The organism is Candidatus Pantoea edessiphila, from assembly GCF_002933315.1.
Taxonomy (GTDB): Bacteria; Pseudomonadota; Gammaproteobacteria; order Enterobacterales; family Enterobacteriaceae; genus Pantoea_C.
Genome location: NZ_PDKT01000006.1, coordinates 1 through 49,430, shown reverse-complemented (window position 1 = coordinate 49,430; position 49,430 = coordinate 1). Strand labels below are relative to the sequence as shown.

The following is a 49,430-nucleotide window of genomic DNA, read 5'->3' as shown; positions in this document are numbered from 1 at the left end:
GTGTTTTTGATTTTAAGCATTGAGATTAATAAATGTTAATTAGCATTATTGATGTCATTAATAACGTATTAATAATGAATTAAACACTTTTGTACTACTTTTAGCTTGTTCCAGATTGTTAAAGAACCAATTATAAATATACATAAAATTAATTGATTATACAAGATATATTATGGCGTCCCCTAGGGGATTCGAACCCCTGTTGCCGCCGTGAAAGGGCGATGTCCTAAGCCTCTAGACGAAGGGGACGATATAAAAATAATTAAATATGTGATTATTTATTAAAATATTTAATTTAAATATTAATTTAACTACCAATTATGATATGTTTATAATTTTTGCATATTCAATAAATCTTACTATCCTTTGTTTTTAAGAAATAGTCAAGTATTTATTTATTAATAATAATAATTATTTTAATTTTTTAAAATAATTAATGAAAATTCTTACTTCTTCCCAATCCGTATATTCAATATTACAATTAGAATTTGTTTCTCCACCTGTTAACAGCATAATAATTTGAATTACAATTTTATTAAACCAATTATAATTTGAGTATTGTAATGCCCCAGCAAATACGGCACAACAATTGGGCTTCCATGGGGAACCCTTTAAAAATTTATAAGTATAAATATTAGTACGTGGGGAATTTTTTTCAATTTTACGAGCTGTAAGATTAACAGAAAAAAAACCACTAATTAATTTTTTTATAGCAAATAAATTAAGTTGTATAAATTTATTAAGTATAGGGTTAAAATGACCGTAGTGAATAGAAGCGCCAATTAAAATACGATCATATTGTTTCCAATTAAAATTTATATTCATAGCATCTGTAATATTTATTACATCACATAACTGATAATAACTAATATTATCTGCTATGTAAGTAGCTATTTTTTTAGTTTGCCCATAACGACTACAAAAAATAATTAGTGCTTTCATGATTAGGATAATCCTTATTATAGGATCTTATATTGTTTAGATATTATATTTTAGTATATTAAAATGTATTAATTTAATAGAATTTCTTTAATTATAATATTGATATAATAAATATACTAAAATTCAATATATTTAATTTAATTATTTTTTTCTATGTAATGAGAATAAGAAAATAATTTATTTTTTAAAAATTTATTTGAGAAAAATAAACCAATTTGTAATAAAAAGTATAATGAAACAGCAAGAAAAATTTGAGAAATTACATCTGGTGTTAATAACATTCCAATAATAAAAGTACTAATAAAAATATATGAACGATTTTTTTTTAAATTTTCAGTATTAGTAATACCAGCCCAACATAATAATGTAATAACTATAGGTATTTCAAAAGAGAGACCGCAAACAATAAACAACCATATTACAAAATTGAAGTAGTTAGTAATATCTGTAGCAAAAGTAATCCCTTTTGGTAAGGTTTTAATAAAAAATTTAAATGTTGTTGGTAAAATAATAAAATATGCAAATATTATACCAATATAAAATAAGAAAGTTCCAAATATGATTATATATTTTAATAACGTACGTTCATGATTATACAATGCAGGAGCAACAAATACCCATATTTGATAAAAAACTATAGGAACTGAAATAAAAATTGATACAATAAATGTAATTTTTATTGGAGTAATAAATGAAGAAGTAATGTCAGTTGTGATCATTTTTGTGCCAATAGGCATTTGATGTATTAGTGGTAATGCCACTAAATTATAGATATCATTTGCAAAGTATATAAGTGCTAAAAAAATTATAACAATTGCAATAAGACAATTTAACAAACGTTTGCGAAGTTCAATTAAATGATCTACAAAAAGTTGATTATTTTCAATAATCATTATTATTTATCACTCATTATAAAATGTATACTATTGTTATATAAATTAAATTTTAATTTTTGTTTTATAATTTATCATTTTTAAAATTAAATAATGTGTTAACATTATTTATAATTTTTGAAAAATAATTAGATGCTTGGTTAATATTTTGATATAATAAGATAAAGTTATTTATATTATTAAATTTTGTACTTTTAATATCTATATTATTCTTATTTATATCTTTTTTATGATATTCTATCATTAAATATTTAAATTTTTTTGTAAAATGCTCTTGCAAATCAATAACATCTTTTATTTTTATTTTGTTTTGTAAATTTTCTAATTCAAACATAGAAACAATTCCATATTTTATACTCAATAATAATTTATTAAATATCTTAACTAAATTTATAGTATTTTTTATCGCAATAGGCGATCTTTGTGGTCCTAATATAATTAATCCTATAACAAATAATAATATGAACTCTCTAAAATTAAAATTTAACACAAACTATACCTTATCATTGTTTTTTTCATCATCTAACAAATTTTTTGGTTTATTTATAATTATATTGTCTCTTTTTTTTAATGTTTTATCTCCATCATCATCTTCATTCATTGCTTTTTTAAAACCACGAATAGAAGCACCTAAATCTTCACCGAGATTTCTTAACTTATCAGTACCAAATAATAGTACAACGATCATAGCAATAATTAATAATTGCCAAATACTAATGCCATCCATTCAATACCTTCCAAATAATAACAGGCTAATAAATGTATTTTAAATTTCATTTATTTTCATAAAAATTAATTTATTATTTTAATAAAAATATAACTATTTATTTTTTTATTATTACAAGATATGACTTATGCAGTAAATTATTTCTATAAGAATAAGTTAAACTATAAAATAACAATAATCAAAGATGTACTATATTTCAGTATAAAAAATATTGAATAATCATTAGTTTTTACGATATAAAAATATAATAAAAACATATGTTTATTGATTATAAATAATAAAAATTTATAATCATATATTAATTAATTTCAATAATTAATTAATATTTAAATTAACTTATATTACAATTTATATTTTTGTTTAAAATAATTATATAAAATAATACAGGATGATTAATCTATTAACTAAATCAAATAAAATTTATTTTTCTGATATTATAAGTTTAAAAAAATAATTAAATTTATTTATAATTTCTTCTTAAGAATAGTAATTTTTATTATTTCATAATATATGAATAATAGATAAAGAAAAGATATGCTATTTATTTTTTGACGTTTTCTGTTAAAGAAGATTTATTAACTAAATCTATATCAATAGCACACTTAATATCAACACCTAATTGACGAAATTTCTCAGTTTGTTTGATAATATTACCTCGACCTTCTGCAAGTTTTTTCATTGCTTCTTTGTAACTATTATATGTTTTATCGAGATTATATCCTATATTATTCATTTCATCGACAAATAATCTTATTTTATCATATAGTTTTGATGCACTATCTACGATATGATGGACATTTTGATTTTGATGTTCATTATTCCATAAATTATGGATAGTTCGCAAAACTACTAGTAAAGTAGTAGGACTAACCAACATAATATTTTGTTTTAGAGCTTCAAATAATAAACTAGGTTCTCGATCTATTGCCAGTAGAAATGCTTGTTCAATAGGAATAAACATTAATATATAGTCAAGTGAACGTAAATTAGGCAAATCTTGATAATTTTTTTTACTTAATAAACGTATATGAGTTTTTATTGCATTAATATGTTCTTTAATAGCTTTTTCACTTTCAATATCGTCTTTTGAATTAAAATACTTTTCGTATGCTAACAATATCATTTTAGAATCCACTATTATATCTTTACCTTTAGGTAGTCTAATTATTATATCTGGTCTAATTTTACTATTTTGATCAGATTTTATACTAATTTGTGTTTCATATTCATAACCTTCACGTAATCCAGCTGATTCTAAAATGCGACTTAAAATAATCTCTCCACAATTTCCTCTAAATTTACTATTTCCTTTTAAAGCATTTGCAAGGTTAATAGTTGATTGAGTAATATTTGAATTGAGTTTTTGCATCTCTTTTATTTCATTATTTAAAATATGTCTCTCGTTTACCTCCATTCTAATACTATCATGTAATTGATTAAGGCATTTATTTACTTGCTCTTGTAGTGGATTAATTATATTACTTACATATTTTATAATTTCTCTATTTTTTTCGATTTTATTTGTTAAAATAAGTTTATTATTTTTAGTTTGCCAGTATTGTAAATATTTATTTTTAATATTTATTGATTTATTTAATTGATAAATTTTATTTTTACTTATTACAAATAATTGCCTAAATTTTTTTATTTTTTTCTGTTGGTATTGAATGTCTTGCTCCAATATTTTAATTTTAGTTAAGAGCTTAGATAATTCACGATTATATCTCAGTTTTGAAATTATAAAACCGGTAATTAACGCAATTAATGATATTAATATAATCATAACATTTTAATTTACAATATTTCCTTATTAGTTTGAAGTGATAATATGTAATTTTTAATACGAAATAATTTGATATAAAATACAAATTTAATAAACATAATAAAAATTTTCATATTACAATTTTATAAAAAAGATAATAATACATTAATACATTTTATTTGTATAATGTTGATTAATACAATATTTGAATACTATATTATTATAATAAGAGGATATATTAATACGTAATATATACTAATTATTTAAATTAACAATATTTTTATTAAAATTAATATAGATTTAAAATAATTTTAAATGTTTCAAAAAATTTATATTCTAATTAATTTATAAAAAAAGGCGCCTAGCAGCGCCAAAATATTTCTTAACTGATAAAAACTAAAACTATAATGAATTTTCTTATTCATTACGTAAACTTATTGCTGCTTTTACCATATTTTCTAATGATTTTTTTACTTCAACCCAACTACGAGTTTTTAATCCACAATCTGGATTAACCCATAAACGTTCTTGTGGAATATATTGAGAAGCTTTTTCTAGTAACTTTTTTATAGATTCTACACTAGGTATATTTGGTGAATGAATATCATATACTCCAGGTCCAATTTCATTTGGATATTTAAAAAAGTCAAATGACTTTAATAAATCCATGTCTGAACGTGAAGTTTCAATAGTTATAACATCAGCATCCATTTCTGCTATAGCACTCATGATGTCATTAAATTCACAATAACACATATGTGTATGTATTTGGGTGCTATCATCTACACCTGATGAGGTAATACGAAAAGCATGAATTGCCCAATCTAAATAACTCTTCCAATTTGATTTATGAAGAGGTAATCCTTCACGTAATGCAGGTTCATCAATTTGAATAATTCCAATACCAACTTTTTCTAAAGATTCTACTTCATCTCTTAACGCTAAAGCTATCTGTTTAACTATTATATCTTTTGGTATATCTTCACGTATAAAAGACCAATGTAAAATAGTTACTGGACCAGTTAACATTCCTTTTACTGGTTTTTTAGTCAGAGATTGTGCATACTTAGCATATTTAGTAGTAATATTTTTTGGACGAGAAATATCTCCTATAATTATTGGTGGTTTTACACAACGAGAACCATAACTTTGTATCCAACCATTTTTTGTAAAAACAAATCCATCTAGATGTTTGCTAAAATACTCAACCATATCACTTCTTTCTGATTCACCATGCACTAATACATCTATTCCTAGATGTTCTTGTTCTATTATAGTTTGTTTTATGTTTTTAAAAATACTTTCTTGATAATTTTGTTGATCTAATTTTCCTTGCTTAAATTGTAAACGTAATTTACGAATTTCAGAAGTTTGTGGAAAAGAGCCAATTGTAGTTGTTGGCCATATTGGCAAATTAAATCTTTTACGTTGTATTTTGACACGATCTTTATATGAACTATTACGTTTTATGTTATATATAGAAATATTTTCAATACGTTTTTTTACAATGGGATTACTAACCTTATTTGAAATAGAATGAGAATAAATTGGTTTACTCCAGTTTTCTATTAAAGATCTATCATTATTATTAAGGGCATCTCTTAGTAAAGAAAGTTCTGTACATTTTTGTATTGCAAATGAAAACCAACTTTTTATTTCTATATCTAGATCTTTTTCATACCTTAAATCCATTGGAGAATGTAATAAAGAACATGATGTTCCAATCCATAAATGTTGACGTTGATTTATTAGAGGCTGTATGTAATTAAAGCAAGTAATTAAATTGGTGCGCCAAATATTACGTCCATTAATCACACCTAATGATAATACCCATGATTTAGGAATTTTTTTATTTAATATTTTAATATCATCGCTTCCATGAACTAAATCAACATGTAAACCTTGCACGGGAAGTTCACGAATTAAATCTATATTTTGATTAATACTGTCAAAATAAGTTGTAAGTAATAAACCATTTTTTAATTGCAATATGTCATATGCTTTTCTAAAAGCATCACACCATTCTTTTGTAAGTTCTAATGATAATATAGGCTCTTCAATTTGAATCCATTTAATACCTCGTTTTGTTATTTCAGATAAAACATCTTGATAAACTGATATAATATTTCCCAACAAAGATAATCGATTAAAATAGTTACCTTTAGTTTTACCTAACCATAAATATGTTATAGGACCTAACAATACAGGTTTTATTTTGTAATTTAATAATAATGCTTCATCAATTTCATCTAATAACTGCATCCATGTGATTCTAAAAGTCTGATGTTTTTCTAATTCTGGCACTATATAATGATAATTGCTATTAAACCATTTTGTCATTTCAGATGCACTAGTAGATTTTCCATTACGGGAAATACCACGAGCTATCAAAAATAAAGTATCTATATCTACATTATTATCTTGATTTTGATGTCTTTTCGGTATATTACCTAACAATAAACTAGTAGTTAACACATGGTCATACCAAGCAAAATCTCCTACAGGTAATAAATCTATACCAGATACTTCTTGTTGTTTCCAATGTCTTTTACGTAGTTCATAACCTATTTTTAGTAACTCTTTTTGATCAATATTACCAGACCAATAATTTTCTTGAGCTTTTTTTAGTTCCCGGTGTATACCAATACGAGGAAAACCGAGAGTATGGTTGATGATAGTCATTTTATTATTTCCTTTAAAAAACATTTTTTATATTCAAATTTAATCAATTATTATTTCTATAAATAAAGATAATTTTAAACTTATTTATATCTAATTTTTATTAAATTAAATTTTATTAAATATAAAATATATTTATAAAGTTATTTATAAAAATTTAAATAACAAAACGTAATTTTGATGATATAACTGATATTACATTCTTAATTAATTAATAAAAATATCATATTTAATTCATAATATAATTTTTAATCAAGAATACAACGTTATAATAAAGATTAAATAATTACATTAATTTTAATAAAATTAATGTAATTATTTAGTTGATTAAGTAATATTATTTGCATAAGATATACATTTTATTAGAACAGATAGATTTTTTTCAAAAAAATTAAATACTATCTAATATTTTAATAGATATATACTAATTTTAAATTATTTAATATTAGTAAAAATAACAAATCAAAAATCTATAACCAATTTTTATGTTTAAAATAAAGATAAGGTGCTACTCCAACTATAATCATTAAGAAAATTACAGCTGGGTAACCAAAACTCCATTTTAATTCTGGCATAAATTCAAAATTCATACCATAACTTGATGCTAAAAGTGTAGGAGGTAAAAACATTACTGAAACGACTGAAAATATTTTAATAATACGGTTTTGTTCAATATTTATTAATCCCATTGCTGCTTGCATCAAAAAGTTAACTTTTTGAAATAAAGACTCATTATGAGGTAATAAAGATTCAATATCTCTAAGTATTTCACGTGCTTGCTCTAATTGATTAGTAGGCAAACGACCTTTTCTTAATAAGAAATTAAGTGCTCTTTGAGTATCCATTAGACATAATCTAACTTTCCAGCTTACATCTTCTAATTCAGCTAAACATGAAAGTGATGCATTATATTCTTCACCTTGTTGACCTTCCATTACTACACGACTAAGCTTTTCCAAAGCGCTATAAATACTTTCGATTTCATCTGCTAATTGTTCAATTTTGGTTTCAAATAAATCTAATAAGAGCTCAAAAGCGTTACCATCAATTAGTGTTTGATTACGTGCTCTCATACGATATAAACGAAAAGCTGGTAGCTCCCTTTCACGTAATGTATACAGTCTTCCTTCTCGAACTATAAAAGCTACAGTAGAATTACCAGCATGATCTTCAGCATCTTCATAAAAAAAGAATGAATGAATATGCAAACCATCCTCATCTTCAAAAAAACGAGCTGAAGCTTCAATATCTTCTAGTTCTGGACGTGTTGCTAAATTTTGTCCTAATTCATATTGTACTAATTTACGTTCATTTTCTTCTGGTTCAACTAGGTCTACCCAAATTGATGATATTAATTTATCTTCTGCTTCAATATCTAATCTTGTGAGACGACCGCTATTTAATTTAAATGCATTTAGCATATTAATTCCATCACAATTTTTATTAATTAAATTAAATATATTAAATATTTTAATAATTATTGATTAATAAAAAACAATATATAAATAACAAATAAAATAATATTATCAACAATTACATAACAATTAAAATATTTAACAACTATACGGATATATGTATTATTAAATAATATTTTGTTTTTTTTGATTATTGATTATAAGTATATATACTAGATAAATATTATAAAAATATTAAGATTAATTGCAAATATAAACAACAAATAAGCATAATATATCTCATTATAGTTAATAAAAAATAAGAAAATTTTTATTTCCTATATATTTTTTCTATACAATCTGGTGGTAGCTCTTTAATAAAACGTGAGGGACGACAATAAATTTCTTTACCATATAATCGGCGAGTTTTAGTATAAGTTAACGTAAGTTCAAGCATTGCCCTGGTTATTCCAACATAAGTTAAACGACGTTCTTCTTCCAGCATGATATTTTCATGCATAGACATTCTACTTGGTAACATTCCTTCCTCTACACCAACGATAAATACATGACTAAATTCTAATCCTTTAGCTGAATGTAATGTCATAAGTTGCACTACATTATTATTCCATTTATCTTCAGTGTGATTTTTATCGTTTTCTAATACAGAGTAAGATAGAAATGCTTGTAAAGGAGTTAAATCATCATCTTTATAATTAAATTGCTGAGTAGCATTGACTAGTTCTTGAAGATTTTCAATACGGTTATGAGATTTTCCTGTTTTTTGCTCATACATTGACCATAAACCAGAGTCTTTAATAACTTTATCTGTTTGCTTATGCAATGATAATCCGATAGTTTCATTTACTAAACTAGATATTAAATCAAAAAAAGATTTCAATGATACAATTGCACGTTTCGTTAATAAATCAGATGTTAATAAAATATTAGCAGATTCCCACAATGTTAATTTTTCTTGTCTAGCAAATTCACGTATTATATTAATTGTACGATCACCAATACCGCGTTGAGGAGTATTTATTATACGTTCAAAAGCAATGTCGTCATTTCTATTATTTATGATACGTAAATATGCAAGTACATCTTTAATTTCTTGACGTTCAAAAAACCTCATACCACCATAGATACGGTATGGAATTTTTTTGTATAAAAGCACTTCTTCTAATATACGTGATTGAGCATTGCTACGATAAAGAATTGCACAATCTAATAATTTATTATTTTTTTGATACAGTGATTGTATGCAATTTGTTACAAAATTAGCTTCATCTAGTTCATTAAAAGCACAGTAAATAGAAATAGGTACACCTTCTGTTCTTTTTGTCCATAATTTTTTACCTAGGCGTATATTATTATTAGAAATAAGCGCATTTGCTGTACGTAAGATTTTATTTGTAGATCGATAATTTTGTTCAAGTCTTATGATATCTGTATTAGGAAAGTCAATTAAAAAACGTTGTATATTTTTAATTTGTGCACCTCTCCAACCGTATATTGATTGATCATCATCGCCTACTATTATCACTCTACCATGTTTGCCTACTAATATACGAGTCCATTCATATTGAATACTATTAGTGTCTTGAAATTCATCAACCAAAATATTTGTAAATCTTTTCTGATAATATTCAAGAATGTTAGGCTTATTAAGCCAAAGCTCATAACTACGTAAAATTATTTCTGCAAAGTCAACTAAACCTGCACGATCACATGCTTTTTGATATTCTTGATAAATATATTTCCAAGTTTTATCTATAAAATTATTGTGTTCAATACTTTTTGGACGTAATCCTTTATCTTTTTTGTTATTTATATACCACATAGCTCTATTAACTGACCACTTTTTTTCATCAAAATTCATGTTTTTTATTAATGATTTGATAAAACGAAATTGATCATCATTATCTAAGATTTGAAAATTTTTAGGCAAATTCGCTTCAGCATAATGTATCCTAAGTACACGATGAGCTAAACTATGGAAAGTACCAATCCATAATTTATCTTTATTAAAATTAATTAATTTATTTATACGGTTATGTATTTCTAAAACAGCTTTATTCGTAAAAGTTACAGCTAAAATTGAATTTGGAGAACAATTTTCTATAGATAATAACCAAGCAATACGATGCACTATGATTCTTGTTTTTCCACTACCAGCACCTGCTAATACTAACAAATTACTTCTTGGTGCTGAAACAGCTTCCCGTTGTTTGTCATTTAAATTTTCTAGAATTTTTAAAATTTCCATGTTTTAATTACAAATTATTAAACAATATATAAAACAAATATAAATTTATTATAATAAATGAAAAAATAATTTTTTTGATTTTTTATTTAATTTTACAAAAAATATTCTTTATGAGAGAGAAATATAAGTCAATTTAAAATATGAATATATTTAATATCAAATTATTAACGTTTATAAAAATATTATATCATCTATTAATTTAACATATAACTGATACATCATTAGTTTTTATGCAATATTTATAAATATCTTTAAAGTTAAAATAGCTTATTATAAGTTTACATTATATATTACTTGTAATTATATGTATATATAACCATCATACACATGTGTTGCTGGACCAGTCATATAAATTGGTTTTCCAATACCATTCCATGATACAGATAATGTTCCTCCAATTAAATTTACACTTACCTTAGATGATAAAATACCTTGTATGATTCCACAAGCTACGGCAGCACAAGCACCACTACCACAAGCATATGTTTCTCCAACACCTCTCTCATATACACGAAGACGAATGTTTTCATTATTAACAACTTCCATAAAATTAACATTTGTAGATTCTGGAAAATAGCTATGCTTCTCTATTAATGGACCTAAAAAATTTACTTGAGCAGTTTTTATATCCTGTACTTGAATGACACAATGTGGATTACCAATTGATACCATACCAAATTTAAAACATCTATCATCAATTTCTATAGAATAAAGTTCTTGAGTTTGACACATTTTTAATGGTATCTTGCTTGGTTCAAATATTGGTTCATTCATATCTACACATACTAAATTATCATGAATAATTTCTAATATCATATTTGTAGTTTTTGTAGTTACCTTAATATTATTTTTATTTGTTAAACCTTTTAATTTGACAAAGATAGCAAAACAACGAGCTCCATTTCCACATTGAAATACTTCAGTTCCATTGGAATTAAATATTCTATAATGAAAATCAAAATCAGGATTATGAGATGATTCAACAATTAATAATTGATCAAATCCAACACCTATGTGACGATTAGATATTTTATTAATCATTTCCTTTGATAAATTAAATTTTTGCGTTATGGCATCTATTATCATAAAATCATTTCCTATGCCATGCATTTTAGAGAATTGAATTCTTTGTTCCATATAAATACCGTTATAAATTAATTAGCAATTTATTTTTTATTTATCAAATATTTAAAAGTAATTATTAAAGTATTACTTTTTAAATTTTAAATAAAAAATAAACTGATCATGAGACTTATATCATGTGCAATTTTATAAATAATTGTCAATATGAATAATAAGTTATTGTTTGTGAAGTTATAATAGATACACTGGATGTAAAGCATATTAAATTTACTTTAAATAATATATTGTTTAGTGTTATTTAGTTTAAAAAACCTATTAATTTATTAGAGTTTTTTATTTTTACTTTTAATAACTCATTATTTATTTCATTAATAATTTTTTTTTTGTAATCTATATTTTGATCAAGAATTTTTAATTTTTCTTCATCCCAACCCCAATGCCTTACTAAATTTAACAGAATTTTTCGTTTCCAGTTGATTTGTTGATTATTTATTTTAATACTTAATTTTTCTTTTACTTTAAAATAAAAACAACAACGGATCAGATTAAGACGTATATTATCTTTTATATCAGTTAAATAATTTGTTAAACGATTCAACATAATATAGTAGGGATCAAATCCATAAAAAATAATATTTCCTGAATGTAAATGTTTTTTAGTATACATAGATAATAATTCAGTATGTGGATATCGTAAAACATAAGATTCAATTAAAGATATTTTTAATAATGATTTATAAGGTGTATTAGCATTTTTATTTATTTGTAATAAGATTTCTTTAAAATATTCTTTAATTTGTATTAATTTAAGATTTCCTAAGTCTAACCATTCATTTTGTGTTAATATGCCATCACTATACAATGAATATACATATTCTTCATATCGATATTCTTCTCTATCTGGTATTACTGTCCACAAAATTCTTTTGCCTGCAATTCTCACTGAAGTACGATAAAATTCGTCTAAAAGAAATACATTGTAAATACTATTAATTTTTTGTTTGCTGAAACAATTTACTCTGCAATATTTAAAAATATTTTCATCAATTAAAAAAAAACTAATTTTTATACTCAATGAATTACACCATTTTTGTATTCTAGTACATTTGTAATTCAAATTTATAAGGTCATGCTTATCCAAGTGAGATTTATGGAATACCCAAATATCTAAATCTGATTTATCGTTTTGACCAATTGAAAATGTACTTCCCATAGAATAAATACCTGTAATTGGCATTTCATGTTTTGGTGATTTTAATTTACTATTACCTATTAATTGCAACAATAATTGATACTGATTTTTATCTGGTGTAAATAGATTGATCCCATAAGGTACTTTATTTTCTACATAACCAGGAATTAGTGGATGATGATAATGAAAAAAAATTGGTACTAAATTATAAATTTTTTGAAATATAGGACCTATAGTAGATAATGTGCGATTAACGCGAAATGTATGAGCAGCATCTAATCGTTGATTTATAATGTGTATATTATGGATACAAAATTCTTTTATCACTTGATAATTACTGTATTAATTTATTTATTATATAATTAGTTAATTATATAATGGTAATATTTTTATTGCAAACAATAACAAAAACATATAACTAAAGATATAAATTTATATTTTTGTTCTAATTTGTTTATAATTAGTATACTAAGATGTATATATTATTAAGATATTTTAAAATATGAAGATTAACCATAATTAAAGATAATTGATTATATGTTAAAAAAGATTTTAAAAGTTGCAACAAGGAAAAGTCCTCTTGCTATATGGCAAGCAACATATATAAAAAAACGTCTTAATAAAATATATCCTGGCTTAAAGGTAAAATTAGTTCCGATAGTTACTAAAGGGGATATTATACTTGATAGGCTTATATTGAAAGTAGGTGGTAAAAGTGTTTTTGTTAAAGAACTTGAACAATTAATAATAGAACATCGAGTTGATTTAGCAGTACACTCAATAAAAGATTTACCTGCAATTTTTCCCGATGGTTTAGGTTTGGTAACTATATGTGAAAGGGACAGCCCTCATGATGTCATAGTGTCTCAGAATTACCAATCTATAGAAGATTTACCAAAAGGTGCAATCATAGGTACATCAAGTCTTCGTAGAGGATGTCAGATTATTTCTTATCGTCCAGATCTATTAATACGTTCAATAAGAGGTAATATAGGTACTAGACTAAGTAAATTGGATATAGGTCAATATGATGCAATAATTATAGCTGCTGCTGGATTAAATAGATTAGGTTTAACAAATAGAATTAATCAAATATTACCTACTAGTGTTTTATTACCAGCAGTTGGTCAAGGTGCAATAGGTATTGAATGTCGTCTAGATGATAATAATTTAATTGATTTATTAAAAGTATTAAATCATGATGACACTGAAGTATGTATAAAAGCAGAACGTGCAATGAATAAGCATTTACAGGGTGGATGTGAATTGCCTATTGCAAGCTTAGCAATTCTTGAAGGTGATACTATATGGATACGTGGTTTAATTGGAACACCTGATGGCAGTATCCTGATTAAGAAAGAAATTCGAGGTTCTCGTTTTCAATCAGAACAAGTAGGAATATTACTTGCAGAAAAATTACTTACCAGTGGAGGAAGTAAAATTTTGAATAAATTATATAAAAATAAAATATTTAAATGACTATTTTAATCACTCGTCCTGAACCCGCTAATAAAGATCTTATTTTACGTCTAGAAACATCAGGAAAAAAAGCGTATAGTTTACCATTAATTGAATTTATACCAGGTAAAGATCTAGCTATTTTACCTTATTTTCTAACTAATATGTTATACTCTAGGGATTTAGTATTTATTCTATCACAGCAAGCTGTATATTTTGCTCAATCAGCATTACAAAGAATTGATATGTTATGGCCAATTAATTTAAACTATTACGCAATTGGTTACAAAACAGCTTTGTCTTTTAAAAAAGTTAGCAAATTAAATATCAATTATCCTATAGTTCAAGAAACAAGTGAAGAACTTATTAAATTGCTTATATTACAAAATGTACATAATAATAAAAGAGCTGTAATTTGTAGCGGATATCCCAGTAGAGGCTTTTTAAAGCAAGAACTTTCAAATCTTGATATAAAAGTATTTTTTATTGAATGTTATAAATCTATAAAAAAAAAATATGATGGATTTGCTGAAGGAAAACGTTTACGAAAATTAGGTATTAATACTTTAGTCGTTACTAGTAGTAATATGTTAAAACAGTTATTCTATTTATTTCCAGAAATTGATCGTGAAGAATGGTTACTTAAATGCAAACTGTTAGTTTTTAGCGAACGTATCTTGAATATGGCTAAGACACTAGGTTGGAAGGAGATTTATGTAACTGAAAAATGTAATAACGAACATATATTAAAAATACTATCTTAATTTGATTAATAACTCTTGAAACGTTTTATCGGCGAGAGAGGATTTGAACCTCCGACCCACTGGTCCCAAACCAGTTGCGCTACCAAACTGCGCCACCCGCCGTATTTTTATAAATATATTGATCATTTTGATGAAAACAATTCTGGGTGACTAGTGGGGCTCGAACCCACGACATCTGGAATCACAATCCAGGACTCTACCAGCTGAGCTATAGCCACCACTCAAACAGATTCTATCATATTTTTATATAATTGTTTACTATTTTTTATTTAAATCAACTAATGCGCCCGACAGGATTTGAACCCGAGACCTCTGCCTTCGGAGGGCAGCGCTCTATCCAACTGAGCTACGGGCGCAACAAATATCTATTTTATATGCAATATATTTTATTAAATTTAACAAAATAAATTAAATTTTAATTTAATTTATTTTGTATATTCATATTTTATATACAAATATAGCATACCATTATTAATTATTTCATTTTTTAAATACAGAGTATATTCTTATGAAGAGATTTATTAGCATTATAAAAATAAATAGGATATATTAAGAACGTTTCATCATATCGAAAAAGTCATCATTAGTTTTAGTCATAGCTAATTTATTAATCAAAAACTCCATCGCATCTATTTCTCCCATAGGATGAATAATTTTACGTAAGATCCACATTTTTTGTAGTTCTTCTTGCAAGGTTAAAAGTTCTTCTTTGCGAGTACCAGAACGGTTGTAATCAATAGCAGGAAAAACCCTTTTTTCAGCAATTTTTCTTGATAAATGTAATTCCATATTGCCAGTACCTTTAAATTCTTCGTAAATAACTTCGTCCATTTTAGAACCAGTATCTACTAATGCAGTAGCAATTATAGTTAGACTACCTCCTTCTTCTACATTTCTCGCTGCTCCAAAAAATCGCTTTGGACGATGTAAAGCATTTGCATCTACCCCACCAGTTAATACTTTACCTGAAGATGGAACAACAGTGTTGTAAGCGCGTGCAAGACGTGTAATAGAATCTAATAAAACAACTACATCTTTTTTATGTTCTACTAAACGTTTAGCTTTTTCAATAACCATTTCAGCAACCTGAACGTGTCTAGCAGCTGGCTCATCAAAAGTTGAAGCTATAACTTCACCTTTAACTAAGCGTTGCATTTCTGTGACTTCTTCCGGTCTTTCATCTATAAGAAGAACCATTAATACACAACTTGGATAGTTGTATGCCAAGCTTTGTGCAATATTTTGTAATAATATAGTTTTACCAGCTTTTGGAGGAGCTACTATTAAACCACGTTGTCCAAGCCCAATTGGTGATGCTAAATCTAATACGCGAGTAGTTAAATCTTCAGTAGAACCATTACCACGTTCCATTCTTAAACGATGATTTGCATGTAAAGGTGTAAGATTTTCAAATAAAATCTTATTACGTGAATTTTCAGGCTTATCATAATTAACTTCATTAACTTTTAATAAAGCAAAATAACGTTCTCCTTCTTTTGGAGGACGAATTTTACCAGATATAGTATCTCCTGTACGCAAATTGAACCGACGAATTTGGCTGGGTGATACATAAATATCATCTGGTCCAGCTAGGTAAGAACTATCCCCTGAACGAAGAAATCCAAATCCATCCTGTAATATTTCAAGTACTCCATTACCAAAAATATCCTCGCCACTTTTTGAATGTTGTTTTAAGATCGAAAAAATGATGTCTTGCTTACGCATACGAGCTTGGTTTTCTAAACCCATTTTTTCGCCTAATTTAATCAACTCAGAAACAGGTGTATTTTTTAATTTGGTAAGATTCATATTGATGAGTTCTTAAAATCAGAGGAAGGCGTCAAAATTACTCGAAATATCGTTCGCTAATAACATAACAAATAACCTACGATCAATTATAGTTATTATTTATATAATGAATATTAATAATCTAACTGGTAATATTGGTACTTTAAATAGCGATACTAAAATAGAATATAGATATCAATTTAAAAAATCCTAAAAAGTTGTGCTTATTTTGATAAATCAATTAACCTTATTACTATATTTTAATATACCAAATATCTATCAATTATAGATGATTTTTATCTTTAACTAAAGATTCTATTTCGATTATTTTATCAAATGATCATCTAAAAATTCTTTTAATTGAGCTTTAGATAAAGAACCTACTTTTGTTGCTAAATTTTTGCCGTTTTTAAATAATAATAACGTCGGAATACCACGAATACTATATTCTTGAGCTTTGTTAGGATTTTCATCTACGTTTAATTTAGCTACAATCAATTTACTTGCATATTCTTCAGCAATTTCATCAAGAATTGGTGACATATTTTTACATGGACCACACCATTCAGCCCAAAAGTCAACTAACATAGTACAATTAGCTTTTAAAACGTTTTCATCGAAATTACTATCTTTCAAATAAATAATTTTACTTTTATTCATTTGCTGATCCATATTGTTATCCTTATCTGTTAAAAAACTTTTGGTTTAAAGATGCATGTTTATTCTTTTAAAGAACTTAAATTAATATTATTAAACAATAATAAATTTAAAATATCTTATATAAATAAATATAAAAATCAAGAAGAAAATTCTTAATTAAATCATACTCTTTAAGTAGAGAATGCCAAACGCAATCTGTACTAATATATTAAGAATTACATTAAATAAAATTAATAGTACTTATATTACACAGATTATAATCAATCAATTAAAAAAATCAACATATATAAAATATTATTTATTCTTTGATTTAAAAAACAGATAAATTTATCATGCTTCAATATATTAATTGCATAACTAATTATTATAACACAAATTCATTCAACGAAATACCACATATTATTGCAACACGAAGATAAAAAATTACATATTGCTTTAAAATGTGGTACAGAATAATAAACAAAAATATTATGTTCTATACAAATACAAACACTTGATATAAATGTTTTATCAAAATAAAAATATATCTCTTAATGTTATCATATGTGTATGACTGTAATATTACTCTAAAATATCAACATCTTCAAAATGATGTTTACCTAAAGGGTCAACGATATAGCCAACTACTTTGTCACTTATTGGCTCAAATATCTTAGAATGCGCTATCACTAAAACTGGAATTTTATTATGCATGATCATTTGTGCATGTCTATAAAAATCAAGACGTTTTCTGTGAAAAGTTGAAGAACGCGCTAAATCTATTTTTTCACAGAAAGGTTTATAACACCAATGGGAATAATTATAACCATATTTCGATGAATTGCATTTAAATAACATAGAAAAGAAGTTATCTGGATCAGCATTGTAATTATTCCAACCTGTTATTATAGCTTGATGCTCACCAGCCTCTGCACGTTTTAAATATTCATTCCATTCATAAGTAATGATTTTAGTTTTTATACCAATTTTTGCCCAATCAGCTTTGATCATTTCAACTATACGGTGGGCATCTGGATTATAATTATTTTCTATAGGCATTGTCCATAAATCAATTGAAAAACCATTTTTAAAACCATATTTTTTTAATATATCTCTAGCTTTTGTAGGATCATATTTATAACTTTTTATTGGTTTGTTATAGCTCCACATTATTGATGGAACGAGATTATCTGAAACTTCAGCATTATTTTTATAAACAGAACGTACAATTGCCTCCCTATCTATAGCCATAGATAATGCTCTACGTACTTCTAAGTTATCAAGTGGTTTTTTTTCTGTGTTAAAAGCAAGAAGACTGACATTTAAACCAATTTGTTTTATTATTTTGATATTTTTATCTTTCTCCATAATTTTTAAATCAGCTAAATTAGGATAAGACATTATATGACATTCACCACTTTTTATTTTAGCATAACGAACAGAAGGATCTGGTACTATAGAAAATATTAAATTATCGATTTTTGGTTTAACTCCCCAATAGTTAGGGTTTGCTTGATAAGTAATACGCAAATCTTTTTGATAATTTATTAATTGAAATGGACCAGTACCTATTGGATTAACATCAATTTTTTCAGGAGTACCTTTTTTTAACAAATTTTCTGCATATTCCTTAGAAAGGATAGATGAGAAATCCATAGCTAAATTAGATATAAATGGTGCATATGAATGAGAAAGAGTAAATTTAACTGTATTATTATCAATCTTTTCAATTTTTTTGATTAATTCAGGCATACCTAAATTTTCAAAATACTTATAGTGGCCACCAGAAACTTTGTGATATTGATTGTTTTTATCAAGTTGACGTTCAAATGTAAATATTACATCATCAGCATTAAATTCTCTAGTTGGTTCAAAATATTTAGTAGATTGCCATTTTACACCTTTACGTAAATTAAAAGTATAAACTTTACCATCCGAACTAATTTTCCATGATTCGGCGAGTCCAGATTCAATTTCGTTAGTTCCTTTTTTAAATTCAACTAAACGATTATAAATTGGCACAGAACTAGCATCATAAGTAGTATTAGAAGTAAATAATTGTGGATTAAACCCTTCTGGTGAACCTTCAGAACAATATATTAGAGTTTTAGCGTGAGTATTAGCAGACATTAATATAAAAATTACGCTAATAAACTTTATAATAATTTTGTTATTGATTAAATGTAAGAAATCACTAGAATATTTTCTTAAATTCATATTTTTCTTGCAATACAAATCAATGCACATTGAATGATCTCCATCATAGAGAGACATGTTCATAGAGAGACATGTGATTACAATATGAGAATACAACATCATAAGAGCATGAATAGTTGCTTCTCCTTAAATTTAATATTTTATATAAACAATTAGATTTATAGTTTATTATGGTTAGCACTATGAATTAGCGCAAAACATTTAAATGAAAAACCAACTATTTAATTTAAATTATAATGAAAGTAAAGATAATGAACTGATTTTTGTCAAAGGAAATATATATGAAATTTACTTTTAGTTAAGAATTTTATATGTTTTTTTGTTTATACTCACATTTAAAAACATTTTCTTATAAAAAAATACTTAAAATATTTAATAAATTCTTTTATATAAAAAAACCGATGAAATTTCTTTCAACTTTTTATTTTTTCATTATTTAAAGCAGTAATCTATTAAAGATCTGATTCATATCTTTCTGTTGCTTTACTCCAATTTATAACATTCCAGAATGCTTTTATGTAGTCAACACGCCTATTTTGATATTTAAGATAATAAGCATGTTCCCATAAATCAAGACCGATAATTGGTGAACCAGAAACGCCAGCAATTGATTCACCCATAATTGGATTATCTTGATTTGCAGTAGAAACAATTGATAACTGATTATCTTTTTTTATTAACCATACCCAACCAGATCCAAAACGTGATAAAGCAATTTTTTCGAATTCTTCTTTAAATTTTAAAAAATTATTAAATTTATTTTCAATAGCATTTTTTAGACTTCCTTTTAAAATGCTATTCATTTTTAAACCTTCCCAAAAAAAACAGTGATTAGCATGACCACCAGCATTATTACGTAATGTTTCTTTCATTGTCACAGGTAATTCATTCAATCTAGTAAGTAAATCATCAACTGACAGAGAATCAAATGTAGTACCTTTTAGTATATTATTAGCATTATTGATATAGGTTTGATGATGTTTAATATGATGTATTTCCATTGTTTGTTTATCAAAATAAGGTTCTAATGCGTCATATGAGTAAGGTAATCTTGGAAGTGAATAGCTCATATTTTTAATCTCCATTTAATAATTAAAATAAATACTATTATTTATATAGATCAATTTAATTAGAGTTTTTTCAAAAAATATTTTTAATTGATTAAATGCAATAATAAAATTTTTTATTTAATATCAATTTCAATAATGTTTTGTCTTTTGTCATATCATGAAATATTGTTTTTTAGGAGAAAATTTATATCTCATATCAAAATAAAATAATATTTTATTTTGATATGAGATAATTTAAAAAATAAATATTCCTTTTTAAATTAATCGTTGAGGATGAGTATAAATAGTATAGCAACCTGGTTTAGCAAAACCTACTAAAGTTACATTATATTTTTCTGCTATTTTAACTGCTAATGTCGTGGCTGCAGAAATGGCAAATATGACTTCAATAAAGCACATTGCTGATTTTTGTACTATTTCATAACTAGCACGACTAGATATCAAAATTGCACCATTCCTGTTTGTTTGACTGATATGACCTAATAGTTTATCTAAGGCTACATGACGACCTATATCTTCATATCCATATAGTAATTCACCGTGAATATTGATAAATGCTGCAACGTGAGTGCAATGAGTTGTTTTTCCAATAGGTTGATACATGTTTAATTGCTTAATTGCATAATCAATCTTTTTAAGATCAATTTTTTGAGTGAAAGGTACAGGTTTGATATTTGATTGACTAATTTGATTTAATTGTTCAATTCCACATATACCACATCCAGTTCTACCTGTTATTCCTCTTTTCTTAATTTTTAATTTTTCAAAACATCGTGAAGAAATATCAACTTGAATTTCAATTCCATGTTCATTATGCTTTATATCTATTCCTAAAATATCATTGTAATTATTAACAATTCCTTCCGAAAGAGAAAAGCCAATTGCAAATAAATCTAAATTGTATGGTGTAACCATCATAACAACATGAGATATACCATTGTAAACTAATACCGCTGGTATTTCTTCAGCTAAATGATCAATTTTAAAATTAAAAAGACCAGATTTATACTTATAAATTTTTTTTTTACTATTGTTTTAATTTGTATTGCATTCAAACTTAATTGTCTTTTGTTTATTTTCATTTTAATATTTATAATAATTTTATGTTTTATGAATGACTTTATTAAAAAAATGACAATGTCAAATAAGTAGAAATAATTTCTATGCAAATTCTTAAATTATATGCAATAAAATCACTTTAAATAATTTATTAATAATTTTTACTTTAATAACGATATATCCGCAACCTGAATAAATAAAAATCGTAATTTTGATAATAATGTCAATCTATTAATATGTACAGAAGTATCATTGATATTGATTTTTACTTTATTAAAAAAATTATCTATAGCTTCTTTTAACTTAGCTAATTCAATTAAAGCTTCTTTATAAAGACCTTGAGCAATATATGGTTTTAATTCAGTTGTCAATTTTGATATGTGATTAGCTAATTCAATTTCTTCTTTATGTTTTAATAAAGATAAATTTATATCACCATAAACTGATATTTTATTAGATTTTGTTAAAAAATGTACTACACGTTTGTTTGACATTATTAGCTCATTTGATTCTTGAAGAGTAAGAAAATAAGACAATGCTTTTATACGCAAATCAAAATCTATTGGACATAATGGACGTATAGATAAAACTGATTTAAAAACACACAAACTATAACCATTTTTAAGATAAAGTTGCTGAAGTCGATCAAACATAAAATCCAAAATATCATTAACAGTATTTTTATTAGTTAAAACATTTTTGTAAATATGTACTGATTTTTCAGCAAGCAACTTTAAATTTAAAGGTAACTTTCTTTCAAGAATTATGCGTAATATTCCAAATGCAGCACGACGAAGTGCTAATGGATCTTTGCTACCTTTTGGAAACTGTTTGATACCAAATATTCCTACTAATGTATCCATCTTATCTGAAATTGATAATACACATCCCACTAAACTAGATGGTATTTTATCTCCAGAAAAACAAGGTTTATATTGTTGACTTAAAGCAAATGCAATCTCTTCATTTTCACCATTATAACGAGCATAATACATTCCCATTATGCCTTGCATTTCAGTAAATTCAAATACTGTACTAGTTATTAAATCACATTTTGATAACAAACTAGCTCGTATGGAATATTTTATATTTGCACCTATCTGGATGGCAATCCATTTAGATAAATATGTTATTCTTTTTGTTTTATCTCTTAAAGAACCTAATTTTTTATGAAAAATAACTTTATTTAGATATTTTAAATTATTTGATAAACGTTTTTTTCTATCATAATCAAAGAAAAACTTTGCATCTACCAAACGTGAGTTTAATACTTTTTCGTTACCAATAATTATTTGATTAGAATCACTTGACTCAATATTACTAACAAAGATAAATTTAGATAACAACATACCTTGATCATCGTAAATTGGAAAATATCTTTGTGTTTTCTTCATTATGTGAATTAGTAATTTATGAGGAATATTAAGAAATTCTTTCTTAAAAGTTGCATGAAGTATAACTGGCCATTCAACTAGTGATGTAACTTCATCTAATAATTCATCAGTTATATCTGCTTTACCGCCTATTTTATGTGCAAGTGATTCAATTCCAGTTTTTATTATTTCTTTACGTTTATTATAGTCTGCAATTACTTTACCACGTGTTAAAATAACTTGAAGATATTCATCTGCATCAATTAAAGTAATTTTACTTTCTCCCATAAAACGGTGACCGTAAATAATTCTTTTAGATTTAATTCCTAATATAATACATGAAATCAATTCCTTACCAAATAAAACAGTAACTGTATGTATTGGACGAATAAACCTTATAATACCATTTCCCCATCTCATTGATTTTGATAATGATATTTGTTTTATTGCTTGTTCAATCATTAATGGTAACAACAATTGTATTTTTTTACTCTTAATTTTTTTATTGAAAATCAACCATTTACCTTTAGTAGTGTATAGTGTTTCAACTTGAGAAAGAATTAATTTGTTTTTATTTATCCATTTTTGAGTTTGTTCAGTTATTTGTCCTTTATTATCAAAAGCATTTTTTAATGCAGGTCCACGTTTTTGGATGGTTCTGTCAATTTGATGTGTTTGTAAATCTATAACTTGTACTGCTAAACGTCTAGGAGAGGCAAACCAAACTACTTTTTTATACATTAAGTAAAATTTATTTAATTCAGTAGTTATATTATCACAAAACAATTGTGCTGAACTACAAAGCAGTTTTGGTGGTAATTCTTCAGTACCAATTTCCACCAATAAAGTTTTTCCATTCATCATCACCTCTTAATTATTTTTAAATTACACATTGGAAAACCTAATGCTTCTCTAGAACTATAATAAATTTTAGCTAAAGATTTAGTTAAATTACGAATACGCAAAATATAACACTGTCGTTCAGTTACTGAAATAGCTTTACGAGCGTCTAATAAATTAAAGGTATGAATTGCTTTTAAAATACATTCATAAGCTGGTATTGTTAAAGGATTTTCTAATTTTAATAGAGATATAATTTCTTTTTCATATTGTTCAAAACGAATCAATAAAAAATCAATATCAGCATGTTCAAAATTATATATTGATTGTTCTAATTCATTTTTATAAAAAATATCTTTATAAGTATTTATACCATATATACCATTATTCCATACTAGATCATATACATGATCAATATTTTGTATAAACATTGCAATTCTTTCTAAACCATAAGTAATCTCACCAGTAATAGGTTTACAATCAATACAACCAATCTGTTGGAAGTAAGTAAATTGAGTAATCTCCATACCGTTTAGCAAAACTTCCCAACCTATTCCCCACGCTCCCAAAGTTGGATTTTCCCAATTATCTTCTACAAAGCGAATATCTTGTATGGTAGGATCAATACCTATTTTTTTAAGGGAATTTAAATAAAGTTCTTGAATATTTTTTGGAGAAGGTTTTATAATAACTTGAAATTGAAAATAATATTGTAAACGATTTGGGTTATTACCGTAACGACCATCATTAGGTCTACGTGATGGTTGTACATATGCAGCTGCAATCGGTTCAGGACCAAGAGCATGTAAAAAAGTGATTGGATGTGAAGTACCAGCGCCTACTTCTATATCTATAGGCTGTATAATCATAAATCCATGATGCATCCAATATTCTTGTAAAGTTAAAATCAAACCCTGAAATGTTTTTATATCAAATTTTTTCATTATTAATTTGAGATTAAATTAATTTTTCTAATATTAGTTAATAAATAACATATATTTTACCACAAAACTTTACCTAATTTTAATAAAATTTAATCTTCATTAAGATGTATTTTGATATAAATATTGCAATTATATTTTTTAAATATATTACCTTGCATATTTTTAATAAGATTTTAAAAAAAATTCTATAATTTTATTTATCTTATATACATTATATCTACTGTTATACAATGATTAATAAAAAATAGATATTGTAAGTTAGATTATTTTCCTATACAAAAACTAGAAAAAATTTCATTTAATATATTATTTGAAGTAAAATTGCCAGTAATTTTATTTAATTCCATTTGAGAAAAACGTAAATCTTCGGCTATCAATTCATCGGTACAATTTTTTGACAATTTTTTATTGCTTTTTATTAAATGATCATGTGCTATCTGTAAAGCTTGAAGATGACGACGCCGAGCAATAAAATTTCCTTCTGTATTGTATTTAAATCCTACTGTTGTTTTAAGGTGTTCAAATAAAGTATTCATTCCAATATTATTTAATACTGATAAATGAATTATTGAAAAACCATTTATTTTAATAAGACCCAATGGTTCACCAGTAACATCTGCTTTATTTCTAATTATAGTAACTGATATTTTTTTTGTTAAAGTAGATAAACAATCTGATAATATTTTTACAGATTGTTTAGAATCTGTATTTGATCCATCTACCATAAATAAAACATGATCAGCCTGTTCAATTTCATATAAAGCTTTTTTAATACCGATATATTCAATTTCATCATTAGAATTACGCAAACCTGCTGTATCTAATATATGTAAAGGCATACCATCAATATTAACATTTTCATGTAAGACATCACGAGTAGTACCAGCAATACTAGTAACTATTGCATTTTCTTTTTTAGATAAGTAATTAAATAAACTAGATTTTCCAGCATTAGGATATCCAGCAATTACAATTTTTATTCCTTCTCTTAATAAACATCCTTGATGTGCTTCAGAGATCAGTTGATCTAGATCTGTAATAATACTATTGAGTTGATTTAAAATATTATTATTGGAAATATATTCGATTTCTTCATCAGGAAAATCAATTTTTGCTTCTATATAAACTCTTAAATTAATAATATCCTTTATGATTTTATTGATATGCTTTGAAAACGTACCTTGTAAAGAATTGACAGCAGAACGCACTGATTGCTCTGAACTAGCATTAATTAAGTCTACAATTGCTTCTGCTTGTGTTAAATCAATTTTTTCATTTAAAAAAGCACGTTCAGAGAATTCACCTGGCTTTGCAATACGTACTTGTGAAAAAGTTATAATATACTTTAGTAATAGGTCTAATATTATCGGTCCGCCATGACAATGCAATTCTAATACATCTTCTCCAGTAAAGGAATGAGGTTTAGGAAACCATAAAGCAATACCTTTGTCTAGGGTTTTACCTTCATAATCTTTAAATGATAAATATTCAGCATAACGCGGTTTAGGAAGCTTACCTAATATTTTTTTTGCAATTTTTACAGTTTTAACTCCAGATATGCGTAAAATACCTATGCTACCTGTCCCAATAGGTGTTGCTTGTGCAACGATAGTATCGTACTGATTCATATTAACCTATAAATTCATTTATCATACTGTTATTGATTTTATTTTTTTATGATATGCCATATTTCTTCAAACTACGATATATTATTTGCTGTTGCATAATAGTTACGAAATTACTAATTATATAATATATGACTAATCCTGATGGAAACCATAAAAAAAACATCGTAAATATTATCGGCATATAAACCATAACTTTCTGTTGTATTGGATCAGTCACATTCACTGGAGACATTTTTTGAATAAAAAACATAGTACCACCCATTATTATTGGCAATATATAATAAGGATCTTGTGATGACAAATCATGAATCCAAAAAACAAATGGAGCTTGTCTTAATTCTACTGAACTTGATAGCATATAATACAGAGCAAGAAAAATAGGCATTTGAATTAATAATGGTAAGCAACCACCTAAAGGATTGACTTTTTCTTCTTTGTATAATGTCATTATTTCTTGACCCATTTTTTGCTTGTCATCAGACAGACGTTCACGTATTTTTTGGATTTTTGGTTGCAACATGCGCATTTTTGCCATTGATATATATTGTGCTTTAGTAAGTGGATACATAATACCGCGTACAATAAAAGTAATAATAATTATAGAAAAACCCCAGTTATTAACAAAACTATGTATAAATTTTAATAATTTAAAAAGTGGTTTTGAAATAAACCACAACCAACCGTAATCAACAGTTAAATCTAGATTAGGAGCAATTAAAACCATTTTGTCTTGTAATTCTGGACCTAACCAAATAGTATTAGAAATATCTTTTTGAGCATGAGATCCAACAATTATAGGTGCAGATTGATAACCTATAGCTACTGTATCATTGTTTATATTTTTAGTATAAATAGTGTTTATATCTTTTTTAGAATTTAGAATTAAGGCAGTTGCAAAATATTGCTGTAACATTGCTACCCATCCATTTTTACTTTTTATGTTTAAATTTTCATTTTCCAATATATTATTAAATTTATATTTTTTATACTTGTTATTATCTGTGGAATAAGCAGCACCGCGAAATGAATGTAAAGTAAAATTATTTGTAACACGATATGCTGGTAATTCAATTGTTTGTCTTAATTGACCAATAAAAGATACTTTTATAGATTTTTTAGTAAGATTATTAATTTTATAAATTATATTTACAAAGTATTCTCCTCTTTTAAAGACAAAAGTTTTAGTGTATTTAACTCCGCTTTTACTTGTATAATTCATTGATACTTTTAATTCATTTTGTTCTTTTAACATTTCAAAATAACGTTTTTTTACAGTAAATATAGGTCTTATATTTTTATTTATATTATCTGGACCATCAATACCGTTTAAACCAGTTTGTATTTGATAAGCATATATAGGGTTAGTTTCTAATAATTTAAAAGGTCTATTAGAACCCAGTTTTTCTGGAAAATTTAATAATTCAGCTTGATAAATATCTCCGCCATTAGTATTAATTTTCAATAAAAATAAATCAGTTTTTATAGAAATATTTGAGCTTTTATTTTTAGTTAAAATATTTTTACTTATATTATTATTTGAATCTTGCTGATTATCATTATTATTTGTTATTGTTTGATTATGTAATGATTGTGCGTTATTATCTATTTGCCAAGTTTGCCAAAGAAGAATAAACAAGACCAAAAAAATAATTAAAAAAAGATTACGTTGTGAATCCATCTTAAATATACTCTAAATATAAAAATTTTTTTCTGGAATAGGATCATAGCCACCTGCTTTAAAGGGTTGACATTTTAGTATGCGTTTTGCAATTAGAAAAATTCCCATTATTATTCCAAACTTTTGTAACGATTCAATACCGTATTGAGAACAAGTGGGATAGAATCGACAATGTGGTGTTAAATATGAACTTATAAATACTTGGTATATACGTATCAATGTAATTAGTGTCTGTGAAATAATTGATAATGACGAAGCCATAGTTTCTCCAATTTTTTCAACAAAATGCCATTTTCTAAACTAGCAATCCCTTTTTTAGCTACCACTATAAAATCCATAGATGGCAATCTATACTTATTTAAGCGAAAATTTTCTCTAATTAATCTTTTAATTCTATTGCGTTCATGGGCTAGTTTAACATATTTTTTAGCAATAGTAAGCCCAATACGCGGGTATTTTAGTTTATTAATACGTCCAAATATAATTATTTGTGATGAATAAACACACTGAGGTTTTTTAAACACAAAAAAGAAATCATTACAAGTTAATAAGCGTAATTTTTTAGGGAAAGCTAAATTAGTCATGATGTAAGTTAAATTATAATTAAATATGGTGAGATATTGTTAAATAAATTCTTCCTTTAGAACGCCTGCGAGCTAAAGTTCTACGACCATTTTTAGTGGACATACGAATACGAAAACCATGTGAACGATTACGTTTTACTACAGAAGGTTGGTAAGTTCTTTTCATCTATTATTTTACCTCATAATGAATAAATTGGTATATTAATATCTTTTCGTATAATAAATAAATTATTATTTATTTAACTTCTAAAGTTATAACATATAATTTTTCTTTTATATAAGAATTTAAATTAAGTTCATTTGAATTATTGGTAATAAAACACACAATTACAATACATAATTACATATAAATTGTCTAATATAAAACTTGAAAGAAAGGAAGCAATTAACATTATAAATTTTAATACATAAATTATTATTCTAATATAAAACAAATAATTGATCCTATTGTAAATATTTTTCAAGCAACTAAATCATTAGTTAAATATCTTCAATAAAATTTAAATTAATTAAAATAAAAATTTAGCTAGATATTAATAATTTTAATAAAAAATCATTAATAATAAAAATTTTATTTATATCACAAACTAGTTTTCTAACATCAACTTGAATTGTGTTCCTTAGGATTTTATATAAATTATAATACGAATTGGAGTTTGAAGTGTCAATTACACTTTGGCAACAATGCCTTAACCGTTTACAGGATCAACTTCCTGCTACTGAATTTAGCATGTGGATTCGTCCATTACAAGCTAAGCTAAGCAAAAATACTCTCGCATTATATGCTCCAAATCGCTTTGTGCTTGACTGGGTTAAAGATAAATATTGTAAAAATATAAATGAATTAATTAAAGAATTTTGCGGTATTAATGCTCCTCTATTGAATTTTAAAGTTGGTATTTGCAATTTAGAGAAAAATAATAGAGTTAATATTGAAATACCTATTGCATCAATAAAAAATAACCTTATAGATAAAAATATCAAAGCCTCAATTTGGGATAATGTTTTAATACAATCAAATCTTATTTACAATTCAAATTTAAATAAAAAGTATAGTTTTGATAATTTCATTGAAGGCAAATCTAATAAATTGGCACATAAAGCTGCATGTCAAGTAGCTAATTGCATAGATATTAAGTATAATCCACTATTTATATATGGTGGAACTGGTCTTGGGAAAACACATTTACTTCATGCGATAGGAAATAAAATTATTAACAGAGTGTTAAACATAAAATTAGTTTATATACATTCAGAGCTTTTTGTTCAAAATATGGTAAAAGCAATAAAAAATAATTCCATAGAAAATTTTAAATATTATTATCGTTCAGCAGATACGTTACTTATTGATGATATACAATTTCTTGCTAATAAAGAAAGATCTCAGGAAGAATTTTTTCATACTTTTAATGTATTATTAGAAAGCAATCAACAAATAATTATTACATCAGATCGTTATCCCAAAGATCTTAATGGAGTTGAAGATCGTTTAAAATCACGTTTTAGTTGTGGTTTAACTATAAAAATTGATCCTCCTGAACTAGAAACTCGTATAGCAATATTAATGAAAAAAGCTAATGAAAACAATTTAATATTACCTAATGATGTAGCTTTATTTATTGCAAAACATTTAAATTCTAATGTACGTGAATTAGAAGGTGCTTTAAATCGTATAATAGCTAATGCTAACTTTATAGGGTGTGTGATTAATATTGACTTTGTACGTGAAATATTACAAGATTTACTGTATTTACAAGAAAAATTAATAACAATTAGTAGTATCCAAAAAAAAGTAGCTGAATATTATAAAATAAAACTTACAGATATTCTTTCTAAGAATAGATCTCGTCTGTTTACGCGTCCTCGTCAAGTAGCTATGGCTATAACAAAAGAACTTACTAATCATAGTTTACCTGAAATAGGTAATGCTTTTGGTGGACGAGATCATACTACAGTATTACATGCTTGTCGCAAAATTAGACAATTATGTAAAAATAACTACGATATAAAAAAAGATTTTTTTAATCTTATTAGAATTTTAGCCCCTTGAACATATTAAGAACTATGAAATTTATTATTGAAAGAGAAAAAATAATTAAACCATTACAACAAATTAGTAGTCCATTAAATAATCGTCCTATTCAACCAGTACTTAGAAACATATTAATAGAAATAAATGATCAATTTTTGGTATTAACAGGTACTGATTTAGAGATTGAAATAGTAACTAAAGTAGCATTAATAAAATCTAATTTATCTGGATCTGTTACTATACCGGCAAGAAAATTTTTAGAAATATGTAAAAATCTTCCACAAGGATCTATTATTAATGTTTCCTTTAAAAACGATCGTATGTTAATAAATTGCGGTAACAGTCGATTTTCACTATCGACATTACCTGCAAAACATTTTCCAAATTTAGATACTTGGAATATTAAAGTTGAATTTAATTTATTTCAGGATAAATTAAAACAATTAATTGAAACAACTGAGTTTTCTATGGCTAATCAAGATGTACGTTATTATTTAAATGGAATTATGTTTGAAATAGCAGATCAAGAAATTCGTGCAGTAGCTACAGATGGTCATCGTCTAGCAACTTCTTTTGTTAAACTTAATGAAGAATTACCACATTTGTCTATAATAATTCCACGTAAAGGTATAATTGAATTATTACGTTTATTAAATGGGGAAAATATAAGCTTAAAAATACAAATGGGTTTGAATAATATTAGAATATATACTAAAGAAATTATTTTTACATCCAGATTAATTGATGGCTGTTTTCCTGATTATCGTCAAATATTACATCAAGATGTAAAAAATACTTTGGAAATAGATTGTGTTTTGTTAAAACAAGCACTTTCTCGTGCAGCTATTCTTTCTAACGAAACATTTCGTGGTATTCGATTACAAATTAGTAAAAACCAACTTATAATTACGGCAAATAATCCTGATTATGAAGAATCAGAAGAAAAATTAGAAGTTATTTATAATGGTGATATATTAGAAATTTGTTTTAATGTTGTATATATTTTAGATATATTAAATGTAATAAAATATGGACAAATTAGTTTATCATTTATGAATTCTACATCTAGTGTATATATTAAGGATATTAAAAATCCATATGCTTGTTACATTGTAATGCCAATGCGTATATAATTTTATTATTTATTGTTTTTTATAAATAAAATTAATATGTTACATATATATTTACTTACCATAAAAATTTAAGTAAATATTTCAATTATTATTATGAAATCATAATCCATGAGAAATGATAGATGTTAAATTCCTATAATTCTTCTAACATTAAAGTCCTTCGAGGACTTGATGCTGTACGCAAACGTCCAGGAATGTATATTGGAAATACAGATGATGGCACTGGTTTACATCATTTAGTATTTGAAATTGTTGATAATGCAATTGATGAATCACTTGCTGGTTATTGTAATAAAATTGAAGTTACTATACATAATGATAATTCAATTTCTGTTAAGGATAATGGACGCGGTATTCCAACTGATATTCATAAAGAAGAAGGTGTTTCTGCTGCTGAAGTTATCATGACAGTACTACATGCTGGTGGTAAATTTGACAATAATTCTTATAAAGTATCAGGAGGTCTTCATGGTGTAGGAGTGTCTGTAGTTAACGCTCTTTCAAAAAAATTAGAATTAAATATATATAGAGCAAATAATATATATCAACAAATTTATCATTATGGCATACCTGAATCTCCTTTACAAATTATTGGCAAATCTACAGAAAATGGCACTAAAATACATTTTTGGCCAGATTACCAAATATTTACCAACACAACCAAATTTGATTATAATATTTTAGAAAAACGTTTACGTGAATTATCATTTTTGAATTCCAGTATTTCAATTTATCTATTAGATGAACGTGATAATAAAAATGATTATTTCCATTATGATGGGGGTATTAAAGCATTTATTGAATATTTGAATAAAGATAAAAATATAATACATTCCAATGTCTTCCATTTTTCTAATGAAAAAGATAACATCAATGTAGAAATATCTATGCAATGGAATGATAGTTTTCAAGAAAATATTTATTGTTTTACTAATAATATTCCACAAAAAGATGGAGGTACACATCTTGCAGGCTTTCGTACAGCAATGACACGTACATTAAATTCTTATATGGAAAAAGAAGGTTATATTAAAAAGTTCAAAATTAATATTACTGGAGATGATACACGTGAAGGTTTAGTAGCAGTAATTTCATTAAAAATTGTGGATCCAAGATTTTCTTCTCAAACTAAAGAAAAATTAGTTTCTTCAGAAGTAAAATCTGTAGTAGAGCAACAGATGAATGAACAACTTATAGAATATTTATTGGAACATCCCAATGATGCAAAAATAATAGTTAATAAAATTATTGATGCTGCACGTGCTAGAGAAGCTGCTCGTCGTGTACGTGAAATGACTCGCCGTAAGGGTATATTAGATTTATTGGGACTCCCAGGTAAATTAGCAGATTGTCAAGAGAACAATCCAGTATTGTCAGAAATTTATCTAGTAGAAGGTGATTCTGCAGGTGGTTCAGCAAAACAAGGTCGAAATCGTAAAAACCAGGCTATTTTACCTCTAAAAGGAAAAATTCTTAATATTGAAAAAGCAAAATTTGATAAAATGCTCTCTTCACAAGAGGTAATAACTCTGATTACTGCTTTAGGATGTGGTATTGGAAAAGATGAATATAATCCAGATAAACTTCGCTATCATCGAGTAATTATTATGACTGATGCTGATGTCGATGGTGCTCATATTCGTACTTTGCTTTTAACTTTTTTTTATCGCCAAATGCCTGAAATTATTGAACGTGGTCATATATATATAGCTCAACCTCCTCTCTATAAAATACAAAAAGGAAAAAAAGAATATTATATTAGGGATGAGATGGAAATGAATAAGTATAAAATTAATAATGCAATTGATGGTGCTATGTTGTATACAAGATCTGAATCCATTCCTTTAAAAGGTAAAGATTTAGAAAAATTAATTTATAAATTCAGTCAAATGCAACAAATTATAAAAAATATGAAACATTTCTTGCCCTACAGTTTATTAAATGCTTTTATTAATAATCAACATCCACTTGATATATATGATGAATATCAAGTATATCAATGGATAAATAATGTAATTTTATATTTAAATAAATATAAAAGTAAAACTAGCGATTATAAATTTAAAATCTATCGGAATAAAGAGACATCTTCTTTTGATTTTATTATAATTGTTTCTAAATATGGAACAACTAAAAAATATACAATAAACTCAAATATTTTTAATAATTACGAATACAAGAAAATTTATACATTGAATGATAACTTTCGTGAGCTTTTACAAAAAGGAGCATATGTACAAAGAGGTGAACGTAGTCAATCAATCAGTAATTTTTCACAGGTAATTAATTGGCTAATAAAAGAAGCTAATAATAATCTATCGATTCAACGCTACAAAGGTTTAGGAGAAATGAATCCTGATCAGTTATGGGAAACAACTATGAATCCAGATACTCGGCGTATGTTACGTGTAACAATTAAAGATGCTGTAATTGCTGATCAATTATTTAGCACGTTAATGGGTGATACAGTTGAACCTAGACGTATATTTATTGAAAATAATGCATTAAATGTAAATAATATTGATATTTGATACTAAATGAATCATTTGAATAAAGTAAAGATTATTTTTCATGATGAAAAAACATGAAATTGACAATATGTAATTATAATGAAAGATAATTTTAATATTCTTTTAATAAAGAAAATTTTGTATTTATAGTAATTACGATACAATCAATCAAATTGCATAATAATAAACAAAAAAGTACTAGATATTTATATTAACTTTTATATATTATGATTTATATTTTATTTATTATTTTACGAGCAAAAATAATAAAATAACTTTTGGTAGTGTATATCAGACATAACATAATTAAATATAACAATTATCAAATATTAGGTTACTTAATGCCAGAAAAAATTTTATCTTCAAGAATCATAAGCTTGGATGCATTTTGTCAAAATCCTGTTAGTTCTTTAAAAGAAAATGATAAAGGTATTTTAACAATATTAAAGAACTATACTCCAGTAATGTATGCTATTACACCTGAACGTTTAGCACAATTATTGACTATAGAAGCTATATCAAAACAAAATAATAATATATTAATAGATAATAATTTTATTAATGATACAACCAAAATAAATATGTATACACCTATCGGTAAATACGCTATGTATAATGGTTGGAAACCAGATTCTGATTTTATCCGTCAAGCAGCTATCTGGGGAGTGCATCTGAATAAACCAATAACAGATGCTGAATTATCAATATTTATATCATATTGGCATGCCGAAGGTAGTTTATTTCATCATGTTCAGTGGCAACAAAAATTTGCACGTAACTTAAAAATGAGTCGTGAAAGTAATTATGATAAATCAAAAAATCATATTACAACATTATCAAATTCCAGTCTTAATATTCCCGAAGGTTTTCGAGGATAATTAATGAAAACATTTAACGATCTTCTAAATCGATTAAAAACAATAGTACCAACTAATATTCAGCCAAAATTCACTACAGGTGAAGATCTTTTAGCATGGAATCAAGAACAAGGTCGCCTTAACTCTGCATCAATTGCACGAGAAAATAAAGCAATGAAAATGCAGCGTATTATGTGTAGTTCTGGTATTCGTGCATTACATATGAATTGCTCATTTGATAATTATCATATAGAAAATGAAGGGCAGCGCAAAGCCGTTAAACTAGCAAGACAATATTCAATTGAATTCGACGAAAGTATAGCTAGTTTTATTTTTTCTGGTCGTCCTGGAACAGGTAAAAATCATTTGGCAGCTGCTATAGGTAACGATTTAATCTTACGAGGCAAAAGTGTTCTGATTATAACAGTTGCTGACTTAATGTCTAATATAAAAGCTACTTTCAATGAAATTAGTAATATTACTGAAGAACAATTACTCAAAAATTTAAGTGGTATTGATTTATTAATAATTGATGAAATAGGCATACAAAGTGAATCTAAATATGAAAAAATGATTATTAATCAAATAGTTGATCGCAGATCTTCTTCCAAGCTTCCTACTGGTATGCTATCAAATTTAGATCATGTTGGTATGAATGCTCTTTTAGGAGAAAGGGTTATGGATAGAATGCGTATTGGTAATAGTATGTGGATATGTTTTGATTGGGAAAGTTATCGTAGTCGTATTAACGGAAATGAATATTAATTTATATATAACTTATTCAACAGTAACTGATTTAGCTAAATTACGAGGTTGATCTATATCTCTAGATTTAATGAGAGCAACATAATAAGAAAGTAATTGTAAAGGAATTGTATAGAAAATGGGTGCTATCACATCCTCTACATATGGTAATTGAATTATTTTCATATTATAATCATCGTTCTTTCTAAATTCTACATTTTGGTCTGTAAATATATACAATAGACCACCACGTGTTCTTACTTCTTCAATATTACATTTCAGTTTTTTGAGAAGTTGATTATTAGGTGCAATTACAATCACAGGCATATTATTATCAACAAGAGCTAATGGACCATGTTTTAATTCTCCAGCTGCATATGCTTCAGCATGAATATAGGATATTTCTTTTAACTTTAATGCTCCTTCCATTGCTATCGGATAATGATCACCTCTACCTAGAAATAACGCATGATTTTTATCAAAAAAATCACTAGCGATTTTTTCTATAATCTTATCTTTAGTAAGAACTTGCTCAATACGATATGGTAGCATTTGAATTGCTTTGATAATTTTCCTTTGAACTTCTATGTGCATACCGTTTAGACTACCCAATTTAATTACTAACATTAATAGCACTGTCAACTGAGTACTAAATGTTTTAGTAGAAGCAACACCAATTTCAATTCCAGATTTAGTTATTAGATATAAATCTGATTCTCGTACTATGGAAGAATATAATACATTGCATATTGCTAGTGAACCTATATAATTTAATTTTTTTGATAAACGCAGTGCTGCCAAAGTATCTGCAGTTTCCCCAGATTGTGATAAAGCAATTAATAAACTGTCTTTTCTTACTTGAAGTTTACGATAACGAAATTCAGATGCAATTTCAACATCGCAAGGAATATTTGCTAAAGATTCAAACCAATAGCGTGATACCATACCAGAATTATATGATGTACCGCAAGCAATAATTTGAATATGTTTAACTTTTTTTAAAAACATGCCAATATTTATTCCTAATTCACTTAAATCTATCTCTTTATTTGTACAACGACCTAATAACGTATTTTTAATAGCTATTGGTTGTTCGTATATTTCTTTTTGCATATAATGTTTGTATATACCTTTACTTATATGATCATGATGTATATTTAATTTAACTTTATTTCTATTAACAATATCTCCCATAACATTAAAAATAGCAATTTTATTGCAGCTAATCTCTGCAATATCACCTTCTTCTAAATGAATGAAACTATTAGCTATTGATAATAAAGCAAGTTGATCAGAAGCAACAAAATTTTCTCCCATACCACAACCAATAACTAAAGGATTACCTATTCTTACAGCTATAATAGTTGATGACTTGCGACTATCCATGACAACCATACCAAAAGATCCACTGATTTCAGGAATACTTTTTAAAACGGCTTGTAGCAAAGATCCACCGTATTGTTTTTGTTTCATATTTAATAAATGTGCTATTACTTCTGTATCTGTTTCAGAAGAAAAAGAATATCCGTAAGAAATAAGTTTTTTTCTTATCTGGTCATGATTTTCAATTACTCCATTATGTACAACAATTATGTATTCAGATATATGTGGATGTGCATTAATTTCAGAAGGAATACCATGTGTTGCCCAACGTGTATGAGCTAAGCCAACTACACCAATTAGATTTTCTCTGTTTGCAGCGTCTACTAGTTTTTGCACCTTACCTAAACAACGTATACGATTAATATGACTATGTTCATCAACTACAGCTAAACCAGCTGAGTCGTATCCACGATATTCTAAATGTAATAAACCATTGAGTAAAATTTTTGTTATATTACGTTGTGATACTGCACCAATAATTCCACACATAAAAATATTTTCTTTAATTATTATTAATTAATAACATCAAAAAAATAAAATTTATTTTTTTGATGGACGTTTCCAGTTTTCTTTATATATTTGTTTTTTTGGGTTTAATGTTAAATCTGAAGTATTAATATCTTTTAAAACAGTTGTTCCTGCAGCAATAGTAGCATTATCTATTATAGTTAATGGTGCGACTAATTGAGTATCAGAACCGATAAAAACATCATTTCCAATGATAGTTTTTAACTTATTTTTACCATCATAATTACAAGTTATACTACCTGCACCGATATTGACATTAGACCCAATTTCTGAATCTCCAAGATAAGAAAGATGTTTGGCTTTAGAATTATTACCTAAAGAAATATCTTTTATTTCAACAAAATTCCCTATGCATACATTATGATTTAATTTAGCATTATTACGTAAATGTGAAAATGGACCAATATTACATTTTACAGACAAATTTGAATTTCTAATTATAGAATATGGATGAATGTTACAATCATCATCAATAGAACTATTCTGTATAATACAACCAGCTCCAATTTTTACTCTATTACCTAAAACAACATGTCCTTCGATAATAACGTTTACATCAATTTCAACATCAATACCACATATTAAAGTACCTCTAAGATCAAAGCGGTCTGGATCCCTTAAAGTAACACCTGAAAGTATTAATGTTTTTATTTGATTAGATTGATAAATTCTTTCTAAATTTGCTAATTGTATACGATCATTTACACCTTTAATCTCATTAATATCAAATGGATGTATAGCTTTAATGAAATAATTGTCTTGATAAGCAATTTTAATTATATCTGTAAGATAATATTCTTTTTGAACATTATCATTATTAGTTCTTTTTAACCAATTTTTTACATCTTTCACATTAGCAAACATAATACCAGTATTTATTTCTTTTATATTCAATTGATGTGAATTTGCATCTTTATCTTCAATTATTTCAGCAATAACATTATTATTTCTAATAACTCTGCCATATCCACTTGGATTATCTAATATTGCTGTTAATAAGCTCATACCATGTTTTGGTTTTTTATCACATAATTGTTCTAATGTTGCTTTAGAAATAAATGGAATATCTCCATATAAAATTAATAAGTTTTCATTATTATTTAAATACGGTAAAAGCTGCTGAATTGCATGTCCTGTACCTAATTGTTCTTTTTGTAAAATCCAATGTATTGAATTATCATTCAATTTTTTTTTGATTAAATCACCTTTAAAACCATATATAATGTAAATTTTATGCTTATTAATATTTTTAGCTGTATCAACTATATATTTAATAATAGGTTTTCCCGCTATACTATGCAAAACTTTTGGGATATCAGAACACATGCGATTGCCTTTACCAGCAGCAAGAATCACTATATTTATTAGATCTTTGTGCATAATATTAAATTACTTTATTTTAAAATCAAATTAAGTTTTGATAATCTTAATCAATAACTATCAAACTTTATATTATTTTTTACTTTATTAATTTTCTTGTTAGTTCAATTACACGTAATTTCGCAAGAGCCTTTGCCAATTTCATTGAACATACTAAATAATTAAAATCTTTATGTCTATTTTTAATTTGTTTTTCTGCCTTATACATTGCTTGTAATGCACGTTTTTCATCTAAATCAACACCTCTAATTGCAACATCTGCTAAAACTATACTATGGTTAGGTTGTACTTCAAATATACCTCCAGAAAGATAAATAAATTCTTCATTTCCTTCTTGAGTTACTAAATGTATCATTCCTGGCTTAATGATAGTTAATAAAGGTGAATGTCCAGGAAAAACTCCCAATTCTCCTTCTATACCTGATACTTGAATTTTTTGTACCAACCCAGAAAACAATTGCTTTTCCGACGTAACTATATCTAATTTATAGGTATTAACCATATTTAATACTCTTAAGTTACTTTTTTAAATTCAAAGTTTTTTTGCTTTTTGTAAAGCTTCTTCAATAGTACCAACCATATAAAAAGCTTGTTCAGGTAAATAATCATATTCACCTTCTATTATACCTTTAAAACCGCGAATAGTATCTTTTAAAACAACGTATTTACCTTGAAAACCAGTAAATACTTCAGCAACAAAAAAAGGCTGTGATAAGAAACGCTCAATTTTGCGAGCACGCGCTACTAATAACTTATCTTCTTCCGATAATTCATCCATACCCAATATAACTATTATATCTTTAAGTTCTTGATATCTTTGTAAAATAGATTTAACTTTACTGGCTACAAAATAATGTTCCTGGCCAACAAATAACGGATCTAATTGACGACTAGTAGAATCAAGAGGATCAACCGCTGGATAAATGCCCAAAGAAGCAATCTGACGGCTAAGTGTTATAGTGGAATCTAAGTGGGCAAAAGTCGCTGCAGGAGCTGGATCTGTCAAATCATCTGCAGGAATATATATTGCTTGTACTGAAGTAATTGAACCAACTATTGTAGAATTAATACGTTCCTGAAATAATCCCATTTCCTCTGATAAAGTTGGTTGATACCCGACGGCAGAAGGCATACGACCTAGTAGTGCTGATACTTCTGTACCAGCTAAAATATAACGATATATATTATCAATAAATAATAATACATTACGTCCTTCATCACGAAATTTTTCAGCTACAGTAAGACCAGTTAAGGCGACTCTTAAACGATTACCAGGTGGTTCATTCATTTGACCATAAATTAATGACACTTTATCAATTACGTTAGAAGCAATCATTTCTTGATAAAAATCATTACCTTCACGTGTGCGCTCGCCTACACCAGTAAATACTGAATAACCAGAATGTTCAGCTGCAATATTACGAATTAACTCCATCATGTTGACTGTTTTACCTACTCCTGCACCTCCAAATAATCCAATTTTTCCACCTTTTATAAATGGACAGATAAGGTCTATTACTTTAATACCAGTTTCTAATAATTCTTGAGATTGTGATTGATTTGTATAGGAAGGTGCAGACTTATGGATAGAAATAAATTCTGGAATAGCTCCATCTTCTTGTTTAAATTCACCTTTCATATCTATCGGTTCACCTAAAACATTCATAATACGACCTAAAGTAGATTTACCTACTGGCACTTGTATTTGTTTTTTTAAATCTATTACTTCTAAACCTCTTTTTAAACCATCAGATGAACCCATAGCTATAGTTCTAACTATACCACCACCTAAATGTTGTTGTACTTCTAATATCAATCTATTTTTGCCATTTTGTACTTCAAGAGCATTATATATCAATGGAATTTTATCTTGAGCAAATTCTACATCAATAACAGCTCCAATAATCTGGATTATTTTTCCAGTTATCATTTTATATCCTCGATAAGTATTTTAAATATTAAACTGCAGAAGCTCCTGAAACAATTTCTATAATCTCTTGAGTAATATTGGCTTGACGAGCTTTATTATACAATAAGTTCAGTTCTTTTATTAAATTACTGCAATTATCATTGGCAGACTTCATAGCTAACATTCTAGCAGCTTGTTCACTTGCTAAATTTTCTAAAACTGATTGATAAAATTGTGATTCAATATATCTACATAATAAATTATTTAGTAATATTTTAGAATCAGGTTCATATAAATAATCCCAAGTTGATTTATTTCGTTTTTTATTTTTAATCGTTACTAATGGAATTAATTGAATAATTTTTGGAGTTTGATTAATCGTACTGTTAAATTTATTACTAACTATATATAATCTATCAATACGATGTGCATCATAAGCATTTACCATAACCTTAATTAATCCAATTAATTCAGATAAAACAAAATTTTCTCCTATTCCGCTAATCTGTGCAATAATATTGCTACCTATTGAAGTAAAAAATGAAATTCCTTTAGAACCTAAAATTGCTAGATCACTTTCTATTTTTTCTTTTCTGAAAGATTGTATGTCTAATATTAATTTTTTAAACAAATTAATATTCAAACCACTACATAATCCTCGATCACTTGAAATAAGTAAATAACCAACTTTTCTAATCTTACGTTCTATTAAGTAAGGGTGTCTATATTCTAAATTACTTGAAATAACGTTATTTATAACTTCAATTATCATATCATGATAAGGACGGCTAGATAATACACGTTCTTGGGTTTTACGCATCTTAGATGCAGCAACCATTTCCATTGCTTTTGTTATTTTTTGTGTATTTTTTATACTTTCTATTTTATTGTTTATTGTCTTTATACTAGCCATGTACTATTATAATATCCTGATTTTAGTTAAAATTTGATTTAATTAAAATGACAGTTACCATGAATGGGTTGATTTAAATGCATTGAAAAGATTTTTTAATCTTGTGTCAATATCTTCATTATAATTGCCATTTTTATTAATTTCCTGTAATAGATCAGCATAATTGCGTTCAGCGAAATCTATTAACAATTCTTCAAATTTTTGTATATCTATCACTTCAATATTATCTAAATAACTATTTACAGCTGCAAATAATAATATACCTTGGTGTGCAATTGACATTGGTTTATATTGTTTTTGTTTAAGAAGTTCTGTAATTTTTTGACCATATTTCAATTGCTTTTGAGTTATTTCATCTAAATCAGAACTAAATTGAGAAAAAGCTGCAAGTTCACGATATTGAGCTAATGCAGTTCTAATACCAGCAGATAATTTTTTTATGATTTCAGTTTGAGCAGCATTTCCAACTCTTGATACTGAAATACCAGGATTAACAGCAGGACGAATACCTGCATTAAATAAATTAGATTCTAAGAAAATCTGTCCGTCTGTAATTGAAATTACGTTAGTTGGCACAAACGCCGATACATCACCTGATTGAGTTTCAATTATAGGTAAAGCAGTCAAAGATCCAGTACGTCCTTTTATTTTTCCACCTGTAACACGTTCAACGTAATGAGATGTTACACGAGATGCTCTTTCTAATAATCTTGAATGTAAATAGAATATGTCTCCAGGGAATGCTTCTCTACCAGGTGGACGACGTAATAATAGAGAAATTTGTCTATAAGCAATAGCTTGTTTTGATAGATCATCATACACAATTAATGCATCTTCACCATGATCACGAAAATATTCCGCCATTGTACATCCAGCATAAGGCGCAAGATACTGAAGTGTAGCAGATTCAGCAGCAGAAGCTACCATAACTATTGTATTTTTTAAAGCTTGATATTCTTCTAATTTGCATACAACATTGCAAACTGTTGACATTTTTTGTCCTATTGCAACGTAAATACATTTAACACCTGATTTTCGCTGATTTATAATAGTATCAATAGCCATTGCGGTTTTACCAGTTTGACGATCGCCAATGATTAGTTCACGTTGACCACGTCCAATCGGAATCATTGAATCAACAGATTTATAACCAGTTTGAATAGGTTGATCAACTGATTTACGATCTATAACACCTGGTGCAATTACTTCAACAGATGAAAATACGTCACTAATGATAGAACCATTACCATCAATTGGCATGCCTAATGCGTTTACTACTCTGCCCAATAAATTATTACCAACTGGAACTTCAAAAACACGTCCAGTACATCTAACTTTCATACCTTCAACAAGATCAGTAGAAGGTCCCATTACTACAGCGCCGACTGAATCACGTTCTAAATTAAGAGCTATAGCATACAGATTACCAGGTAAAGCAATCATTTCTCCTTGCATTACGTTATTTAAGCCATATATTCTAATAATTCCGTCAATAACGGAAACAATCACACCTTCCTCATGATACTGAGTTTCAAGATTAAACTGAGAAATGCGTTTTTTTATTAATTCACTTATTTCTATAGAATTTAATTGCATATGTTTAGTCTTCCTAAAGTTGCAAAAAATTTGCTAAACGAGAGAGACGACCACTTATGCTATTATCAATAACCAAGTCACCTAAATGAATAACAATTCCAGATATTAGAGAATTATCAATTTTATGGTTTAATTTAACTTTACATGATAAACGTTTTTCTAAAACATTTTTAATATCTGTCAATTGCTTGTTATTTAAATTACTAGCGGAAATTAAATTTATTTCTGATGTCGATTCGTAATGATATCGTAATTTAATAAACTCACTCAATACAGTAGGTAATATATCTAATCTTTTATTTTCAGCCATTAATTTAATTAAATTTTTGGAGTATTTGTTTAGCTTATTACCGCATATTTTAATGAAAATTGTATACATATCTTTCGATGACAAATTTCTAGGAAAAATTTTTTTCATTTCCTTATCATTAACTATTGCAGAAAATAATGTTAGTGTTTGCTGCCAATATTCAATACTTTTACTTTCGACAGAAAAATTAAAAACAGCTTTAGCATAAGGTCGAGCTATCGTAATTAATTTAAACATTAATATTTCCTTTATTTCAGATCAGCTATTAATTTATCTATAATATCCTTATTAATATTTGCATCAATAGAACGCTCTACTATTTTTTCAACACCAGATATTACTAATGAAGCAAATTGCTTACGTAACTCTTCACAAACAATATCTCGCTTTAAATTAATTTCATTTTGTGCACTTGCTATAATACGAGTACGTTCGTTATTAGCTTCAATTTTAGCTTTTTCTAAGATTTGCATACGATGTTTATTAACTTGAGCAATAATCGATCGAGCTTCTTCTTTTGCTTGTTGTAAATGATCATTTGCACTAGTCAATGCTAAATCTGCATTTTTTTTTGCATTTTTAACAGATATTAGACTTTCATCAATTTCTTTTTGTCTTTTTTCAATAGCACCAATAATTGGTGGCCACACAAATTTCATGCAAAATATGACAAATAGAATAAATGATATAGTTTGACCAAGTATAGTTGCATTAATATTCACTTTATCAAACACCTCTAATTTAAATATTTAACCTAAATATAGCATAAGACATCAAATGTAAGTTTATTTAACTTAAAGCATGAACCTAACAATCAAGTAAGAGCAAACATTAAATAAAGAGCTAATCCAATAGTTATCATAGGCACAGCGTCTACCAAACCCATAACAATAAAAAACTGAGTGCGTAGTACAGGAATTAAATCAGGTTGACGTGCTGCTCCTTCTAGAAATTTACCTCCAAGAATACTTATACCAATTGCAGCTCCGACAGATGCTAGTCCCATCATTATCGCAGCAGATAAATAAAGAAAATCTATACTTAATTTTCCCATGTTGTCCTCAAATTATTAATATTATTAATTCTAATGTTCTTCAGATGCCATAGATAAATAGACAATTGTAAGAACCATAAAAATAAAAGACTGCAATGAAATGATCAAAATGTGAAATATAGCCCATGGTACATTAAATATCCATTGTATCCACCATGGTAGAAAACCATTAATAAGAATGAAAATCAATTCACTAGAATACATATTACCGAATAGTCTCAAACTTAAAGAAATTGGTTTAGCGATAAGACTAACACCTTCTAAAATTATATTGATAGGAATAAATATTGGATTACTAAAGGGGTATAAAGTCAATTCTTTTGTAAAACCACCAATACCTTTAATTTTAAAACTATAAAATAAAATTAAAAAAAACACACCTATTGCCATAGCACTAGTAATATTTATATCTGTAGAAGGTACTACACGCAATGCAGGTAAATGCATCACATTTGCACTAATATAAGGTAACAAATCAGTTGGAACTAAATCCATTAAATTCATCAAAAAACACCACATAAAAATTGTCAATGATAAAGGAGCAATAAGCTTACTATTTCCATGATAAATATCATTGATGTTATTATTGATAAAAATAATAATTAACTCTATTGCTGATTGCAATTTTCCAGGAACACCAGTAGTAACTTTTTTTGCTATTTTATAAAATATAAATAAAAATAAAAATCCTAAAAATAAAGAAAAAAATATTGAATCAACATTTAATATCCAAAAATTCTTAGAAAGATTGATATCATTAATGCTTACTAACTTAAAAGTACGCATATCTAGCTGAAGATTTATAAGATGGTGACTTATATATTCATGTGAATTAGGAATTTTATCTATAGCCATAGTGGCTTATATACCTTAATGTTATTGTTATCAATTTTTTGTAAAAACTAATAACATTACTAAATGATAAACGGAAATAGAAAAACATTCTAAACTATAATTAAGAACATAACAAACAGAAAAATCATTTGCTAATTACTTAACAAATAATTAAGTTACTAATGATTATATTTAAGATTATTTTATGAAATCATCTAATAATTTTTAAATAAATTATGTTGTCTCCATTTAATTTATTTGTACTTAATTAAAGTATAATCAACTTCTAATTAAATAAATTCAAAAAACTATATATCTTTATTTTAAAGTTAGCAGTATAAGAATAAAATAACAATTTACAATTGATTTAATGTTTATAAAATAAATTATTCATTTTGCAATATTAAAGACAGTATAAATCCTTAGAAAAATATTAAAATAAACGAAATCAAAAGTAATATACTAGAATAACCTTTAAATACTGTAATAAAAAAATATTTTTTCAATATAATTATTTAAATGAAATACAAAAAATACAAATTATATTAACATACTAAGATATTCTTCCTATAAAAAATGTTAATTTAATAAATAAAATATTTATTTAAAAGGAAAAATATAACATATTATTATAATAAAATTAAAATTATATATTTAAGTTTTAAATAAAAAGCTAATTTATTTAACTTTTTTTGTAGAACATATTTTCTTTAAATAAATTAATAAAATAGAAATTGATGATGGAGTAATTCCAGGAATATCAAGAGCTGCACCTATCGAATTCGGTTTATGATAATTCAGTTTAACTATTACTTCATTAGACAGTCCTTTTATTTTATAGTAGTCAATGTTTGGTGGTAGACATACATTCAGATTTTTTTGTTGACGATAAATTTCTTCTTTTTGACGTGCAATATAACCTTCGTATTTTATTTGAGTTTCCACTTGTTCAGATGCTTGTTTATCTAATAATCCAGGACCAAGTTCTTTAATTTTCATTAAATTCGAATAAGTTATTTCTGGCCGACGTAATAAAGATACTACATTAGTTTCTTTTATTAGAGGATTATTTAACATAAAGTTAATATCTTCAATAAAATGAGACTGTAAATTTATATTGATATCTTTTAAACGTTTGTGTTCCTGTTCGATTAATTGTAATTTTTGATTGAAATATTTCCATCTAGTATTATCAATTAAACCTAGGTTTCGTCCTATTTGTGTCAAACGAATATCAGCATTGTCTTCACGTAAAATCAATCTATATTCAGCACGTGAAGTAAACATACGATATGGTTCATCAGTACCAAGCGTACAAAGATCATTAACTAATACACCAATGTAACATTGAGTTCGGCTAGGAATCCAACATTCTTGATTTATAGATTTTCGTGCTGCGTTTAAACCAGCTAACAATCCTTGAGCAGCTGCCTCTTCATATCCAGTAGTACCGTTAATCTGACCAGCAAAAAATAAACCTTCAATATTTTTACTTTCTAAAGTTTGTTTTAAATGTCGCGGATCAAAAAAATCATACTCTATAGCATAACCCGGTCTTACTATTTTTGCATTTTGCATACCATTTATCGATTTAATTATCTTAATTTGTACTTCAACAGGCAAACTAGTAGATAAACCGTTTGGATATATTTCATTACTATTTAATCCTTCTGGTTCAAGAAAAACATGATGAGATAAACGATCTGAAAAACGGATCACTTTATCTTCAATTGATGGACAATAACGAGGACCGATACTTTTTATTATTCCATTATATATCGGACTTTTATTTATATTATCACGTATAATATTATGAGTTATCTCGTTTGTATTAGTTATCCAACAAGGTAATTGTTTGGGATGTTGTGATACATCTCCCATAAATGAAAATACAGGCATAATACTATCACTGTATTGCGGAACTAGCGAATCAAAATTTATACTACTTGCATCAATGCGAGGTGGTGTCCCTGTTTTTAAACGATTAACGCTTAATGATAATTCACGTAATTTATTAGCTAATGGAATAGAAGGTAAATCACCTTCTCGACCACCATCATACTTAATTGACCCAATATGAATTTTTCCATTAAGAAAAGTTCCTAATGTTAACACAATATTATTAGACTTAAACTTAAAACCGGTATTAGTAATAATGCCATTAATTTTATTATTACTAATTATCAAATCAGTGACTTCTGCTTGAAAAAGAATCAAATTAGGTTGACATTGCAACGAATTCAGTACTATTTTACGATAAAGTATGCGATCTGCTTGAGCACGCGTAGCTCTAACTGCAGGGCCTTTACTAAGATTTAATCTTCTAAATTGAATACCAGAATGATCTATTGCTTTAGCCATTAAACCACCTAAAGCATCTATTTCTTTTACTAAATGTCCTTTACCTATACCACCAATTGCAGGGTTGCAAGACATTTGACCAATTTTATCAATACTATGGGTAATCAATAATGTTTGTTGACCTATACGTGCAGCTGCCATAGCAGCTTCTACACCTGCATGACCTCCACCTACTACAATAACATCGAAATTACTTTGATAAGACATAAAAAGAAACTCCATATCTAATAATGAATTATTTTTAAAGTAAATTAATGAGTCAATGACAATATTTACAATCATCACATAATCATATGAAAAACAAGACAGTTATTAATAAATATTAAATACAATATTTATTTTTTGAAAAAAATATTATTAAATAATAATCCATATATTTTTACATGAAATCAATTTAATAATTTATAAAAATAAATTAGAGTTTTTTATTAAAAAATAATTAATTACTTAATTAATCTAAATTAAGTAATTTAAGTTTTAATTCACTAAAGAATCATAATGATTATCAATAAATACTTGACTATTTCTTAAAAACAAAGGATAGTAAGATTTATTGAATATGCAAAAATTATAAACATATCATAATTGGTAGTTAAATTAATATTTAAATTAAATATTTTAATAAATAATCACATATTTAATTATTTTTATATCGTCCCCTTCGTCTAGAGGCTTAGGACATCGCCCTTTCACGGCGGCAACAGGGGTTCGAATCCCCTAGGGGACGCCATAATATATCTTGTATAATCAATTAATTTTATGTATATTTATAATTGGTTCTTTAACAATCTGGAACAAGCTAAAAGTAGTACAAAAGTGTTTAATTCATTATTAATACGTTATTAATGACATCAATAATGCTAATTAACATTTATTAATCTCAATGCTTAAAATCAAAAACAC

38 protein-coding genes, 5 tRNA genes and 2 pseudogenes are annotated in these 49,430 nt (G+C 26.3%); 8 read left to right on the top strand and 37 right to left on the bottom strand.

Annotated elements, in window-relative coordinates:
- Positions 1–173 precede the first annotated feature (173 nt).
- The 11 genes and pseudogenes from CRV12_RS03735 to CRV12_RS03690 all read right to left on the bottom strand — a co-directional run bounded on the left by CRV12_RS03735 (position 174) and on the right by CRV12_RS03690 (position 13,268).
- Positions 174–249, bottom strand: a tRNA-Glu gene (locus CRV12_RS03735).
- Positions 250–411: 162 nt separating this feature from the next.
- Positions 412–942: a menaquinone-dependent protoporphyrinogen IX dehydrogenase gene (gene hemG / locus CRV12_RS03730; RefSeq protein ID WP_136131299.1), complete on the bottom strand. Its 531-nt coding sequence runs from the start codon at positions 940–942 to the stop codon at positions 412–414.
- A 137-nt stretch (positions 943–1,079) separates the two neighbouring features.
- Positions 1,080–1,835, bottom strand: coding sequence for a twin-arginine translocase subunit TatC (tatC, locus tag CRV12_RS03725; RefSeq protein ID WP_136131298.1), 756 nt, complete (start codon positions 1,833–1,835; stop codon positions 1,080–1,082).
- Positions 1,836–1,899: 64 nt separating this feature from the next.
- Positions 1,900–2,325 (bottom strand): twin-arginine translocase TatA/TatE family subunit, encoded by a 426-nt coding sequence (locus tag CRV12_RS03970; RefSeq protein WP_474117066.1) that lies wholly within the window; start codon positions 2,323–2,325, stop codon positions 1,900–1,902.
- A 3-nt stretch (positions 2,326–2,328) separates the two neighbouring features.
- Positions 2,329–2,562: a twin-arginine translocase TatA/TatE family subunit gene (gene tatA / locus CRV12_RS03720; RefSeq protein ID WP_136131297.1), complete on the bottom strand. Its 234-nt coding sequence runs from the start codon at positions 2,560–2,562 to the stop codon at positions 2,329–2,331.
- Between the two features lie 541 nt (positions 2,563–3,103).
- Complete coding sequence (gene rmuC, locus CRV12_RS03715) at positions 3,104–4,345, bottom strand: DNA recombination protein RmuC (protein ID WP_136131296.1); 1,242 nt, start codon at positions 4,343–4,345, stop codon at positions 3,104–3,106.
- Between the two features lie 396 nt (positions 4,346–4,741).
- A complete protein-coding gene (metE, locus tag CRV12_RS03710; RefSeq protein WP_136131295.1) occupies positions 4,742–7,006 on the bottom strand; it encodes a 5-methyltetrahydropteroyltriglutamate--homocysteine S-methyltransferase in 2,265 nt (754 codons plus the stop codon).
- Positions 7,007–7,473: 467 nt separating this feature from the next.
- Positions 7,474–8,424, bottom strand: a complete 951-nt coding sequence (corA, locus tag CRV12_RS03705; RefSeq protein ID WP_136131294.1) for a magnesium/cobalt transporter CorA — start codon at positions 8,422–8,424, stop codon at positions 7,474–7,476.
- A gap of 316 nt (positions 8,425–8,740) precedes the next feature.
- A pseudogene (gene uvrD, locus CRV12_RS03700) lies at positions 8,741–10,666 on the bottom strand (DNA helicase II); the annotation flags it as partial.
- Positions 10,667–10,966: 300 nt separating this feature from the next.
- On the bottom strand, positions 10,967–11,791 hold the full coding sequence (gene dapF / locus CRV12_RS03695; RefSeq protein ID WP_136131301.1) for a diaminopimelate epimerase: 825 nt from the start codon (positions 11,789–11,791) through the stop codon (positions 10,967–10,969).
- Positions 11,792–12,047: 256 nt separating this feature from the next.
- The gene (locus CRV12_RS03690; protein ID WP_136131292.1) at positions 12,048–13,268 is read right to left on the bottom strand and encodes a class I adenylate cyclase; all 1,221 of its coding nucleotides are present in this window, start codon (positions 13,266–13,268) and stop codon (positions 12,048–12,050) included.
- 210 nt (positions 13,269–13,478) lie between these two features.
- On the opposite strand from CRV12_RS03690, the gene hemC reads away from it, so the two are divergent.
- Positions 13,479–14,420 carry a hydroxymethylbilane synthase gene (hemC, locus tag CRV12_RS03685; RefSeq protein WP_136131291.1) on the top strand — a complete coding sequence of 314 codons (942 nt, stop codon included), beginning with the start codon at positions 13,479–13,481 and terminating at the stop codon, positions 14,418–14,420.
- Entirely contained in the window at positions 14,417–15,163 is a 747-nt protein-coding gene (locus CRV12_RS03680) for a uroporphyrinogen-III synthase (protein WP_136131290.1), read from the top strand. The genes hemC and CRV12_RS03680 overlap by 4 nt, the downstream gene beginning before the upstream one ends.
- 28 nt (positions 15,164–15,191) lie before the next feature.
- Here CRV12_RS03680 and CRV12_RS03675 read toward each other — a convergent pair.
- The 15 genes and pseudogenes from CRV12_RS03675 to rpmH all read right to left on the bottom strand — a co-directional run bounded on the left by CRV12_RS03675 (position 15,192) and on the right by rpmH (position 29,149).
- Positions 15,192–15,265: transfer RNA gene (locus tag CRV12_RS03675), tRNA-Pro, on the bottom strand.
- A gap of 43 nt (positions 15,266–15,308) precedes the next feature.
- Positions 15,309–15,381: transfer RNA gene (locus CRV12_RS03670), tRNA-His, on the bottom strand.
- A gap of 64 nt (positions 15,382–15,445) precedes the next feature.
- Positions 15,446–15,519, bottom strand: a tRNA-Arg gene (locus tag CRV12_RS03665).
- A 193-nt stretch (positions 15,520–15,712) separates the two neighbouring features.
- Positions 15,713–16,972 (bottom strand): transcription termination factor Rho, encoded by a 1,260-nt coding sequence (rho, locus tag CRV12_RS03660; RefSeq protein WP_136131289.1) that lies wholly within the window; start codon positions 16,970–16,972, stop codon positions 15,713–15,715.
- A 303-nt stretch (positions 16,973–17,275) separates the two neighbouring features.
- Positions 17,276–17,626: pseudogene (gene trxA, locus CRV12_RS03655) on the bottom strand (thioredoxin TrxA); the annotation flags it as partial.
- A gap of 546 nt (positions 17,627–18,172) precedes the next feature.
- A complete protein-coding gene (locus tag CRV12_RS03650; RefSeq protein WP_241973778.1) occupies positions 18,173–19,720 on the bottom strand; it encodes an ABC transporter substrate-binding protein in 1,548 nt (515 codons plus the stop codon).
- 539 nt (positions 19,721–20,259) lie between these two features.
- Positions 20,260–20,877, bottom strand: a complete 618-nt coding sequence (locus CRV12_RS03645) for a Fe-Mn family superoxide dismutase (protein WP_136131287.1) — start codon at positions 20,875–20,877, stop codon at positions 20,260–20,262.
- 255 nt (positions 20,878–21,132) lie between these two features.
- The gene (gene fdhD / locus CRV12_RS03640; RefSeq protein ID WP_420022066.1) at positions 21,133–21,858 is read right to left on the bottom strand and encodes a formate dehydrogenase accessory sulfurtransferase FdhD; all 726 of its coding nucleotides are present in this window, start codon (positions 21,856–21,858) and stop codon (positions 21,133–21,135) included.
- A gap of 239 nt (positions 21,859–22,097) precedes the next feature.
- On the bottom strand, positions 22,098–24,170 hold the full coding sequence (gene glyS, locus CRV12_RS03635) for a glycine--tRNA ligase subunit beta (RefSeq protein ID WP_136131285.1): 2,073 nt from the start codon (positions 24,168–24,170) through the stop codon (positions 22,098–22,100).
- 2 nt (positions 24,171–24,172) lie between these two features.
- A complete protein-coding gene (gene glyQ, locus CRV12_RS03630) occupies positions 24,173–25,093 on the bottom strand; it encodes a glycine--tRNA ligase subunit alpha (protein ID WP_136131284.1) in 921 nt (306 codons plus the stop codon).
- A 263-nt stretch (positions 25,094–25,356) separates the two neighbouring features.
- Positions 25,357–26,721 carry a tRNA uridine-5-carboxymethylaminomethyl(34) synthesis GTPase MnmE gene (gene mnmE / locus CRV12_RS03625; protein WP_136131283.1) on the bottom strand — a complete coding sequence of 455 codons (1,365 nt, stop codon included), beginning with the start codon at positions 26,719–26,721 and terminating at the stop codon, positions 25,357–25,359.
- A gap of 46 nt (positions 26,722–26,767) precedes the next feature.
- Positions 26,768–28,399: a membrane protein insertase YidC gene (gene yidC, locus CRV12_RS03620; protein WP_136131282.1), complete on the bottom strand. Its 1,632-nt coding sequence runs from the start codon at positions 28,397–28,399 to the stop codon at positions 26,768–26,770.
- A gap of 12 nt (positions 28,400–28,411) precedes the next feature.
- Positions 28,412–28,660, bottom strand: coding sequence for a membrane protein insertion efficiency factor YidD (yidD, locus tag CRV12_RS03615; protein ID WP_136131281.1), 249 nt, complete (start codon positions 28,658–28,660; stop codon positions 28,412–28,414).
- The gene (rnpA, locus tag CRV12_RS03610; RefSeq protein ID WP_136131280.1) at positions 28,624–28,983 is read right to left on the bottom strand and encodes a ribonuclease P protein component; all 360 of its coding nucleotides are present in this window, start codon (positions 28,981–28,983) and stop codon (positions 28,624–28,626) included. The genes yidD and rnpA overlap by 37 nt, the downstream gene beginning before the upstream one ends.
- 19 nt (positions 28,984–29,002) lie before the next feature.
- On the bottom strand, positions 29,003–29,149 hold the full coding sequence (gene rpmH / locus CRV12_RS03605) for a 50S ribosomal protein L34 (protein ID WP_136131279.1): 147 nt from the start codon (positions 29,147–29,149) through the stop codon (positions 29,003–29,005).
- Between the two features lie 495 nt (positions 29,150–29,644).
- Here rpmH and dnaA point away from each other — a divergent pair, with 495 nt between their 5' ends.
- From dnaA to dnaC, 5 genes are all read left to right on the top strand, one after another.
- Complete coding sequence (gene dnaA, locus CRV12_RS03600) at positions 29,645–31,033, top strand: chromosomal replication initiator protein DnaA (RefSeq protein WP_136131278.1); 1,389 nt, start codon at positions 29,645–29,647, stop codon at positions 31,031–31,033.
- A gap of 14 nt (positions 31,034–31,047) precedes the next feature.
- Complete coding sequence (gene dnaN, locus CRV12_RS03595; protein ID WP_136131277.1) at positions 31,048–32,148, top strand: DNA polymerase III subunit beta; 1,101 nt, start codon at positions 31,048–31,050, stop codon at positions 32,146–32,148.
- 122 nt (positions 32,149–32,270) lie between these two features.
- A complete protein-coding gene (gyrB, locus tag CRV12_RS03590) occupies positions 32,271–34,679 on the top strand; it encodes a DNA topoisomerase (ATP-hydrolyzing) subunit B (RefSeq protein ID WP_136131276.1) in 2,409 nt (802 codons plus the stop codon).
- A gap of 320 nt (positions 34,680–34,999) precedes the next feature.
- Positions 35,000–35,536 (top strand): primosomal protein DnaT, encoded by a 537-nt coding sequence (gene dnaT, locus CRV12_RS03585; RefSeq protein ID WP_136131275.1) that lies wholly within the window; start codon positions 35,000–35,002, stop codon positions 35,534–35,536.
- 3 nt (positions 35,537–35,539) lie between these two features.
- The gene (dnaC, locus tag CRV12_RS03580) at positions 35,540–36,280 is read left to right on the top strand and encodes a replicative helicase loader DnaC (RefSeq protein ID WP_136131274.1); all 741 of its coding nucleotides are present in this window, start codon (positions 35,540–35,542) and stop codon (positions 36,278–36,280) included.
- 12 nt (positions 36,281–36,292) lie between these two features.
- Here the strand turns inward: dnaC and glmS are convergent, their stop codons facing one another.
- The 11 genes from glmS to mnmG form a co-directional block, all read right to left on the bottom strand.
- Entirely contained in the window at positions 36,293–38,131 is a 1,839-nt protein-coding gene (gene glmS / locus CRV12_RS03575; RefSeq protein ID WP_136131273.1) for a glutamine--fructose-6-phosphate transaminase (isomerizing), read from the bottom strand.
- Between the two features lie 51 nt (positions 38,132–38,182).
- On the bottom strand, positions 38,183–39,550 hold the full coding sequence (gene glmU, locus CRV12_RS03570) for a bifunctional UDP-N-acetylglucosamine diphosphorylase/glucosamine-1-phosphate N-acetyltransferase GlmU (protein WP_136131272.1): 1,368 nt from the start codon (positions 39,548–39,550) through the stop codon (positions 38,183–38,185).
- A gap of 79 nt (positions 39,551–39,629) precedes the next feature.
- A complete protein-coding gene (locus tag CRV12_RS03565; RefSeq protein WP_136131271.1) occupies positions 39,630–40,052 on the bottom strand; it encodes a F0F1 ATP synthase subunit epsilon in 423 nt (140 codons plus the stop codon).
- A gap of 30 nt (positions 40,053–40,082) precedes the next feature.
- Positions 40,083–41,480, bottom strand: a complete 1,398-nt coding sequence (gene atpD, locus CRV12_RS03560) for a F0F1 ATP synthase subunit beta (RefSeq protein WP_136131270.1) — start codon at positions 41,478–41,480, stop codon at positions 40,083–40,085.
- A 28-nt stretch (positions 41,481–41,508) separates the two neighbouring features.
- Complete coding sequence (gene atpG / locus CRV12_RS03555) at positions 41,509–42,372, bottom strand: F0F1 ATP synthase subunit gamma (RefSeq protein WP_136131269.1); 864 nt, start codon at positions 42,370–42,372, stop codon at positions 41,509–41,511.
- A 54-nt stretch (positions 42,373–42,426) separates the two neighbouring features.
- Positions 42,427–43,968: a F0F1 ATP synthase subunit alpha gene (atpA, locus tag CRV12_RS03550; RefSeq protein WP_136131268.1), complete on the bottom strand. Its 1,542-nt coding sequence runs from the start codon at positions 43,966–43,968 to the stop codon at positions 42,427–42,429.
- Between the two features lie 13 nt (positions 43,969–43,981).
- Complete coding sequence (gene atpH, locus CRV12_RS03545; protein ID WP_136131267.1) at positions 43,982–44,515, bottom strand: F0F1 ATP synthase subunit delta; 534 nt, start codon at positions 44,513–44,515, stop codon at positions 43,982–43,984.
- An 11-nt stretch (positions 44,516–44,526) separates the two neighbouring features.
- On the bottom strand, positions 44,527–45,000 hold the full coding sequence (gene atpF, locus CRV12_RS03540) for a F0F1 ATP synthase subunit B (RefSeq protein ID WP_136131266.1): 474 nt from the start codon (positions 44,998–45,000) through the stop codon (positions 44,527–44,529).
- Between the two features lie 92 nt (positions 45,001–45,092).
- The gene (gene atpE / locus CRV12_RS03535; protein ID WP_136131265.1) at positions 45,093–45,332 is read right to left on the bottom strand and encodes a F0F1 ATP synthase subunit C; all 240 of its coding nucleotides are present in this window, start codon (positions 45,330–45,332) and stop codon (positions 45,093–45,095) included.
- Positions 45,333–45,362: 30 nt separating this feature from the next.
- Positions 45,363–46,187 (bottom strand): F0F1 ATP synthase subunit A, encoded by an 825-nt coding sequence (gene atpB, locus CRV12_RS03530; protein ID WP_136131264.1) that lies wholly within the window; start codon positions 46,185–46,187, stop codon positions 45,363–45,365.
- A gap of 657 nt (positions 46,188–46,844) precedes the next feature.
- Positions 46,845–48,734: a tRNA uridine-5-carboxymethylaminomethyl(34) synthesis enzyme MnmG gene (gene mnmG / locus CRV12_RS03525; protein WP_136131263.1), complete on the bottom strand. Its 1,890-nt coding sequence runs from the start codon at positions 48,732–48,734 to the stop codon at positions 46,845–46,847.
- 447 nt (positions 48,735–49,181) lie between these two features.
- Here mnmG and CRV12_RS03520 point away from each other — a divergent pair.
- A tRNA-Glu gene (locus CRV12_RS03520) sits at positions 49,182–49,257 on the top strand.
- Positions 49,258–49,430 lie beyond the last annotated feature (173 nt).

What these genes read in the sequence shown, in the direction of transcription:
- rho (WP_136131289.1), bottom strand. Translation starts at nt 16,972, where the DNA reads ATGAATCTTACCAAATTAAAAAATACACCTGTTTCTGAGTTGATTAAA.
- metE (WP_136131295.1), bottom strand. Translation starts at nt 7,006, where the DNA reads ATGACTATCATCAACCATACTCTCGGTTTTCCTCGTATTGGTATACAC.
- mnmG (WP_136131263.1), bottom strand. Translation starts at nt 48,734, where the DNA reads ATGTCTTATCAAAGTAATTTCGATGTTATTGTAGTAGGTGGAGGTCAT.
- hemC (WP_136131291.1), top strand. Translation starts at nt 13,479, where the DNA reads ATGTTAAAAAAGATTTTAAAAGTTGCAACAAGGAAAAGTCCTCTTGCT.
- CRV12_RS03565 (WP_136131271.1), bottom strand. Translation starts at nt 40,052, where the DNA reads ATGGTTAATACCTATAAATTAGATATAGTTACGTCGGAAAAGCAATTG.
- glmS (WP_136131273.1), bottom strand. Translation starts at nt 38,131, where the DNA reads ATGTGTGGAATTATTGGTGCAGTATCACAACGTAATATAACAAAAATT.
- rnpA (WP_136131280.1), bottom strand. Translation starts at nt 28,983, where the DNA reads ATGACTAATTTAGCTTTCCCTAAAAAATTACGCTTATTAACTTGTAAT.
- dnaC (WP_136131274.1), top strand. Translation starts at nt 35,540, where the DNA reads ATGAAAACATTTAACGATCTTCTAAATCGATTAAAAACAATAGTACCA.
- atpG (WP_136131269.1), bottom strand. Translation starts at nt 42,372, where the DNA reads ATGGCTAGTATAAAGACAATAAACAATAAAATAGAAAGTATAAAAAAT.
- glyS (WP_136131285.1), bottom strand. Translation starts at nt 24,170, where the DNA reads ATGAATGGAAAAACTTTATTGGTGGAAATTGGTACTGAAGAATTACCA.
- tatC (WP_136131298.1), bottom strand. Translation starts at nt 1,835, where the DNA reads ATGATTATTGAAAATAATCAACTTTTTGTAGATCATTTAATTGAACTT.
- CRV12_RS03645 (WP_136131287.1), bottom strand. Translation starts at nt 20,877, where the DNA reads ATGAGCTATTCACTTCCAAGATTACCTTACTCATATGACGCATTAGAA.
- atpE (WP_136131265.1), bottom strand. Translation starts at nt 45,332, where the DNA reads ATGGGAAAATTAAGTATAGATTTTCTTTATTTATCTGCTGCGATAATG.
- yidD (WP_136131281.1), bottom strand. Translation starts at nt 28,660, where the DNA reads ATGGCTTCGTCATTATCAATTATTTCACAGACACTAATTACATTGATA.
- dnaN (WP_136131277.1), top strand. Translation starts at nt 31,048, where the DNA reads ATGAAATTTATTATTGAAAGAGAAAAAATAATTAAACCATTACAACAA.
- yidC (WP_136131282.1), bottom strand. Translation starts at nt 28,399, where the DNA reads ATGGATTCACAACGTAATCTTTTTTTAATTATTTTTTTGGTCTTGTTT.
- rmuC (WP_136131296.1), bottom strand. Translation starts at nt 4,345, where the DNA reads ATGATTATATTAATATCATTAATTGCGTTAATTACCGGTTTTATAATT.
- corA (WP_136131294.1), bottom strand. Translation starts at nt 8,424, where the DNA reads ATGCTAAATGCATTTAAATTAAATAGCGGTCGTCTCACAAGATTAGAT.
- glyQ (WP_136131284.1), bottom strand. Translation starts at nt 25,093, where the DNA reads ATGAAAAAATTTGATATAAAAACATTTCAGGGTTTGATTTTAACTTTA.
- tatA (WP_136131297.1), bottom strand. Translation starts at nt 2,562, where the DNA reads ATGGATGGCATTAGTATTTGGCAATTATTAATTATTGCTATGATCGTT.
- atpA (WP_136131268.1), bottom strand. Translation starts at nt 43,968, where the DNA reads ATGCAATTAAATTCTATAGAAATAAGTGAATTAATAAAAAAACGCATT.
- hemG (WP_136131299.1), bottom strand. Translation starts at nt 942, where the DNA reads ATGAAAGCACTAATTATTTTTTGTAGTCGTTATGGGCAAACTAAAAAA.
- atpD (WP_136131270.1), bottom strand. Translation starts at nt 41,480, where the DNA reads ATGATAACTGGAAAAATAATCCAGATTATTGGAGCTGTTATTGATGTA.
- atpH (WP_136131267.1), bottom strand. Translation starts at nt 44,515, where the DNA reads ATGTTTAAATTAATTACGATAGCTCGACCTTATGCTAAAGCTGTTTTT.
- CRV12_RS03650 (WP_241973778.1), bottom strand. Translation starts at nt 19,720, where the DNA reads ATGTCTGCTAATACTCACGCTAAAACTCTAATATATTGTTCTGAAGGT.
- rpmH (WP_136131279.1), bottom strand. Translation starts at nt 29,149, where the DNA reads ATGAAAAGAACTTACCAACCTTCTGTAGTAAAACGTAATCGTTCACAT.
- mnmE (WP_136131283.1), bottom strand. Translation starts at nt 26,721, where the DNA reads ATGAATCAGTACGATACTATCGTTGCACAAGCAACACCTATTGGGACA.
- glmU (WP_136131272.1), bottom strand. Translation starts at nt 39,550, where the DNA reads ATGCACAAAGATCTAATAAATATAGTGATTCTTGCTGCTGGTAAAGGC.
- dnaT (WP_136131275.1), top strand. Translation starts at nt 35,000, where the DNA reads ATGCCAGAAAAAATTTTATCTTCAAGAATCATAAGCTTGGATGCATTT.
- CRV12_RS03680 (WP_136131290.1), top strand. Translation starts at nt 14,417, where the DNA reads ATGACTATTTTAATCACTCGTCCTGAACCCGCTAATAAAGATCTTATT.
- gyrB (WP_136131276.1), top strand. Translation starts at nt 32,271, where the DNA reads ATGTTAAATTCCTATAATTCTTCTAACATTAAAGTCCTTCGAGGACTT.
- atpB (WP_136131264.1), bottom strand. Translation starts at nt 46,187, where the DNA reads ATGGCTATAGATAAAATTCCTAATTCACATGAATATATAAGTCACCAT.